Source organism: Streptomyces sp. NPDC058195 (assembly GCF_042883525.1).
In the GTDB taxonomy this organism is placed as follows: domain Bacteria; phylum Actinomycetota; class Actinomycetes; order Streptomycetales; family Streptomycetaceae; genus Streptomyces.
Map to the genome: position 1 here is coordinate 119,924 of NZ_JBHVVM010000016.1, position 40,384 is coordinate 160,307.

33 protein-coding genes, 1 tRNA gene and 1 pseudogene (1 of these 35 only partly in view) are annotated in these 40,384 nt (G+C 72.2%); 21 read left to right on the top strand and 14 right to left on the bottom strand.

Going from position 1 to position 40,384, the window contains the following annotated elements; translation table 11 throughout:
* Nucleotides 1-1,264 carry the 5' portion of a penicillin-binding transpeptidase domain-containing protein gene (locus ACFVWY_RS21085; RefSeq protein WP_389874526.1) on the bottom strand. The gene continues 371 nt to the left of window position 1, outside the view, so the window shows 1,264 of its 1,635 coding nt (coding positions 1-1,264); its start codon is at nucleotides 1,262-1,264; its stop codon lies beyond the left edge, outside the window.
* 180 nt (nucleotides 1,265-1,444) lie between these two features.
* On the opposite strand from ACFVWY_RS21085, the gene ACFVWY_RS21090 reads away from it, so the two are divergent.
* The gene (locus tag ACFVWY_RS21090) at nucleotides 1,445-1,951 is read left to right on the top strand and encodes a pyridoxal-phosphate dependent enzyme (RefSeq protein ID WP_389874687.1); all 507 of its coding nucleotides are present in this window, start codon (nucleotides 1,445-1,447) and stop codon (nucleotides 1,949-1,951) included.
* On the opposite strand, the gene ACFVWY_RS21095 is transcribed toward ACFVWY_RS21090, so the two are convergent.
* Nucleotides 1,866-3,632, bottom strand: a complete 1,767-nt coding sequence (locus ACFVWY_RS21095; protein ID WP_389874529.1) for a dolichyl-phosphate-mannose--protein mannosyltransferase — start codon at nucleotides 3,630-3,632, stop codon at nucleotides 1,866-1,868. The two genes, ACFVWY_RS21090 and ACFVWY_RS21095, sit on opposite strands and share 86 nt — an antisense overlap.
* 61 nt (nucleotides 3,633-3,693) lie before the next feature.
* Between ACFVWY_RS21095 and rsmI the strand changes: the two genes are divergently transcribed.
* The 10 genes from rsmI to ACFVWY_RS21145 all read left to right on the top strand — a co-directional run bounded on the left by rsmI (nucleotide 3,694) and on the right by ACFVWY_RS21145 (nucleotide 17,072).
* Nucleotides 3,694-4,560, top strand: a complete 867-nt coding sequence (rsmI, locus tag ACFVWY_RS21100; protein WP_389874532.1) for a 16S rRNA (cytidine(1402)-2'-O)-methyltransferase — start codon at nucleotides 3,694-3,696, stop codon at nucleotides 4,558-4,560.
* 221 nt (nucleotides 4,561-4,781) lie between these two features.
* A complete protein-coding gene (locus ACFVWY_RS21105) occupies nucleotides 4,782-5,165 on the top strand; it encodes a hypothetical protein (protein ID WP_389874535.1) in 384 nt (127 codons plus the stop codon).
* A 70-nt stretch (nucleotides 5,166-5,235) separates the two neighbouring features.
* Nucleotides 5,236-6,102 carry a TatD family hydrolase gene (locus ACFVWY_RS21110; protein ID WP_389874537.1) on the top strand — a complete coding sequence of 289 codons (867 nt, stop codon included), beginning with the start codon at nucleotides 5,236-5,238 and terminating at the stop codon, nucleotides 6,100-6,102.
* A 92-nt stretch (nucleotides 6,103-6,194) separates the two neighbouring features.
* Nucleotides 6,195-7,124, top strand: coding sequence for a 16S rRNA (adenine(1518)-N(6)/adenine(1519)-N(6))-dimethyltransferase RsmA (gene rsmA / locus ACFVWY_RS21115; RefSeq protein WP_389874540.1), 930 nt, complete (start codon nucleotides 6,195-6,197; stop codon nucleotides 7,122-7,124).
* On the top strand, nucleotides 7,121-8,014 hold the full coding sequence (locus tag ACFVWY_RS21120; protein ID WP_389874543.1) for a 4-(cytidine 5'-diphospho)-2-C-methyl-D-erythritol kinase: 894 nt from the start codon (nucleotides 7,121-7,123) through the stop codon (nucleotides 8,012-8,014). The genes rsmA and ACFVWY_RS21120 overlap by 4 nt, the downstream gene beginning before the upstream one ends.
* A gap of 59 nt (nucleotides 8,015-8,073) precedes the next feature.
* Nucleotides 8,074-9,891: an ABC-F family ATP-binding cassette domain-containing protein gene (locus tag ACFVWY_RS21125; RefSeq protein WP_389874545.1), complete on the top strand. Its 1,818-nt coding sequence runs from the start codon at nucleotides 8,074-8,076 to the stop codon at nucleotides 9,889-9,891.
* 142 nt (nucleotides 9,892-10,033) lie between these two features.
* Entirely contained in the window at nucleotides 10,034-11,902 is a 1,869-nt protein-coding gene (locus ACFVWY_RS21130; RefSeq protein WP_389874548.1) for a PQQ-binding-like beta-propeller repeat protein, read from the top strand.
* Nucleotides 11,903-12,173: 271 nt separating this feature from the next.
* A complete protein-coding gene (locus tag ACFVWY_RS21135; RefSeq protein ID WP_389874550.1) occupies nucleotides 12,174-14,027 on the top strand; it encodes a PQQ-binding-like beta-propeller repeat protein in 1,854 nt (617 codons plus the stop codon).
* Nucleotides 14,028-14,183: 156 nt separating this feature from the next.
* Nucleotides 14,184-16,076, top strand: coding sequence for a PQQ-binding-like beta-propeller repeat protein (locus ACFVWY_RS21140; RefSeq protein WP_389874553.1), 1,893 nt, complete (start codon nucleotides 14,184-14,186; stop codon nucleotides 16,074-16,076).
* A gap of 315 nt (nucleotides 16,077-16,391) precedes the next feature.
* A complete protein-coding gene (locus ACFVWY_RS21145) occupies nucleotides 16,392-17,072 on the top strand; it encodes a LuxR C-terminal-related transcriptional regulator (RefSeq protein WP_389874555.1) in 681 nt (226 codons plus the stop codon).
* Nucleotides 17,073-17,134: 62 nt separating this feature from the next.
* On the opposite strand, the gene ACFVWY_RS21150 is transcribed toward ACFVWY_RS21145, so the two are convergent.
* Nucleotides 17,135-18,757, bottom strand: coding sequence for a DUF4157 domain-containing protein (locus tag ACFVWY_RS21150; RefSeq protein WP_389874557.1), 1,623 nt, complete (start codon nucleotides 18,755-18,757; stop codon nucleotides 17,135-17,137).
* 226 nt (nucleotides 18,758-18,983) lie between these two features.
* Here ACFVWY_RS21150 and galT point away from each other — a divergent pair, with 226 nt between their 5' ends.
* The 4 genes from galT to ACFVWY_RS21170 all read left to right on the top strand — a co-directional run bounded on the left by galT (nucleotide 18,984) and on the right by ACFVWY_RS21170 (nucleotide 23,266).
* Nucleotides 18,984-20,027: a galactose-1-phosphate uridylyltransferase gene (gene galT, locus ACFVWY_RS21155; protein WP_389874560.1), complete on the top strand. Its 1,044-nt coding sequence runs from the start codon at nucleotides 18,984-18,986 to the stop codon at nucleotides 20,025-20,027.
* On the top strand, nucleotides 20,024-21,004 hold the full coding sequence (galE, locus tag ACFVWY_RS21160; protein WP_389874562.1) for a UDP-glucose 4-epimerase GalE: 981 nt from the start codon (nucleotides 20,024-20,026) through the stop codon (nucleotides 21,002-21,004). Before galT ends, galE begins: the two co-directional genes overlap by 4 nt.
* Nucleotides 21,001-22,188, top strand: coding sequence for a galactokinase (gene galK, locus ACFVWY_RS21165; protein WP_389874564.1), 1,188 nt, complete (start codon nucleotides 21,001-21,003; stop codon nucleotides 22,186-22,188). Before galE ends, galK begins: the two co-directional genes overlap by 4 nt.
* A gap of 280 nt (nucleotides 22,189-22,468) precedes the next feature.
* Nucleotides 22,469-23,266, top strand: coding sequence for a LuxR C-terminal-related transcriptional regulator (locus ACFVWY_RS21170; RefSeq protein ID WP_389874566.1), 798 nt, complete (start codon nucleotides 22,469-22,471; stop codon nucleotides 23,264-23,266).
* Here the strand turns inward: ACFVWY_RS21170 and ACFVWY_RS21175 are convergent.
* The gene (locus ACFVWY_RS21175; protein WP_389874568.1) at nucleotides 23,225-23,722 is read right to left on the bottom strand and encodes a MarR family winged helix-turn-helix transcriptional regulator; all 498 of its coding nucleotides are present in this window, start codon (nucleotides 23,720-23,722) and stop codon (nucleotides 23,225-23,227) included. The two genes, ACFVWY_RS21170 and ACFVWY_RS21175, sit on opposite strands and share 42 nt — an antisense overlap.
* Nucleotides 23,723-23,810: 88 nt before the next feature.
* On the opposite strand from ACFVWY_RS21175, the gene ACFVWY_RS21180 reads away from it, so the two are divergent.
* Entirely contained in the window at nucleotides 23,811-24,713 is a 903-nt protein-coding gene (locus tag ACFVWY_RS21180; protein ID WP_389874571.1) for a trans-aconitate 2-methyltransferase, read from the top strand.
* Nucleotides 24,710-25,075, top strand: a complete 366-nt coding sequence (locus tag ACFVWY_RS21185) for a VOC family protein (RefSeq protein ID WP_389874574.1) — start codon at nucleotides 24,710-24,712, stop codon at nucleotides 25,073-25,075. Before ACFVWY_RS21180 ends, ACFVWY_RS21185 begins: the two co-directional genes overlap by 4 nt.
* Before the next feature lie 59 nt (nucleotides 25,076-25,134).
* Here the strand turns inward: ACFVWY_RS21185 and ACFVWY_RS21190 are convergent, their stop codons facing one another.
* Both ACFVWY_RS21190 and ACFVWY_RS21195 read right to left on the bottom strand, forming a co-directional pair.
* Nucleotides 25,135-25,824 carry a TetR/AcrR family transcriptional regulator gene (locus tag ACFVWY_RS21190; RefSeq protein WP_389874576.1) on the bottom strand — a complete coding sequence of 230 codons (690 nt, stop codon included), beginning with the start codon at nucleotides 25,822-25,824 and terminating at the stop codon, nucleotides 25,135-25,137.
* Nucleotides 25,821-26,837 carry an acyl-CoA desaturase gene (locus ACFVWY_RS21195; protein WP_389874579.1) on the bottom strand — a complete coding sequence of 339 codons (1,017 nt, stop codon included), beginning with the start codon at nucleotides 26,835-26,837 and terminating at the stop codon, nucleotides 25,821-25,823. Before ACFVWY_RS21195 ends, ACFVWY_RS21190 begins: the two co-directional genes overlap by 4 nt.
* Nucleotides 26,838-27,161: 324 nt before the next feature.
* On the opposite strand from ACFVWY_RS21195, the gene ppc reads away from it, so the two are divergent.
* Entirely contained in the window at nucleotides 27,162-29,891 is a 2,730-nt protein-coding gene (gene ppc / locus ACFVWY_RS21200; protein ID WP_389874581.1) for a phosphoenolpyruvate carboxylase, read from the top strand.
* A gap of 39 nt (nucleotides 29,892-29,930) precedes the next feature.
* On the opposite strand, the gene ACFVWY_RS21205 is transcribed toward ppc, so the two are convergent.
* The 6 genes from ACFVWY_RS21205 to ACFVWY_RS21230 all read right to left on the bottom strand — a co-directional run bounded on the left by ACFVWY_RS21205 (nucleotide 29,931) and on the right by ACFVWY_RS21230 (nucleotide 34,750).
* Nucleotides 29,931-30,401, bottom strand: a complete 471-nt coding sequence (locus tag ACFVWY_RS21205) for a hypothetical protein (RefSeq protein ID WP_389874584.1) — start codon at nucleotides 30,399-30,401, stop codon at nucleotides 29,931-29,933.
* Between the two features lie 93 nt (nucleotides 30,402-30,494).
* Entirely contained in the window at nucleotides 30,495-31,088 is a 594-nt protein-coding gene (gene pth, locus ACFVWY_RS21210) for an aminoacyl-tRNA hydrolase (protein WP_389874587.1), read from the bottom strand.
* Between the two features lie 162 nt (nucleotides 31,089-31,250).
* Nucleotides 31,251-31,835: a 50S ribosomal protein L25/general stress protein Ctc gene (locus ACFVWY_RS21215; protein WP_389874589.1), complete on the bottom strand. Its 585-nt coding sequence runs from the start codon at nucleotides 31,833-31,835 to the stop codon at nucleotides 31,251-31,253.
* A 191-nt stretch (nucleotides 31,836-32,026) separates the two neighbouring features.
* Nucleotides 32,027-33,001, bottom strand: coding sequence for a ribose-phosphate diphosphokinase (locus ACFVWY_RS21220; protein WP_389874590.1), 975 nt, complete (start codon nucleotides 32,999-33,001; stop codon nucleotides 32,027-32,029).
* 118 nt (nucleotides 33,002-33,119) lie between these two features.
* A complete protein-coding gene (glmU, locus tag ACFVWY_RS21225; RefSeq protein WP_389874591.1) occupies nucleotides 33,120-34,568 on the bottom strand; it encodes a bifunctional UDP-N-acetylglucosamine diphosphorylase/glucosamine-1-phosphate N-acetyltransferase GlmU in 1,449 nt (482 codons plus the stop codon).
* Nucleotides 34,569-34,677: 109 nt separating this feature from the next.
* A tRNA-Gln gene (locus ACFVWY_RS21230) sits at nucleotides 34,678-34,750 on the bottom strand.
* 529 nt (nucleotides 34,751-35,279) lie between these two features.
* Between ACFVWY_RS21230 and ACFVWY_RS21235 the strand changes: the two genes are divergently transcribed.
* Entirely contained in the window at nucleotides 35,280-36,596 is a 1,317-nt protein-coding gene (locus ACFVWY_RS21235) for a sensor histidine kinase (protein ID WP_389874593.1), read from the top strand.
* Nucleotides 36,597-36,802: 206 nt separating this feature from the next.
* Here the strand turns inward: ACFVWY_RS21235 and ACFVWY_RS21240 are convergent, their stop codons facing one another.
* Nucleotides 36,803-37,336, bottom strand: coding sequence for an SUKH-3 domain-containing protein (locus ACFVWY_RS21240; protein ID WP_389874595.1), 534 nt, complete (start codon nucleotides 37,334-37,336; stop codon nucleotides 36,803-36,805).
* 10 nt (nucleotides 37,337-37,346) lie between these two features.
* Nucleotides 37,347-37,871 carry a YwqJ-related putative deaminase gene (locus ACFVWY_RS21245; RefSeq protein WP_389874597.1) on the bottom strand — a complete coding sequence of 175 codons (525 nt, stop codon included), beginning with the start codon at nucleotides 37,869-37,871 and terminating at the stop codon, nucleotides 37,347-37,349.
* 360 nt (nucleotides 37,872-38,231) lie between these two features.
* Between ACFVWY_RS21245 and ACFVWY_RS21250 the strand changes: the two genes are divergently transcribed.
* Nucleotides 38,232-39,209, top strand: coding sequence for an SMI1/KNR4 family protein (locus tag ACFVWY_RS21250; protein WP_389874599.1), 978 nt, complete (start codon nucleotides 38,232-38,234; stop codon nucleotides 39,207-39,209).
* A 5-nt stretch (nucleotides 39,210-39,214) separates the two neighbouring features.
* Nucleotides 39,215-40,384, top strand: a pseudogene (locus tag ACFVWY_RS21255) (hypothetical protein); the annotation flags it as partial.

Sequence of the window (40,384 nt, forward strand, 5' to 3'; positions counted from 1 at the left end):
GGGCGTTCATCTGGATCGTGCCCTGGCCGATGTACTGGGCGGCGGCCTCACCGCCGGTCTCCTCGGGGACGCTGCCGTCGAAGGAGTCGACGCCGGTCTTCCAGTCCAGGCCGATGCCGAAGACGTCGTGGGCCTCCTTGGCCAGCGCGGCATCGTCCTTCGTGTCGTCGATCAGCTTGATGAAGGCGGTGTTGCAGGACCGGGCGAAGCTGGTCGTCAACGTGCCGCTGGGGATGGAGAATCCGTCCAGGTTCCGGAAGGTGCGGCCCTGGTACATCGCGGTCTCCGGGCACTCGATCGGCCGGCTGGACGCCGCGAGGCCCTTCTCGATGAGCAGCGCCGCGGTCACGATCTTCATCGTCGAGCCGGGGGCCTGCTTGCCGAGCATCGCCGTGTTGAACCCGGTGGCCGGGTTGTTGGCGACCGCGCGGACCGAGCCCGTGGAGGGCTGGACCGCGACCACCGACGCCTGGCTGAACTTCTTCACCGAAGTCTCCGCCGCCGCCTGCGCGTCGGCGTCCAGGGTGGTGTGCAGCTCGCCCGGCCGCCCCTTGGACAGGGTGAGCAGGGTCTTGTCCGGGACCTTCGCCTCGGCGTTCTCGATCCAGGTCTCGATGCCCGCGGTGCCGCCCGCCTTCTCCCCGTACTTCTCGCGCAGCGTGTCCAGGATCGGGCCCAGGGAGGGGTACTTCTCCTTGGTGAGTTCCCGGCCCTCGTGATCGACGGCCTTGATCGCCGGGGCCGCCGGCTCGCCCGTCCGCAGCGTGGCGCCGTCGGTGAGGTCCGGGTGCACCACGGCCGGGGCCCAGTCCACCAGGGGGCGGCCGGTGGTCACCCCGCGCACCACGGTCAGTTCCGAGGCGTACGACCACGGCTTCGACTTGCCCCCGTAGGAGACGGTCGCCTTCACCGTGTACGGGACCTTCGCGCCGAGCGGCTTCCCGGGGGTGATCACCGCCTTGGTGACATGGGCGTCCTCGCGGAATCCGGTGAGGAGGGGCGCGGCCTCCGCGGCGTTGTTGGTGAGCTGGGACGCGGCGTCCGGATCGTCGTCCGCCCACGCCTGGAGGAAGTTCCGCGAGGCGTCGCTGATCTCCTTCCCGGTGACCGGGCCGGTCCTCACCTCGGTGGAGGAGGACGTGGTGTCCGTCCCCCCGCCCCCGCCGTTCAGCCCGTCCAGGACGTTGTACGCCCCGTAACCCACCCCGCCGAGCACGAGGACGAACACTCCGCTGACGATTCCGACCTTCGCTCCACTGCGCATTCCCGCAGTCCCCCTCCCCAGGAGCTTCCGTTGAACGTGTTCAACGGAATACTTCCCGGCACCCTACGGGAGAGTGGTTGAAGCTGGGACGGTTGTTATCGGAACGCGACGCGGGGCGGCGCGAACCTGCTCGTAGCCTGGCCTGGACCACCTCTCGGCAGGAGCATCCGTACGGTGGCGGTGGAGCCGGAGGACTGCCGCGCGCTGAACGCCGCGATCGAGGCGGGCCGCCCGGTCGACGTCCCGGTGCGCTCGATCGCCTCCGACTCCCTCGGCGCCCGCCGGGCCACCGCCCTGGCCCTGCACGCCGCCCAGCGGGACGGCGTACGGTCCGTCCTGGTCGCGGTCGACGAGATCGCCCGCGCCCGCCGGTCCCTGTGGGACCACCGCAGGGTGGCCGTCGAGGAGGCCGCCGCCACCGCCCTGGCCGCCCTCACCGCTCCCGACCGCCCCGAAGGAGGCGGGCTACGGCTACCGGCCCGCCAGCGGCGAGAAGATCTGCGTCGTCCTGTGCGGGGCCAACACCGACCCGTCCGACCTCGTGTGACGAAGAGGGGGCAGCCGCTCGGCTGCCCCCTCTTCCCCGTACGGTCGCCGGACCCTAGATCCAGGTGTCCAGCCACATCCGGTCGCGCCAGGAGCCGTCCGGGATGGAGGCGCCGGTGTAGATCGGCCAGAAGTAGATGAAGTTCCAGATGATCAGCAGGACCAGGACACCCGCCGCGACCGCGCCCAGGGTCCGTCGGCGTTCACCGGTCGGATCGCCGCCCCCCGCCGTGAGCCCCGGCGGGCGCGGACCGCTCCCGGCCGCCGGGCCGAGCAGGGCGCCGATCATCATCGTCACCGCCAGACAGAGGAACGGCACGAAGACGACCGCGTAGAAGAGGAAGATCGTCCGCTCCTGGTAGAAGAACCAGGGCAGCCAGCCCGCCGCCACCCCGCAGGCGATCGCGCCCGCCCGCCAGTCGCGCCGGAAGATCCACCGCCACAGCACGTACACCAGGGCGAAGCACGCCGCCCACCACAGCAGCGGCGTACCGAGCGCCAGCACCTCGCGGGCACACTTGCCGCTCGCCGACGCCGTGCAGCCGGGCTCCTCCCAGAAGTACGAGACGGGGCGGCCCAGCACGATCCAGCTCCAGGGGTTGGACTGGTACGTGTGGCCGGACGTCAGGTTCACGTGGAACTCGTACACCTGGTACTCGTAGTGCCACAGGCTGCGCAGCCAGTCCGGCAGCCACGTCCAGTGGCCGCCCTGGCCGTCCGTCGCCGCCCAGTTGCGGTAGTAGCCCTTGCCGGTGACGATCCAGCCGGTCCAGGAGACCAGGTACGTACCGAGCGCGACCGGGACCGTCGACACGAAGGCCGGCAGCAGATCCCGCTTCAGCACCGCCAGGTACGGCCACGCCGCGCCCGCCGTACGGCGCGCGCCGACGTCCCACAGCACGGTCATCACGCAGAAGGCGGCCATGACGTACAGGCCGTTCCACTTCGTGGCGAAGGCCAGTCCCAGCATCAGGCCCGCGACGATCCGCCAGGGCCGCCAGCCGAACCGCAGATCCTCCGCGATCTCCGCGTCCGGCCGCATCACCCCCTCCGCGTCGACCGGCAGCGCCGCGGCGAGCCTGCGCCGCGCCCAGTCCCGGTCGATCAGCAGCGCACCGAACGCCGCCACCACGAAGAACATCAGCACCAGGTCGAGCAGCGCGGTCCGGCTCATCACGAAGTGCAGACCGTCCACGGCCAGCAGCGTCCCCGCCAGACAGCCCAGGAACGTCGAACGGAACAGCCGCCGCCCGATCCGGCACAGCATCAGCACCGACAGGGTGCCGAGCACCGCCACCATGAACCGCCAGCCGAACGGCGTGAAACCGAACAGCTGCTCACCGAGACCGATCACCCACTTGCCGACCGGAGGGTGCACCACGTAGCCCGGATCGACCGGGATGTCCACCTTCGACGGGTCGGCCAGGATCAGCTTGTCGATGTCCTTGGGCCAGTCGCCCTCGTACCCCTGGTTGACCAGCGCCCAGGAGTCCTTGGCGTAGTACGTCTCGTCGAATATCAGGGCGTGCGGGCTGCCCAGATTCCAGAACCGCAGCACTCCGGCGACCAGGGCCACCAGCAGCGGTCCGCCCCACGCCGACCAGCGCACCAGCCGCTCGGCCAGCCGCGGGGAGACGCCGAGCACCGCCCACAGCTGGGCACCGGGTTCGGTGTACGGCGGGACCAGGCGCTCGCGCAGCCCGATTCCGGGCCTGGCCACATGGCCGAAGCGGCGCAGCCGCCGCGGCCAGGAGGCTGGTTCTTCGCCGTGCGGTTCCCCGGCGTCTTGGCCCTGCCGGGCTTCGGGCGCAGTACTCGTCACCGCGCCATCGTAGGGAACGCGTCTGTGGGAACGCCGTCGCCCGTGCTGGGAGGATGGCTCCGTGACTGGAACGACTGGAACGCTGGTACTGGCAGGAACCCCGATCGGCGACGTGGCGGACGCCCCGCCCCGGCTCGCCGCCGAACTGGAGACGGCGGACATCGTCGCCGCCGAGGACACCCGGCGGCTGCGCCGCCTCACCCAGGCGCTCGGCGTCCACACCACGGGCAGGGTCGTCTCCTACTTCGAGGGCAACGAGTCGGCCCGTACGCCCGAACTCGTCGAGGCGCTGACCGGCGGCGCCCGGGTGCTGCTGGTCACCGACGCGGGAATGCCGTCGGTCTCCGACCCCGGCTACCGGCTGGTGGCCGCCGCCGTGGAGAAGGACGTCAGGGTCACCGCGGTGCCCGGCCCCTCCGCCGTGCTCACCGCGCTCGCCCTGTCCGCGCTGCCCGTCGACCGCTTCTGCTTCGAGGGCTTCCTGCCCCGCAAGGCGGGCGAGCGGCTCGGCAGGCTGCGCGAGGTGGCCGGGGAGCGCCGCACCATGGTCTTCTTCGAGGCCCCGCACCGGCTCGACGACACCCTCGCCGCGATGGCCGAGGTGTTCGGCACCGACCGGCGGGCCGCCGTCTGCCGCGAGCTGACCAAGACGTACGAAGAGGTGAAGCGCGGCCCGCTGGGCGAGCTGGCGGTCTGGGCCGCCGACGGCGTACGCGGCGAGATCACCGTCGTCGTGGAGGGCGCCGCCGACTCCGGGCCCGAGGAGCTGGACGCCGGGGAACTGGTCCGCAGGGTGCGGGTGCGCGAGGAAGCGGGGGAGCGGCGCAAGGAGGCGATCGCCGCCGTCGCCGCCGCCGCGGGGCTGCCCAAGCGCGAGGTGTTCGACGCGGTCGTGGCGGCGAAGAACGCGGAGCGGACCGGGCCCTGACCACGGCAACCGGTCCGCGGTAGGTCAAAAGGACTATCGTGAAAAGCAAAGCAAGAGCCGCGCACCGGGCTTTTCCGTCATGAGCGGGCCAAAAGCGCTCCAATAGTCGGCAGGGCCCGGTGCGCTCCTCCTGGTGAAGGCGTCCACTGGTTCGGGGACGCATTCTCCGGTTCTCCGGGTCGCCTGCCCGGAGTGCCTGTCCGGCGGACAAAGGAGCGGGCATGAGCGAGATCGCAGCAACCACCGCGTACGAGGCGTACGCCTTCGCCTGTATGAGGTGCGGGTACGGCTGGGAACAGGCCTACGAGATAGAGCACCACATCGACGGTTCCCACCACGCATTCGTCATCTACAAGGCGGACGGGGAACAGGTCCCCTCACCGCTCTCCAGGCCCAGCTGTGCGAACTGCGGCGGGCACGTCGTCCGGATCATGCGGGCCGGGCGGGTCTCGACCGTCCAGCAGATGCTCCGCCACGCCCCGCCGGCCCGGCGGGCCACCGCGGGCGGCGACGCGCCGGAGGCCGTGGGTGCGACCGCCGTACCGGCTGCCACCGGCCACCGCTGGCACCTGTCCGACCTGCTGCACCCCTTCCACAGGCGATAGCGCCCGCCCCGTACCGGGCCGCGGTGCCGGCCGGTACGGGGACGCGGCACGCCCTCGTACGATCGTCGGCATGAGCCGTACCGAAGCCCCGCCGCTGCCCGAACCCCTCCGGGTGCCGGTCGCGGACGCGCACACCCATCTGGACATGCAGGACGCGACCGTCGAGGAGGCCCTGGCCAGGGCCGCCGCGGTCAACGTGACCACCGTGATCCAGGTGGGCTGCGACCTGGCCGGATCGCGCTGGGCCGCCGAGACCGCCGCCGCACACCCCCAGGTGCACGCGGCGGTCGCGCTGCACCCCAACGAGGCCCCGCGCATCGTGCACGGCGACCCCGACGGAACCGCCCGCCAGGGCGCCCGCCCGGCGGGCGGGCGGGCCGCACTGCACGAGGCCCTCGCGGAGATCGACGCACTGGCCGCACTCGGCCACGTACGCGGCGTCGGCGAGACCGGGCTCGACTACTTCCGCACCGGCCCCGAGGGAATGGCCGCCCAGGAGGAGTCCTTCCGGGCCCACATCGAGATCGCCAAACGGCACGGCAAGGCGCTGGTGATCCACGACCGCGAGGCCCACAAGGACGTGCTGCGCGTCCTGGCCGACGCGGGCGCTCCCGAGCGCACCGTCTTCCACTGCTACTCCGGCGACGCCGACATGGCCCGGATCTGCGCCGACGCCGGGTACTTCATGTCCTTCGCGGGCAACGTCACCTTCAAGAACGCCCAGCCGCTGCGGGACGCCCTGGACGTCGCCCCGCTGGAGCTGCTGCTCGTCGAGACGGACGCGCCGTTCCTGACCCCGGCCCCCTACCGGGGCAGGCCGAACGCGCCTTACCTGATCCCGGTCACCCTGCGCGCGATGGCCGCGGTGAAGGGCGTCGGGGAGGACGTACTGGCCGAGGCGGTCGCCACGAACACGGCGAGGGCCTTCGACTACTGAGCACCGGGGAGGCCCGCCAGCCGGCTCGCCGGCTCTCCCGCGACGGGCGGCGCAAGGTCCGTCCGCCGGCGGGCGGCGCTTACGCTTTACAGGTGAGCACCACAGAGCCCGACGCCCTCCTGGGCCCCGCAGACATCCGCGAACTGGCCGCCGCGCTGGGCGTACGCCCCACCAAGCAGCGCGGTCAGAACTTCGTCATCGACGCCAACACGGTCCGCCGGATCGTACGGACCGCGGAGGTCCGTCCGGACGATGTCGTCGTCGAGGTCGGCCCGGGACTCGGCTCGCTGACCCTGGCCCTGCTGGAGGCGGCGGACCGGGTGGTCGCCGTCGAGATCGACGACGTGCTGGCGGGCGCGCTGCCCGCCACCGTCGCCGCCCGGCTGCCCGCGCGCGCCGACCGGTTCGCCCTGGTGCACTCCGACGCGATGCTCGTCCGGGAGCTGCCCGGCCCGGTGCCCACCGCGCTGGTCGCCAACCTCCCGTACAACGTCGCCGTGCCCGTCCTGCTGACCATGCTGGAGCGCTTCCCGTCCATCGAGCGCACGCTCGTCATGGTGCAGGCCGAGGTCGCCGACCGGCTGGCCGCCCGGCCGGGCAACAAGGTCTACGGGGTGCCCTCCGTGAAGGCCGCCTGGTACGCCGACGTCAAGCGGGCCGGTTCCATCGGCCGCAACGTCTTCTGGCCCGCGCCGAATGTCGACTCCGGTCTGGTGTCGCTGGTCAGGCGCACCGAACCGATCGCGACGACGGCGAGCCGGACCGAGGTCTTCGCGGTCGTGGACGCCGCCTTCGCCCAGCGCCGCAAGACGCTCCGGGCGGCCCTGGCCGGATGGGCGGGCTCCGCGCCCGCCGCCGAGGCCGCCCTGCTCGCCGCCGGAATCTCGCCGCAGGCCCGGGGCGAGGCCCTCACGGTCGAGGAATTCGCCGCCATCGCCGAGAACGGGCCGAGCACGGCGGCCGGGCCCCGCGCGGACGACGAGCCCAGCAGCCCCAGCGACCCCACAGGGAGCGACGCGTGAGCATCACCGTCCGGGTACCGGCCAAGGTCAACGTCCAGCTCGCCGTCGGCGCCCCGCGCCCCGACGGCTTCCACGACCTGGCCAACGTCTTCCTCGCCGTCGGCCTGTACGACGAGGTCACCGTCACCCCCGCCGACGCGCTGCGCGTCACCTGCTCCGGCCCGGACGCGGCCCAGGTCCCGCTGGACGCGACGAACCTCGCCGCCCGTGCCGCGATCGCGCTCGCCGGGCGGTACGGCATCGCCCCCGACGTCCACCTCCACATCGCCAAGGACATCCCCGTCGCGGGCGGCATGGCGGGCGGCAGCGCCGACGGGGCCGCCGCCCTGCTGGCCTGCGACGCCCTGTGGAACACCGGCGCCGACCGCGAGGAGCTCCTCGCGATCTGTGCCGAGCTCGGCAGCGACGTCCCGTTCAGCCTGGTCGGCGGCGCGGCCCTGGGCACCGGGCGCGGCGAACGGCTCACCCCGGTCGAGGTCGGCGGCACGTTCCACTGGGTCTTCGCGGTCGCCGACGGCGGGCTCTCCACCCCGGCCGTCTACCGCGAGTTCGACCGGCTCACCGAGGGCACCGACGTCCCCGGGCCCGCCGCCTCGCCCGCCCTCCTGGAGGCCCTGCGCACCGGCGACCCGAAGGCCCTGGCCGCGGCGCTCTCCAACGACCTCCAGCCCGCGGCCCTCTCCCTGCGCCCCTCGCTCGCCGACACCCTGGCCGCGGGCACCGCCGCGGGCGCTCTGGCCGCCCTGGTCTCGGGTTCCGGCCCGACCACCGCGTTCCTGACGGCGGACGAGGAGTCCTCCCGCGAGGTGGCCGACGCGCTCCGCGCCTCCGGCACCTGCCGCACCACCCGTACCACCGTCTCCCCGGCCCCGGGGGCGACGGTCGTCTGAGGGGCCGGGCGGCGCCCCGTACCCTGGGAAGCCGATCGATCCATCCGGGCAGGAGTGAAATGGCCGTCAATCTGGTCAATGTCGAGCAGGTCAGCAAGGTGTACGGCACCCGTGCCCTGCTCGACGGGGTGTCCCTCGGCGTGTCCGAGGGGGACCGGATCGGGGTCGTGGGCCGTAACGGTGACGGCAAGACCACGCTGATCCGGATGCTCGCCCGGCTGGAGGACACGGACACCGGCCGCGTCACGCACAGCGGCGGGCTGCGGCTCGGCGTGCTCACCCAGCACGATTCGCTCGACCCGCAGGCCACCATCCGCCACGAGGTGATCGGCGATCTCGCCGACCACGAGTGGGCGGGCAGCGCCAAGATCCGCGACGTGCTGACCGGGCTGTTCGGCGGGCTCGCCCTGCCCGGCTTCGAGCACGGTCTGGACACCGTCATCGCCCCGCTCTCCGGCGGCGAGCGGCGCCGGATCGCCCTGGCCAAGCTGCTCATCGCCGAGCAGGACCTGATCGTCCTCGACGAGCCCACCAACCACCTCGACGTCGAGGGCATCGCCTGGCTGGCCGGTCATCTGCGCACCCGCCGCTCCGCGCTCGTCTGCGTCACCCACGACCGCTGGTTCCTCGACCAGGTCTGCACCCGCATGTGGGACGTCCAGCGCGGCTCGGTCTACGAGTACGAGGGCGGCTACTCCGACTACGTCTTCGCGCGGGCCGAGCGGGAGCGGATCGCCGCCACCGAGGAGGTCAAGCGCCAGAACCTGGTCCGCAAGGAGCTGGCCTGGCTGCGCCGCGGCGCCCCCGCCCGTACGTCCAAGCCGCGCTACCGCATCGAGGCGGCCAACGAGCTGATCGCCGACGTGCCGCCGCCGCGCGACACGAGCGAGCTGATGCGGTTCGCCAACGCCCGGCTCGGCAAGACCGTGTTCGACCTGGAGGACGTGACCGTCCAGGCCGGTCCCAAGACCCTGCTCTCCCACCTCACCTGGCAGCTCGGCCCCGGCGACCGGATCGGCCTGGTCGGGGTCAACGGCGCGGGCAAGACCTCGCTGCTGCGGACGCTCGCCGAGGCGGCCCGTACCCAGGGCGACGTACAGCCCGTCGCCGGGAAGGTCGTCGTCGGCAAGACCGTCAAGCTGGCCTACCTCTCCCAGGAGGTCGGTGAACTCGACCCGGAACTGCGGGTCCTGGAGGCCGTCCAGCAGGTGCGCGACCGGGTCGACCTCGGCAAGGGCCGGGAGATGACCGCCGGTCAGCTCTGCGAGCAGTTCGGCTTCACGAAGGAGAAGCAGTGGACGCCGGTGGGCGACCTCTCCGGCGGTGAGCGGCGCCGGCTCCAGATCCTGCGCCTGCTGATGGACGAGCCGAACGTCCTCTTCCTCGACGAGCCCACCAACGACCTCGACATCGAGACCCTGACCCAGCTGGAGGACCTCCTCGACGGCTGGCCCGGCTCGATGATCGTCATCTCCCACGACCGGTTCTTCATCGAGCGGACCACGGACCGGGTGATGGCCCTGCTCGGCGACCGCACGCTGCGGATGCTGCCGCGCGGGATCGACGAGTACCTGGAGCGCAGGCAGCGGATGGAGGAGACGGCCACCCCGTCCGCCGCGCCCGCCCCCGCCAGGGAGAGCGCCGCCCCGGCGGCGGCGCTCTCCCCGCAGGCCGCCCGCGCGGCGAAGAAGGAACTCCAGAAGGTCGAGCGGCAGCTCGACAAGATCTCCACCCGCGAGACCGCGCTGCACGCGCAGATCGCGGAGCACGCCACGGACTTCGAGAAGGTCGCCGCGCTCGACGCGGAGCTGCGCGAACTGGTCGCTGAGCGGGACGAGCTGGAGATGCGCTGGCTGGAACTGGCCGAGGACGCCTGATCGCTGAGATCCGTCACGCCCGTCGCACGCGATGTGTTCCGTGCGACAGGCGTGACGGACGGCGCTGACGGGGCGGGTGATAGAAAGAAACCTTGCCCCGGCACCGCGGCCAGGGCATATCCGCACGAAGGGGGACGTGCTGATGACCCAGCCGCCTGGCCAGCAACCGCCGCAGGGAGGCTTCGGGGCTCCGTACGATCCCGCGCCGAACCCGTACGGGACGCCGCAGGCGCCCCCGCAAGATCCGCAGGCCAGCCCGCCGCAGGCCCCGCAGCCCGGTCCGTACAGCACCCCGTCCCAGCCGGGGCCGTACGGCACACCGCCGCAGCCGGGGCCGTACAACGCGCCCGCGCAGCCCGGCCCGTACGGCGCGCCGCCGCAGCCCGGCCCGTACAGCACCCCGTCCCAGCCTGGTCCGTACAACGCGCCCGCGCAGCCTGGTCCGTACAACGCGCCCGCGCAGCCCGGCCCGTACAGCGTGCCCGCGCAGCCCGGTCCGTACGGTGTGCCGCCGCAGATGCCTCCGGGCGGTCCGGCGGGCGGTCCCACCGGGGGCGGCGGCTTCTTCCGGGGGCGGCGCGGGGCGGTCATCGGCGGCGTCCTCGCGGTCGTCCTGCTCGCCGGGGGCGGCGTCTGGCTGGCCACCGGCGGCGACGGTCCGCCCCCCAAGGTGAAGGAGAGCGCGAGCCCCGCCCCCACCGGCAAGGGCAAGGGCAAGGAGAAGGGCCAGGGTCCGAGCGACCTGCGCGCCGAGGCCGACGGCATCAACACCCTGCGCGGCAAGGGCGAGGCGAAGGTCCTCTGGCTCCAGGAGGGCGGCGTCGACCTGCCCCGCAACGGCGACAACGCGTACGGCCCCTGGGTCGTCGGCGACACCGTCGTCAAGGCGATGTTCCGCACCGTCTCCGCCTACGCGCTCGCCGACGGCAAGGAGAAGTGGAGCCTCCAGCTGTCCGGCAAGATGTGCGGGGCCCCGTCGCAGGCCACCACCGACGGCAAGATCGTCCTCGGAGTGGAGACCGGCAGCGGCGACCGGGCGGAGTGCAACGGGCTCCAGATGGTCGACCTCCGCACGGGCAAGGCCGGCTGGCACACGTCGTACCTGCGCAAGGGCCTGTGGGACGGGCTCTCCAACATCGCGATGGCGATCAACGGCAACACCGTGACCGTCGGCCGGACGACCCGGACGGATGCCTACCGGGTCAGTGACGGCAAGGTGGTCTTCGGTGAACTCCCGGGCAACTGCCAGCCGTTCGGCTTCGCGAGCGGGCCCGAGGGCATCGCCGCGGCCAGCTGTCAGACGGCCGCCGACGACCACAAGGAACATCTGGTGGAACGGATCGACCCGGCCACCGGGAAGCTCCTGTGGAAGTACAAGGTCAAGAAGGGCTGGCAGGTCGCGCAGTTCTACTCGGTCAACCCGCTGGTCGTCTCCCTGGAGAAGGCGGAGGAGAAGAAGTGGGCCATCCTCACGCTCAACGCGAACGGCACCTACCGCTCCCAGCTGATCGGCGGCGCGGGTGAGGACTACCGGGTGGAGTGCGACACCGACTTCATCTCCGGCAGCGGGAACCTCGACAACTGCGCCGGGGTGGCCGCGGACGACCGGACGGTCTACCTGGCGACCAAGCCCCCCGTGCCCGACAAGTCCAACCCCGTCTTCACCAACAAGGTCGTCGCCTTCGACCTGGTCAGCGGCAAGGCCAAGTGGCGGGCCCCCGCCCCGGCCGGGCAGACCATGATGCCGCTGCGGACGGAGAACGGCCGGCTGCTGCTGTACGTCGAGCCGGAGTCCAAGAAGGGCGGCGCCATCGCCGCGCTGCCGCCGACCGGTGGCACGCCGGAACTGCTGATCCAGCACCCGGACGCCGGATCGCTCACCGAGCGCGAGCTCTTCCAGCCCCGGGTCGTCTACCGCGACGGCCGCTCCCTGCTGATGACCACGTTCGTCACCGGGGTCGAGGACGGGGACGAGGAGCGGGCGAAGACGATGGAGATGTTCGGCGACTGACGGACGTCAGGGCTGGTACGAACGCAAGGTCCCAGGCGTAACGGAGGCATCACGGGGCGGTTCTCCCTTGGGAACAGGGGATGGACCGACCCGATGTCCGGCCACGTGCGGGTGGTACAAAGAAGCCCCGCTCGACTGACGTATCGCCGCGGGATCCATGCCCGATTCGCTCCTTTCCAGGAAATTCAGAGGGTTTCGCCCCTGTGATGCTCCGCGGAATCGCGGGGGAGAACGGAACGGGCATCCGGACCGCACGAAGGGGGACGTGCTGATGACCCAGCCGCCCAGCCAGCAACCGCCGCAGGGAGGCTTCGGCGCGCCGCAGGACCCGCCGCCGGGAAGTCCTCAGCCGCCCCAGGGCCCGCCGTCCGCCCAGCAGGGCTACGGCTACCCGCCCCAGGGCCCGCCGTCCGCCCAGCAGGGCTACGGCTACCCGCCCCAGCAGCCGCCCCAGGCGCCGCAGCAGCCCGGCCCCTACGGCCAGCAGCAGCCCGGCCCCTATGGCCAGCAGCAGCCGGGGCCGTACCCCCAGCAGCCCGGTCCGTACACCCAGCAGCAGCCCGGCCCGTACGCCCAGCAGCCCGGCCCGTACGGGCAGCAGCCGGGGCCGTACACCCAGCAGCAGCCGGGCTACGGCTACCCGCAGCAGCAGTACCCCGGCGCGCCGGTCCCCGCCGGTCCGGGCGGCGGCCCCGGCAAGCGCAAGCCCGCGCTCGTCATCGGTGCCGCGGTCGCCGCGCTCGCGGTCATCGGCGGCGGCATCTACGTCGCCACGAGCGGCGACTCCGGCAACGACAAGCCCGTCGCGAAGGAGAGCGGGGACGCCGGGCCGAGCACGTCCCCCTCCGTCGACAAGGGCGACGGCAACGGCGACGGCAACGGCGGCGACGAGGACCTCAACGCCGGGCGCAAGTCCGGGGAGGCCAAGGTCCTGTGGCTGCAGAAGAACGACATCGACCTGCCACGCAGCGGCTCCGACGTGCACGGCCCCTGGGTGGTCGGTGACACGATCGTCAAGGGCATGTACCGCGAGGTCTCCGGCTACTCCGTCGCCGACGGCAAGAAGAAGTGGACCGTCAAGCTGCCCGCCGATCTGTGCGCGGCGCCCTCGCAGACCACCACCAACGGCAAGATCGTCATCGGGGTCAAGAACGGCACCACCAGCCGGGCCGACTGCGCGGACCTCCAGATGATCGACCTGAACACCGGCAGGGCGGGCTGGAAGAAGAGCGTCAAGAAGAACGGCACCTGGGACTTCCTCTCCGACATCTCCCTGGCCATCAGCGGGGACACGGTGACGGTCGCCCGTACCGGGAACTCCAACGCGTACCGGGTCAGCGACGGCAAGGAGCTGTTCGGCAAGCCCGCGGGCACCTGCCAGCCCTACGCGTTCGCGGGCGGGTCCAAGCTGATCGCCGCCGCCAGCTGCCGTACCGGTGACACCGACACCCAGCAGCAGCAGCTCCAGGAGATCGACCCGGCCACCGGCAAGCCCCGGTGGACGTACAAGCCCAAGCAGGGCTGGCAGGTCGACAAGGTCTACTCGGTGGACCCGCTGGTCGTCTCGCTGAAGAAGGACAAGGAGTGGAGCATTCTCGCGCTGAAGCACGACGGCACGCTCCGCTCCGGCCTCACCAGCGACAAGGGTGACTCGTTCGCCCCGGACTGCGGCAGCACCTTCGCCGTCTTCGGCAAGAGCCTCGACGGCTGCACCGGGGTCGCCGCCGACGCCAACACCTTCTACATCGCGACCGACGCGGGCGCGGGCCTCGAACGCACCAACAAGGTCGTGGCGTTCAACCTGAACACCGGCAAGCCCAAGTGGAAGGCCACGGCCCCGGCCAAGACCACGGTGAAGCCGCTGCGCATGGAAGGTGCCAACGTGCTGCTCTACCTGGAGCCCGGCTACGAGAAGGGCGGCGGCATCGGCACCCTCGCGCCGGGCGGCGGCAGCGTCCGGACGGTGCTGACGCACCCCGCGTCGACGTCCGGGATCGAGAAGGACTTCTACCGGCCGCAGATCCTCTACACGGGCGGTCGCTCCTTCATCGCGAGCGGGCGGGTCAGCGCCCGAAACGACAAGGAAGAGCTGGAGACGAAGACCATGATGGCCTTCGGCAACTGACGGCTCAGGCAGCCTTCCGACAGCAGGTCCCCGGCGGGTACCGGCCGTCACGGCCCGACGGCTCACGGTCGGCGGCGACCGGATCACCCCGGCCGCCGCCGGTCCTGTCCCACCACTCCCTTTCCCTCCCGTTCCCTCCCCAGAGGTACGTACGCCATGACGCAGCCGCCCAACGACCCGCCCCAGGGCGGATTCGGCGCCCCGCAGGACCCCCCGCCCGGTGGGTTCGGTGCCCCGACGCCGCCGCCCGCCGACGCCGTGCCGCCTGGTGCGGTTCCGCCCGCCTCGGCCGGTGCGCCGACGCCGCCGCAGCCGGGCGCCGGCTACGGCTACCCGCAGACCCAGCCGGGCTACGGCTACCCGCAGAACCAGCCCCCGCAGCCCGGTTACGGCTACCCGTCGGCCCCCGTGCCCGGCCAGCCGCAGCAGGGATACGGCTTCCCGCAGGGCATGCCGCCCGGACAGCCGCCGCAGCAGGGATACGGCTTCCCGCAGGGCATGCCGCCCGGACAGCCGCCGCAGCAGGGCTACGGCTACCCGACCGCGCCGATGCAGCAGCAGCCGATGCCGCCGCAGAACGGCGACGGCGGCAAGAAGTTCACCACCCAGATGCAGATCATCGTGGCCGCCGCGGTGGCGGTCGTCCTCATCGTGGGCGGCGGAATCTGGTACGCCGGCAGCGGCGACGACGACAAGAAGAACGAGGCCACCCAGTCCGGCGGCACCTCCGGCGGTACGGACGGCGCGGACAAGGGCGGCGGCGCCACCGACGGCGCGGGCAAGGAGAAGGCCCCCTCCGACCCCAAGTCCAAGGTCGCCTTCCAGATACCGCTGCCCAAGGTCACCGACATCACCAAGGTCGACGGCTCCTGGCTGACCGACAAGGCGTACGTGAAGACCGGGCTGAACGAGGTCGTCGCCCACGACCCGGTCAAGGGCACCAAGCTGTGGTCCATCCCGCTCGCGGGCCAGGTCTGCGCCGCCTCGCGGCACATGTCGGCCGACTTCCGGACCGCGGTCGTCTTCGAGCAGAGCAAGCCCAGCAAGGCCCTCAAGTACCCGCCGTGCAACCAGGTCGGCGTGCTCGACCTGAAGACCGGCAAGCTGCTCTGGAGCAAGTCGATCACCGCCGCCACCAGCGGTGACGCACCCGTCAGGTTCTCCGAGGTCACCGTCAGCGGCGAGACCGTGGCCGCGGGCGGCCTGGAGGGCGGAGCCGCCTTCGACCTGAAGACCGGCGCCGAGCGCTGGAAGCCCAAGGCGTCCTCCGACGGCTGCTACGACCTGGGCTACGGCGGCGGCGAAGCGCTCGCGGTGGTCCGCAAGTGCGGTACGTACGACGACCCGCAGCTCGTCATCCAGGCGCTGAACCCCACCTCCGGGGCCCCGCTCTCCTCGTACAAGATGCCGCCCGGCGTCGACAGCGCGAGCATCGTCTCCACCAAGCCGCTGGTGGTCGCGGCCGACGTCGGCGACACCGCCGGTGACGGCAGCGGCATCTCGGACTTCTTCTCCATCGACACCGAGACCGGCAAGCTGGTCACCCGGATCGCCGCGGACGCCGAGAAGTACGCGGCGCGCTGCTCCTCCGCCAAGGTCGAGAGCTGCAGCCAGCTGGCCGTCGGCAACAACCGCGTCTACCTGCCGACCGAGGAACACGAAGGCACCGGCGACTACGGCAACACCAACGAGATCGTCTCCTTCGACCTCACCACCGGCAAGCAGACCGGTGACCGGGCCGACGCGGGCAACCGCTACACGATGTTCCCGCTCCGGATGGACGGCGGCAACATCATCGCGTACCGGGAGCCGCCGTACGACAAGGGCGGCCAGGTCGTCTCCATCGACGGCGCCACCTTCAAGCAGACGGTGCTGATGGAGAACCCGAACGACGAGTCGGTCCGGGACGCGGAGACCAGTTTCACGCCGGACTACTCCGAGTTCCTCTACAGCGACGGGCACCTCTTCCTGTCCAGCACCATGGTCAGCAAGCCGAGCGGTTCGCTGGACAACGACCGCCGGCTGGTCATCGGCTTCACCCGCGGCTGACGGCCGACGGCAGAGGCGCGGCAGGAGGGTGGTGCTCGCGGGACGGGCACCACCCCCCTCGTATCCGGACGAGCCGGACCGGGCCGGTGCGTCCTGGCCGGACCGGCGGGCCGAGCCGGTGAACGGCGGCTTCCCGCTCCTTATCAAGGCGCGGTCCAGGATCTCTGGAGCCGTCGTCGGGCGCCGCTCGACCGGCGGTCGGCGATCCGGCGCCTTTTGGCCGTAAGACGCCCGTGATGTCGAACAAGCGTGTAACTTGCCGGACTCAGGAAGGGCAGCGGGCCGGATGTACCGGTGCGACGGGGGGTGGGTGCGATGGGCGTGCGGCTGATGGTCGTCGACGATCACAGGCTGCTCGCCGAGGCGCTCGCCTCGGCGATGAAGTTACGGGGCCACCGCGTCCTCGCGGCGACCGCGCCGACGGCCGGTGCGGCCGAACTCGTCGTCAGCAGGGCCCCGGAGGTCTGCCTGTTCGGCACCGCGGCCCCCGCCGCGCCCGGCACCTTCGAGCCGATCGTACGGATCAGGCGGGAACGCCCGCAGGTGGCCGTCGTGGTGCTCGGACCGGTGCCCAGCCCGCGCGGCATCGCGGCTGCCTTCGCGGCCGGTGCGGCCGGGTACGTCCGCCACGACGAGCGCATGGAGGGCGTCGAGCGGGCGATGGTCAAGGCGCGGAGCGGGGAAGCCGCGGTGGCGCCCCAACTGCTGCGGAGCGCCTTCACCGAGCTGCTCAACCCGGCCGCGGCGCCGGACGACGAGGGCCGCAGGCTGCTCCGGCTGCTCACCCCCCGCGAGGTCGAGGTCCTGGTGCGGGTCGCCGAGGGCGAGGACACCCGGGTGATCGCGGCCGGGATGCTGATCGCCCCGAGCACCGCGCGTACGCATGTGCAACGGGTGCTGATGAAGCTGGGCGTCGGCTCCCGGCTGGAGGCCGCCGCCCTCGCCGCCCGTACCGGCCTGCTGGACCGCGCCGCGCGGACGGGGAACCGCTCCTGAGGACGGGGCCGTCGGCCCGTCCGGCCCCGCGCGTGCCGTCGGCCGATGCCGCGTGCGCCTGATCAGGACAGTGCCGGGCGGCCCTTGTCGTACCAGACCTTGAAGACCTCCCGCGGCAGCGGCGGCTCATCGAACCTGAACTTCTTGTTCCGATGGAGGTTCTGCAGCGTGGGGCACGCGTTCTTCACGTTCTGCGAGAACGTCTCCCCGTCCTCGCCCCGCTCAAGGCTGGCGGCGGCCGCGTCCATGACCTCCTTCCCGGCGCGGCCGATGAGTTTCTCCTTCAGGAAATCGACGGCCGACGTGCCTTCGCCGAAACGCTGCTCGCGAGAGGCCGGGCTCTCGTCGTGACGCCAGCTGACCGTCTTGGGCTCGGTGGCGGGCTTGTTGGACGTGTCCTTCGGGTCCTTCTTCACGTCGACCGTGATGTCCTCCAGGGATTCGGGACCGTAGCCGTAGCTGATCGTCTCCCCGGCGTCCCCGCGCGCGTGCGCGCTCTTGCCGCCCGCACCCTCGAACGAGACGATGGTGCGGATGAGCGGGTACGCCCTGCGCAGCTCGGCGATCCGGCTCCGGCAGCCGTCGCACGTGGGCACGTTGGAGGCGATGGCCAGTACGCCGCTGATCTGGTCTGCCGGTACGTCCTTCCGCTCGGCTTCCAGGTACGCGTACACCTCTCCCAGGATCTTGATCTCGGCGTCGTTCTTCTGGAACCTCTTCGCCACCTCGCCCGCACCGGCCGCCACGTAGGCCGGGTTGGTGTTCCTCGTCTTCTGGTCGCTCCAGGGCTCCTTCCAGGAGTCCGCGCCGCTGCGCTGCGGGGCGAAGTTCCTGCGCTTCGGCTTCTGCTCGCCGGGGATGGTGAGCTTCAGCCGGGCGGCGGCGACCGTGACCCGGTCCACGCCGTAGTTCTCGTCGGCCATGAGCGCGTCCCAGACGTTGGACAGCAGCGGCTTGGCCTCCTCCTGGGAGCCGACCTCGGGGGGCTTCTTCGGCCCGGCGGGCATGCGCTGCACCGCGGCGGGGCCGGAGGGGGACGCGGTCGCCTGCCGGGGTTCCGCGGGCTGCGGGGCCCGCGTGCTCAGCACCCGGCGCGCGGTGGCCTCCGCTTCCCGCTCGAAGCGGTCGGACGGGTCCGAGACGCGCAGACCGGCGCCGTTGTCGGTGCCCGCCACCGGGCCGGAGCGCTGCTGGATGACATGGGTCAGCTCATGGGCGAGTGTGTGCCTGTCGCCGCCGCCCTCACCGAGGACGACATGATGACCGGAGGTGTAGGCGCGGGCGCCCACCTCGGCGGCGGAGGCCCTCGCGGCGCTGCCGGTGTGCAGGCGCACGTCGGAGAAGTCCGCGCCCAGCCGGCGTTCCATCTCCTCACGGCTGGCCTCGTCGAGGGGGCGGCCCGGGGAGCGCAGGACGTCATGGACGGTGGAGCGCTGCACGGGGCGCTCGGTTTGCCCGTCCTGCCCGGCCCGTCCGGTCCACGGGGAGCCGTGCTCGGCACCGTGCTCGTCCAGGACCCCCGGGTGTCCGGCGTGGCGGAGCATCTGGACGACCGCCGCGTTGCCGAGGCTGCTCTGGAACGGGAGGAGGCCCGGGAGCGTCGGCCGGTCCGCGTCCTGGGGGTGGTGCGCCGCCGACCTGCCCTTCCGTGCCTTCGCTGGCCTGGCCTGGTCTCCGGTGTGCATGCGACCTTCCCCTCCGCAGGTGAACGACCTCCCCTGGATACCTGAGGCGCGGGCGGCCGGGCCAGGTAGGGGAGGGCAGGGTGGGGGCAGCGTGCGGGGGCCGTCGACGCGCGGCGCCGTGTGCCCTCGGGCCGGACCCGCCCCAGCGAGCGCCCGGCGGACCTCACTCATTGACGCCTTTGTTGACTTGTGATTCATTGTGTTTGGTTCTGTTTGGAGGAGACTGGTGAAGAAGACGGTTACGACGCTCGCTGACGGCCGGGAGCTGATCTACTACGACCGCCGTGACGACACGGTGCGCACGGCCGTCGACCGGCGCCCGCTCGACGCCGTGTCGACCTCCTCCGAGATCCGCCGCGATCCCTTCCTCGGCGACAGCGTGGCCATCGCCTCGCACCGGCAGGGCCGTACGTACCACCCGCCGGCCGACGAATGCCCGCTCTGCCCCTCCCGGGACGGCAGGCTCAGCGAGATCCCCGAGGACGCGTACGACGTCGCCGTCTTCGAGAACCGCTTCCCCTCGCTGGCCGGTGACTCCGGCCGCTGCGAGGTCGTCTGCTTCACCTCCGACCATCAGGCGTCCTTCGCCGACCTCACCGAGGAGCAGGCCGCCCTGGTCCTCGACGCGTGGACCGACCGCACCGCCGCGCTCGCCGAACTCCCGCAGGTCACCCAGGTGTTCTGCTTCGAGAACCGGGGCGCCGAGATCGGCGTCACGCTCGGCCACCCGCACGGCCAGATCTACGGCTACCCCTTCGTCACCCCGCGCACCGAGCTGATGTTCCGCTCCATGGCGGCCCATCGCGCCGCGACCGGCGGCAACCTCTTCGACGACGTGGTGGCCCGCGAGGAGGCGGACGGCTCCCGGATCGTCATCGACGGCGAGCACTGGGTCGCCTTCGTGCCGTACGCGGCACACTGGCCGTACGAGGTCCACCTCCACCCGCGCCGCCGCGTCCCGGACCTGCGGGAGCTGGACGAGGCCGCGCGCACAGAGTTCCCACAGATCTATCTGGAACTCTTGCGGCGATTCGACCGGATCTTCGGCCCCGGCGAGCCGCCGACCCCGTACATCGCCGCCTGGCACCAGGCCCCGTTCGGGGTCGAGGGCCGGGAGGAGTTCGGGCTCCATCTGGAGCTTTTCACCATCCGACGCACCTCCGGCAAGCTGAAGTTCCTCGCGGGTTCCGAATCCGGCATGAACGTGTTCATCAACGATGTGCCGCCGGAGGCCGCGGCCCAGCGACTGCGAGAGGTAGCGAGCGAGTGAGCAAGCCCCAGAAGAAGTACCTGGTCACCGGCGGCGCGGGATACGTCGGCAGCGTGGTCGCCCAGCACCTGCTGGAGGCCGGGCACGCGGTCACCGTGCTCGACGACCTCTCGACCGGCTTCCGCGAGGGCGTCCCGGCCGGGGCCGAGTTCATCGAGGGCCGCGTCCAGGACGCCGCGAAGTGGCTGGACGCCTCCTTCGACGGAGTGCTGCACTTCGCCGCGTTCTCGCAGGTCGGCGAGTCCGTCACCGACCCCGAGAAGTACTGGGTGAACAACGTGGGCGGCTCCCTCGCGCTGCTCGGCGCGATGCGTGACGCCGGGGTGCGCACCCTGGTCTTCTCCTCCACCGCCGCCACCTACGGCGAACCGGCCACCACCCCCATCACCGAGACCGACCCGACCGCGCCCACCAACCCGTACGGCGCCACCAAGCTCGCCGTCGACCACATGATCACCGGAGAGGCGGCGGCGCACGGACTGGCCGCGGTCTCACTGCGGTACTTCAACGTGGCCGGGGCGTACGGCACATGCGGGGAGCGGCACGACCCCGAGTCGCACCTGATCCCGCTGGTCCTCCAGGTGGCCCTCGGCCGCCGCGCCTCGATCGCGGTGTACGGCGACGACTACCCGACCCCCGACGGCACCTGCGTACGCGACTACATCCACGTCGCCGACCTCGCCGAGGCCCACCTGCGCGCGCTGGACGCGGCGGCCCCGGGCGAGCACCTGATCTGCAACCTCGGCAACGGCAACGGCTTCTCGGTGCGCCAGGTCATCGAGACCGTCCGCGAGGTCACCGGCCACCCCGTCCCGGAGACCGTCGCCCCCCGCCGCACCGGCGACCCCGCCGTGCTGGTCGCCTCCGCCGCCACCGCCCGCGAGCGGCTCGGCTGGTCCCCGTCCCGCGCCAGCCTGGCCGGGATCGTCACCGACGCCTGGAACTTCGCCCGCCGTGAGGAGCCCACCGCCCCATGACCGAGACCAGTGAGCCGACCGTCTCGCCCGCCGAGTCGGCCGCGTCCTTCACCGCCCTGTACGGGTACGCGCCGGAAGGGGTCTGGGCGGCCCCCGGCCGGGTCAACCTGATCGGCGAGTACACCGACTTCAACGACGGCTTCGTGATGCCGCTCGCCCTGCCGCACACCGCCCTCGCCGCCGTCTCCCGCCGCACCGACGGCGAACTGCGGCTCCACTCCACCGACGTGCCCGGCGGAGTCGTCCAGCTCCGGCTCGACGAGCTCGCCCCCCACCAGGGCCACGGCTGGGCCGCGTACCCCGCCGGGGTCGTCTGGGCGCTGCGCGAGGCCGGGTACCCGGTCACCGGGGCGGACATCCAGCTGAGCTCCACCGTCCCCACCGGCGCGGGCCTGTCGTCCTCCGCCGCGCTGGAGGTCGTCACCGCCCTTGCCCTGAACGACCTCTTCGGCCTCGGGCTCTCCCTGCCCGAGCTGGCGGTGATCGGCCGCCGCGCGGAGAACGCCTTCGTGGGCGTGCCGTGCGGGATCATGGACCAGATGGCCTCCGCCTGCTGCACCGAGGGCCATGCCCTGTACCTCGACACCCGCGACCTCACCCAGCGCCAGGTCCCCTTCGACCTGTCCGCCCAGGGGCTGCGGCTGCTGGTGGTCGACACCCAGGTCAAGCACGCGCTCGGTGACGGTGCCTACGCCGAGCGGCGGGCCGGCTGCGAGGCGGGCGCCGCGGCGCTCGGCGTGGCCACCCTGCGCGAGGTGCCGTACGCCGGGCTCGGCGAGGCACTGGACACCCTGGCCGCGGCCGGTGCGGACGAGTCCGTGATCCGCTACGTACGCCATGTGGTCAGCGACAACGAGCGGGTGGAACGGGTCATCGCGCTGCTCGACGCGGGCGACGCGCGGGCCACCGGCCCGGTCCTCGACGCCGGGCACACCTCGCTCCGCGACGATCTGCGGGTCTCCTGCCCGGAGCTCGACCTGGTGGTGGCGGCGGCCGGTGCGGCAGGGGCGCTCGGCGCGCGGATGACCGGCGGCGGCTTCGGCGGCTCGGCGATCGTCCTGGTGGAGGAGGAGCGGGCGCAACAGGTCGCCGACGCCGTGCGGAAGGCGTTCGCCGAGGCGGGCCACACGGCGCCGCGGGTCTTCCCGGCCGTCCCCTCGGCAGGTGCCCGCCGCCTCGTCTGAACCCTTCCGTCCCATAGGTAACCCCCGAACACCCAAGCGGCATGGGGCAGTTCTGTGAATTCACTTCCGCTGGAGCCCGTCGCCCGTACTCTGATGCACAGCATCGGTGGGGGCCGGTGCTGATTCAGGGGTACGAGACAGTCGGGTACGGCGCCCGGGGAGGGGTGCAGTCGGCACACGGCGGCGGCCGTGGGACTGCGGTCCCGTTCCCGGGCGCCGTACCCGCACTGGACGGCCCCTCTTCGTCGGGCCCGGGGGTGGCCCCAGGGACAGACGCGGCATGGGGGTGCCTGTGGTTCGTATCCGGGTTCTCGTAGTGGACGATCACCGGATCTTCGCCGAATCGCTCGCGGCGGCACTGGCGGCCGAACCGGACGTCGAGGTGTCGGCGGCGGGCAGCGGCCCGGCGGCGTTACGGTGCCTGGAGCGGGCCGCCGCCGAGGGGCGCGGTTACGACGTGATGCTGGTCGACGCCGACCTGGGCACGGCGGACGGCCGGCCGGTCCCGGTCCCCGTCGCCGTCCCGTCCGACGGGGAGAACGCCCTGGTGGACGGCATCTCGCTGGTGTCCGGGGTCCGCGCCGGACGGCCCACGGTGCGTACGGTGGTGCTCGCCGAGCGGGACGACCCGCGGCGGGCCGCGCTCGCCCTCCAGGCGGGGGCCTCCGGCTGGGTCGCCAAGGACTGCTCGCTGCAACGGCTGCTCGCGGTCGTCCGCGGCGTACTGCGCGACGAGACGCATCTGCCCCCGGCGCTGCTCACCGGCGTACTGCGGGAGCTGACGGCGGCGCGCAAGCACCGCACCGAGAGCGAGCAGCTGGTCGAGTCGCTGACCCCGCGCGAGCGGGAGGTGCTGCGCTGCATGGTGGCGGGCCTGGGCCGCAAGGCGGTGGCCGAACGCCTCTTCCTCTCCCCGCACACGGTCCGCACCCACATGCAGAACGTGCTGGGCAAGCTCGGCGTGCACTCCACCCTGGCCGCGGTCGCCCTGGCCCGGCGCGCGGGCGTCGGCCCGGCAGGCCCCGCGCCCGCCGGACTAGCCGGGGATGTTGTCGAACGGGGCGGTCAACTGGCGTAGCAGGCCCGCCAGTTCGCTGCGCTGCTGGGGGGAGAGCTCGCTCAGGATGGCGCGCTCCTGGGCCAGCAGCCCGGCCAGTGACTGGTCGGCCTTGTCGCGCCCCTCGGCGGTGAGCCGGACGAGGACGCCGCGGCGGTCGCTGGGGTCGGGCAGCCGCTCGACGAGGTTCTTCTTGGTGAGCCGGTCGATCCGGTTGGTCATCGTGCCGGAGGTGACCAGCGTCTGGGTGAGCAGCTGGCCGGGGGAGAGCTGGTACGGGGCACCGGCCCGGCGCAGCGACGTCAGTACGTCGAACTCCCAGGGCTCCAGATGGTGCTCGGAGAAGGCGATCCGCCGGGCCCGGTCCAGGTGCCGGGCCAGGCGGGAGACGCGGCTGAGCACCTCGAGTGGTTCCACGTCGAGGTCGGGGCGCTCGCGGCGCCATGCAGCGACCAGTCGGTCGACCTCGTCCTCCATGTGGATCAGTGTAGAGGGTCTGTCGACATGAAGTCTCTTGAATTCAAGTGTCTTGACATCAAGATAATCATCCCGTGATCCTGAACCCATGACCCCACCCGAGCCCGACCCCGGGCCCACGGCCGTCCCCGGTCCCGAGTCCACGCCCGCCCCCGGTCCCGAGCCCACGCCCGCCCCCGGTCCCGGTGCGCCGTCCGCGCCCTCCTGGGATCCGCAGCAGTACCTGCGCCACGCAGGCCACCGCACCCGCCCCTTCCTCGACCTCCTCGCCCGTATCCCCGACCTCCCGGCCGCCCCCGCACCCCGTGTCGCCGACCTCGGCTGCGGTGCGGGCAACGTGACCGCCCTGCTCGCCGACCGCTGGCCCGACGCCCGGATCACCGGCTACGACACTTCCCCGCGGATGCTCGAACGGGCCCGCGCCCGCACCGGCCCCCGCCTGGCCTTCGCCGAGGCGGACGCCGCCGACTGGACCCCCGCCGAACCGCACGCGCTGATCGTCTCCAACGCCCTGTTCCAATGGGTTCCCGGCCACGCCGCCCGCTTTCCCGCCTGGCTGGACGCGATCACCCCCGGCGGCACCTTCGCCTTCCAGGTCCCGGGCAACTTCGACCAGCCCAGCCATGTCCTGATGCGGGAACTCGCCGACTCTCCGCGCTGGCGGGGCCGCCTGTCCGGCCGACTGCGCCATGCCGACGCCGTGCTCACCCCCGCCGCCTACCTCGACGCGCTGACCGCCCCCGGCATCACGGCGGACGTCTGGGAGACCACGTACCTGCACCTGCTGCCCGGCGAGGACCCGGTGCTCGACTGGGTCAAGGGCACCGGCCTGCGCCCCGTCCTGACCGCCCTCGCCGACGACCCCGAGGACTGCGAGACCTTCCTCGCCGCCTACCGCGACCTGCTGCGCACCGCCTACCCGGCCGGTCCGCACGGCACGGTCTTCCCGTTCCGCCGCATCTTCGCCGTGGCCCACAAGGAGGAAAGATGATCGCCGCCCTCGACCACGTGCAGCTCGCCGCCCCGGCGGGCTCCGAGGACGCCCTGCGCGCCTACTACACGGGCGTGCTCGGCATGACGGAGATCCCCAAACCGCCGGTGCTCGCGGCCCGCGGCGGCTGCTGGTTCCAGGCCGGGCCCGTCCAGCTGCACCTCGGCATCGAGCGGGACTTCCGCCCGGCCCGCAAGGCCCACCCCGGCCTGCGCGTCACGGCCATCGAGACCTTCGCCGCCCGTCTGACGGCCCACGGCGCCGAGGTCCACTGGGACGGCGGCCTCCCCGGCCACCGCCGCTTCTACAGCGAGGACCCGGTGGGCAACCGCCTGGAGTTCCTGGAACCCCTGAACGGCTGACGCCGGTGAGCGGCCGGGGCCCGCCCCCGCCGTCATCACCCCGGGTGACCGGCTCCCGGTCAGTTCTTGCGGTGGCCCACCAGGCGGGGCTTCGACTCCAGGTTCTCCAGGCCGTGCCAGGCCAGGTTCACCAGGTGGGCGGCCACCTCCGACTTCTTCGGCTTGCGGGCGTTCACCCACCACTGGCCGGTCAGCGCCACCATGCCGACCAGCGCCTGGGCGTACAGCGGGGCCAGCTTCGGATCGAAGCCGCGGGCCTTGAACTCCAGGCCCAGGATGTCCTCCACCTGGGTGGCGATATCGCTGATCAAGGAGGCGAACGTACCGGTGGACTGGGCCACCGGGGAGTCACGGACCAGGATGCGGAAGCCGTCGGTGTACGTCTCGATGTAGTCGAGCAGCGCGAACGCGGCCTGCTCCAGCAGCTCGCGGGGGTGCCCCGCGGTCAGCGCGCCGGTCACCATGTCGAGGAGCTGGCGCATCTCGCGGTCGACGACCACCGCGTACAGCCCCTCCTTGCCGCCGAAGTGCTCGTAGACCACCGGCTTGGAGACACCGGCGCGGGCCGCGATCTCCTCGACCGACGTCCCCTCGAAGCCCTTGTCGGCGAAGAGCGTGCGTCCGATGTCCAGCAGTTGCTCGCGGCGCTCCTTCCCGGTCATCCGCACCCGGCGGGTACGCCGGGCGGAGGAGGAAGGACGGGTGTTCTCGCTGCTGGTACTGGAGTCGGTCGCCACGTCGTCAATCATGCCGTCTCGGTACGCCCGCGGTCGCGCCGGGCGTCGGTCAGGCCGGAGCCGACCCGCCGGGCGTCGATCCGCGCGGAGTCCGGCCAGCGCACGTCGTGCGCCCAGCCGAGCTTCTCGAACCACCGGATCAGCCGGGCACTCGAATCGATCTGACCGCGCATCACCCCGTGCCGGGCACTGGTCGGATCGGCGTGGTGCAGGTTGTGCCAGGACTCACCGCAGGACAGCACCGCCAGCCACCACACGTTCCCGGACCGGTCGCGCGACTTGAACGGCCGCTTGCCGACCGCGTGGCAGATCGAGTTGATCGACCAGGTCACGTGGTGCAGCAGGGCCACCCGGACCAGCGAGCCCCAGAAGAACGCCGTCGCCGCGCCCCACCACGACATCGTGACCAGCCCGCCCACCAGCGGCGGAAGCAGCAGCGAGAGCGCGGTGAACGTCGCGAAGTGGCGCGAGACCGCGCGGATCGCCGGGTCCTTGATGAGGTCGGGGGCGTACTTCTGCTGCGGCGTCTGCTCCTCGTCGAACATCCATCCGATGTGGGCCCACCACAGCCCCTTCATCAGGGCGGGCAGCGTCTCGCCGAACCGCCATGGCGAGTGCGGGTCGCCCTCCGCGTCGGAGAACCGGTGGTGCTTGCGGTGGTCCGCCACCCAGCGCACCAGCGGGCCCTCCACCGCCATCGAACCCGCGACGGCCAGCGCGATGCGCAGCGGGCGCTTCGCCTTGAACGAGCCGTGCGTGAAGTACCGGTGGAAGCCGATCGTGATGCCGTGGCAGCCGAGGAAGTACATCGCCACCAGCAGCCCCAGGTCCAGCCAGCTCACCCCCCGGCCCCAGGCCAGCGGCACCGCCGCGAGCAGCGCCGCGAACGGGACCACGATGAACAGCAGCAGGGCGACCTGCTCGATCGACCGCTTGCTGTCCCCGCCGAGCGTCGCGGTGGGAAGGGGCCGGCCGTCGGCCGCGGTGGGCCGGGGATCATCAAGCGCGGCGGGGCTGGTGTTCATGGGGAGTCCCCTGGGGAAGAGAAAGACGGCGGACAGCTCTGGCTACGGTTGCGTAACCTACGGCGACGTAAGTATGGCAGCGCGGAGGCCCGCCGTACGCGAGAACGGCCGGGCCGCGCCAGCGGGGAAACCCGATCGGGCCGCGAGCGGGTGTCCACGGAGTGGACACCTATCCTGAGGGGAGTCGGACAGCGCGGTCCGCACTCTGCTTTCCCGGGGTGGCGGCAGCACCGCAGCCCGCCTCGGCCCCGGAACCCCCGGGTCCGCAGCCCGCCGCGGCCCCGGAGTACCCCCGTGCTCAACCACTGCAAGGAGCCGCACACCGTGAGCAGTGCCGACCAGACACCTGCTGCCAGCACCGAGCTGCGCGCCGACATCCGCCGCCTCGGCGACCTCCTCGGCGAGACCCTCGTACGCCAGGAGAGCCAGGAGCTCCTCGATCTCGTCGAACGGGTCCGCGCCCTGACCCGTACCGACGGCGAAGCAGCCGCGCAGCTCCTCGGCGAGACGGACCTGGAGACCGCCGCCCGGCTCGTCCGTGCCTTCTCCACCTACTTCCACCTCGCCAACGTCACCGAGCAGGTGCACCGCGCCCGCGAGATGCGCGACCGCCGGGCCGCCGAGGGCGGGCTGCTGGCCCGCACCGCCGACCGCCTCAAGGACGCCGATCCCGACCACCTGCGCGAGACGGTCAAGAACCTCAACGTGCGCCCCGTCTTCACCGCGCACCCCACCGAGGCCGCCCGGCGCTCCGTGCTCAACAAGCTCCGCCGCATCGCCGCGCTCCTGGAGACCCCCGTCGTCGAGGCCGACCGCCGCCGGCTGGATCTCCGCCTCGCCGAGAACATCGACCTCATCTGGCAGACCGACGAGCTGCGCGTGGTCCGCCCCGAGCCGGCCGACGAGGCCCGCAACGCCATCTACTACCTCGACGAACTCCACGCCGACGCCGTCGGCGACGTTCTGGAGGACCTGGCCGCAGAGCTCGACCGGGTGGGCGTCGAACTGCCCGCCGGGACGCGCCCGCTCACCTTCGGCACCTGGATCGGCGGCGACCGCGACGGCAACCCCAACGTGACGCCCGCCGTCACCTGGGACGTCCTGATCCTCCAGCACGAGCACGGCATCACCGACGCCCTCGAACTCGTCGACCACCTGCGCGGACTGCTCTCCAACTCCATCCGCTACACCGGCGCCACCGACGAACTCCTCGGCTCCCTCGAAGCCGACCTGGAGCGCCTTCCCGAGATCAGCCCCCGCTACAAGCGGCTGAACGCCGAGGAGCCCTACCGGCTCAAGGCCACCTGCATCCGGCAGAAGCTCGTCAACACCCGCGAACGCCTCGCCACGGGCACCCCGCACCGCCCCGGCTGCGACTACCTCGGCACCGCCGAGCTCATCGCCGACCTCGAACTCATCCAGGCGTCCCTGCGCGCGCACCGCGGCGGACTCTTCGCCGACGGCCGGATGGACCGCACCATCCGCACCCTTGCCGCCTTCGGCCTCCAGCTCGCCACCATGGACGTACGCGAGCACGCCGACGCCCACCACCACGCCCTCGGCCAGCTCTTCGACCGGCTCGGCGAGGAGTCCTGGCGCTACGCCGACATGCCGCGCGACTACCGGCAGAAGCTCCTCGCCAAGGAGCTCCGCTCCCGCCGCCCCCTCGCCCCGACCCCGGCCCCGCTGGACGCCGCGGGCGAGAAGACCCTCGGCGTCTTCCACACCGTCAAGGAAGCCTTCGAACGCTTCGGCCCCGAAGTCATCGAGTCCTACATCATCTCGATGTGCCAAGGTGCCGACGACGTCTTCGCCGCCGCCGTCCTCGCCCGCGAGGCCGGACTGATCGACCTGCACGGCGGCTGGGCCAAGATCGGCATCGTGCCGCTCCTGGAGACCACCGACGAGCTGCGCGCCGCCGACGTCATCCTCGACGAGATGCTCGCCGACCCCTCGTACCGCCGCCTCGTCTCGCTGCGCGGCGATGTCCAGGAGGTCATGCTCGGCTACTCCGACTCCTCGAAGTTCGGCGGCATCACCACCTCCCAGTGGGAGATCCACCGCGCCCAGCGCCGCCTGCGCGACGTCGCCCACCGCTACGGCGTGCGCCTGCGCCTCTTCCACGGCCGCGGCGGTACCGTCGGCCGCGGCGGCGGCCCCTCGCACGACGCGATCCTCGCCCAGCCCTGGGGCACCCTCGAAGGCGAGATCAAGGTCACCGAACAGGGCGAGGTCATCTCCGACAAGTACCTCATCCCGGCCCTCGCCCGGGAGAACCTGGAACTGACCGTCGCGGCCACCCTCCAGGCCTCCGCCCTGCACACCGCGCCCCGCCAGTCCGACGAGGCCCTCGCCCGCTGGGACGCGGCGATGGACACCGTCTCCGACGCGGCGCACGCGGCGTACCGCAGGCTCGTCGAGGACCCGGACCTGCCCGCGTACTTCTTCGCGGCCACCCCGGTCGACCAGCTCGCCGACCTCCACCTCGGCTCCCGCCCCTCCCGCCGCCCCGACTCGGGCGCCGGGCTCGACGGGCTCCGCGCCATCCCGTGGGTCTTCGGCTGGACCCAGTCCCGCCAGATCGTCCCCGGCTGGTACGGCGTCGGCTCCGGCCTCAAGGCCCTGCGCGAGGCCGGCCTGGACACCGTCCTGGACGAAATGCACGAACAGTGGCACTTCTTCCAGAACTTCATCTCCAACGTCGAGATGACCCTGGCCAAGACCGACCTGCGGATCGCCCGCCACTACGTCGACACCCTCGTCCCCGACGAGCTGAAGCACGTCTTCGCCGACATCGAGGCCGAGCACGCGCTCACCGTCCGGGAGGTCCTCAAGGTCACCGGCGGCACCGAACTGCTCGGCACCAGCCCCGTCCTCCAGCAGACCTTCGCCATCCGCGACGCCTACCTGGACCCGATCTCCTACCTCCAGGTCTCCCTGCTGGCCCGCCAGCGGGAAGCCGCCGCACGCGGCGAGGACCCGGACCCGCTGCTCGCCAGGGCCCTGCTGCTCACCGTCAACGGCGTGGCGGCCGGTCTGCGCAACACCGGCTGACCCGGCGCCACCTCCGCACCCGGACCGGGTGCGGCCCGCTCACAGCGCGAAGAACGTCGCCACGAGCAGGGCCGCACCCGCGATCCCGGCGCACCAGCCGATCCGGGACAGCCGCAGGCCGCCGCCGATCACCAGCCCCGCCAGCAGCAGCGCACCGCCCAGCGGCACCCAGGCATGCAGAAAGCCCGGCGTACCGGTCCGCACCACCTCGTCCGTACCCGGCTTCACCACCACCGGGAACCGGTCGCCGCGCCGCGCCGCGACGGAACTGCCGACGGTCACCCGGGAACGCGCCGCGCCCTCGCCGGACGGCACGAACGGCCCCGTACACACATCGGCTCCGCACCCGGTCACCGTCATCGTGCCGCGCTCACGGCCCTTGTCCAGAATGATGTGATGCGCCTGGTCCCAGGACGACAGCGCACCCGCCACCAGCAACAGCAGGACGACACAGCCCAGGGCGGCACTGCGGGCGTAGACCAACGCGCGGTGGGAGGAACTCCGCTTCATGGGGAGCGATCCTTGGGCAGACCGGCGCCGCGGTCAACTCATGGCCGAAAATCGCCGGGTACGGGCAGGCGTATCAGCGGTGCACGTGCTCCGCTACGCGTTGTACGCGCTCTGCGCCCGCTCCAGGCCCTCGGCCAGCAGACACTCCACCGAGTCCGCCGCCCGGTCCACCAGATAGGCGAGCTCCTTGCGCTCGGCGGACGAGAAGTCCTTCAGCACGAAGTCCGCGACCTGCATCCGGCCCGGCGGGCGGCCGATCCCGAACCGCACCCGGTGGTAGTCCGCGCCCAGCGACTTGGTGATCGACTTCAGCCCGTTGTGCCCGTTGTCACCGCCGCCCAGCTTGAGCCGCAGCGTCCCGTAGTCGATGTCCAGCTCGTCATGGACCGCCACGATGTGGTCCACGGGCACCTTGTAGAAATCGCGCAGCGCCGTGACCGGGCCGCCCGAGAGGTTCATGTACGACAGGGGCTTCACCAGCACCACCCGCCGGCTCAGCGGTCCGGGCGGGCCCACCCGGCCCTCCACGACCTGCGCCTGGGCCTTCTGCGCCCGCTTGAACTTCCCGCCGATCCGTTCGGCCAGCAGGTCGGCCACCATGAAGCCCACGTTGTGCCGGTTCGCCGCGTACTCGGGGCCGGGGTTGCCGAGGCCCACGATGAGCCAGGGTGCGGTGGCGTCGGACATCTCTGCTCGGTCTCCTCGCGTACGACGAACTGGGCTGGTGAACGGGGCTGGTGAGCGGGGTGATGAGGGGGGCGGCGGACGGGGCCCACCACAGGGAAACGGGGCGGCGGATCCCCGTACAGGGAAACCGCCGCCCCGTCAGTGAAGCAGGAGAGGCGAGGCTCAGGCCTCGGCGCCCTCTTCGGCGCCCTCGGCGGCCGGCTCCTCGGCCTGCGCGGCGACGACCTGGAGCACCACGGCGTCCTCGTCACCGGCGAGCACGGAGCCCTTGGGCAGCGGGATGTCCTTGGCGAGAACGGACGCACCGGCGTCCAGGCCCGCGATGGAGACCGTGACGGACTCGGGGATGTGGGTGGCCTCGGCCTCGACCAGGAGGGTGTTCTGGACGTACTCCAGCAGGTTGCCGCCCGGGGCCAGGTCGCCCTCGACGTGCACGGCGATCTCGACGTTGACCTTCTCGCCGCGCTTCACGGTGAGCAGGTCGACGTGCTCGACGTCGCCCTTGAGCGGGTTGCGCTGCACGGCCTTGGGGATGACCAGGGCGTCCTTGCCGTCGATGTCCAGGGAGATCAGCACGTTGGCGGTCTTGAGCGCCATCATCAGGGCGTGGGCCGGCAGGGTGACGTGGACCGGCTCGGCACCGTGGCCGTAGACGACCGCGGGAACCAGGCTGGCGCGGCGGGTGCGACGGGCGGCGCCCTTGCCGAACTCGGTACGGATCTGGGCTTCGAGCTTGACCTCGGCCATGACTGCACTCCTCGTGGGGTGACGAAATCGGAAGGTCACCCGGCCACGACTGGCCTGCTACGAAGAGCGCGTCGATAACGGACCGCCGTACCCATGGGTACGGCCTCCCTCGCCGAGCAACTCAGTGAGTCTACCCGGCGAAGGAGGCCGCCCCAAAGTCGATCTTCGCAACCGTTGGTTTCCCGCTGGTCCTACTGCTCCTCGAAGAGGCTGGTCACCGAGCCGTCCTCGAAGACCTCGCGGACCGCGCGCGCGATCGTCGGCGCGATCGAGAGCACCTTGATCTTGTCGAGCTCCAGCTCGCCCGGGGTCGGCAGAGTGTCGGTGAAGACGAACTCGCTGACCTTGGAATTCTTCAGCCGGTCCGCGGCCGGACCCGAGAGCACACCATGGGTGGCGGTCACTATGACGTCCTCGGCGCCGTGCGCGAACAGGGCGTCGGCGGCGGCGCAGATGGTGCCGCCGGTGTCGATCATGTCGTCGACCAGGACACAGACCCTGCCCTTCACGTTGCCGACGACCTCGTGGACGGTCACCTGGTTGGCGACGTCCTTGTCGCGGCGCTTGTGCACGATGGCCAGCGGGGCGTCCAGCCGGTCGCACCAGCGGTCGGCGACCCGCACGCGGCCCGCGTCCGGGGAGACGATCGTCAGCTTCGTGCGGTCGACCTTGGCGCCGACGTAGTCGGCCAGGATCGGCAGCGCGAACAGGTGGTCCACCGGGCCGTCGAAGAAGCCCTGGATCTGGTCCGTGTGCAGGTCCACGGTGAGGATGCGGTCGGCACCCGCCGTCTTCATCAGGTCGGCGACCAGGCGGGCCGAGATCGGCTCGCGGCCACGGTGCTTCTTGTCCTGGCGGGCGTACCCGTAGAACGGGACGATCACCGTGATGGAGCGGGCCGAGGCGCGCTTGAGCGCGTCCAGCATGATGAGCTGCTCCATGATCCACTTGTTGATCGGAGCGGTGTGGCTCTGGATCAGGAAGCAGTCGGCGCCGCGAGCGGACTCCTGGAAGCGGACGTAGATCTCACCGTTGGCGAAATCGAAGGCCCGGGTCGGCACGAGACCGACACCCAGCTGGTGTGCGACCTCCTCGGCAAGCTCGGGGTGGGCGCGGCCGGAGAAGAGCATCAGTTTCTTCTCGCCGGTCGTCTTGATCCCGGTCACAGCACAGTCTCCTCAGACGTGGTCCTGGCCCCGCGCATGTGTCCCGATGTGCGACGAGCCAGCCGAAATGGGGTGAGCATCTATCACGGTACGCCGTGCTCGGCGCGCCTGTTTCCGGTCAGCTTTCGCTCGTGTGCTCCGAGGTCGCGGCCTGAGCCGCCTGCGCGGCGCCGCTTCCCGGCCGCTTGCGAGCCACCCAACCCTCGATATTCCTTTGCTGGCCGCGTGCGACAGCCAGCGAACCGGGCGGTACGTCCTTGGTGATGACCGAGCCCGCGGCGGTGTAAACGCCGTCCCCGACCGTGACGGGAGCCACAAACATATTGTCCGCTCCGGTACGGCAGTGGGAGCCGATCACGGTGTGGTGCTTGGCTTCGCCGTCGTAGTTCACGAAGACGCTCGCGGCACCGATGTTGGTGTGGTCGCCGATCGTGGCGTCGCCGACGTAGCTCAGGTGCGGGACCTTGGTGCCCTCGCCGATCGTGGCGTTCTTCAGCTCCACGTACGTGCCGGCCTTGGACTTCGCGCCGAGCCGGGCGCCGGGCCGCAGATAGGCGTACGGGCCGACCGTGGCGCCCGCGCCGATCTCCGCGCCGTCCGCCACCGTGTTGTCGACCCGGGCGCCCGCGCCGACCTGGGTGTCCTTGAGCCGGGAGTTCGGGCCGACCTCGGCGTCCTCGCCCAGGTGGGTGGCGCCGAGCAGCTGCGTGCCCGGGTGCACGACCGCGTCCCGCTCGTACGTCACGGTGACGTCGATCAGCGTGGACGCCGGGTCCACGACCGTCACCCCGGCCGTCATGGCCTGCTCCAGCAGCCGCTGGTTGAGCAGCCGCCGGGCCTCGGCCAGCTGGACCCGGTTGTTGATGCCGAGGATCTCGCGGTGGTCCCCGGCGACCGAGGCGCCCACCCGGTGGCCGGCCGCGCGCAGGATCGACAGGACGTCGGTGAGGTACTCCTCGCCCTGGCTGTTGTCGGTGCCGATCTTGCCGAGGGCGTCGGCGAGGAGCGGGCCGTCGAAGGCGAAGACCCCGGAGTTGATCTCCCGGATCGCGCGCTGGGCGTCGGTGGCGTCCTTGTGCTCGACGATCCCGGTGACCGCGCCGTCGGCCGGGTCGCGGACGATGCGGCCGTAACCGGTGGAGTCGGGGACCTCGGCGGTCAGGACGGTGACGGCGTTGCCGTCGGCCGCGTGGGTGGCGGCGAGCGCGCGGAGCGTCCCGCCGGAGAGCAGCGGGGTGTCGCCGCAGACCACGATCACGGTCCCGCCGACCGAGCCGCCCAGCGCGTCGAGGCCGACGCGCACGGCGTTGCCGGTGCCCTTCTGCTCGGGCTGGTGGGCGGTGCGCAGCCGCTCGTCGACGGTGGCGAGATGCGCGGTGACCTGCTCACCGGCGTGGCCGACGACCACGACGAGGTGCTCGGGGTCCAGCTCGCGGGAGGCGGTGACGACATGTCCGACGAGCGAGCGCCCGGAGATCTCGTGGAGGACCTTGGGAGTCTTCGACTTCATGCGGGTGCCCTCACCCGCTGCGAGGACGACGACGGCTGCCGGGCGATCGGAGCTCACGGAAATGCCCTTCGGCTTCGGGTGGTGGACATCCGAAGGATACCGGGGGGCTGTTGGGCGGGCATGGGTACGGGCCCCGACCTGCTGGCCAGGGCCCGTACTTCGTGGGCTCCGCCGCTAGGACTCGAACCTAGACCGAACATCTCCAAAGGATGCCGTGCTGCCGATTACACTACGGCGGATCACTGTGTCAGACCTTACCCGAGCCGGAGTTGGGCTTGGCTAGTGAATCCGCGCCAGTACTCCTCCATACGACGATACAAGTCGGCGCTTTTGGACACCCGGACGACGAGACGTCCCCTGTGCTCCGCACCCCCGTTCTTCCGTACGGTCCGGGGGCCGTGTTCCTTCACTGCGCGAGCCGCTTCTGACGGAGGCGGCGGTCTCCCGCCGGCCGCTGCGACGCGTCCTGACTGCCCTCCGCCCGGCCCCGGGCCACGTCTGCGGAGAGCCGTCGTCGTTCCCCTCCGCGGGCCGGGGCCCTTCCGGCGTAAAAGCGGTCGCCGGCTCGCGCGGACTGCCCGGAGCCGGCGTATCCGCTCGTGATCTTCGTCATGCGGTGAGCGTCTTCCGGAATACGGGCGTCCGGTGCGAAAGGCCGCTCAATTCGCCATTTCAAGCGATAAGTGGTTGTTCCGTCTTTGAGTGGGGGCCGCCCGCACTGTCCCGGTGACCCGGAAGGGAGCGGTGGGCGCCCGTAGGGTGGATGCCATGACCGCAACGGGGGCAGACCAGGAAGCGGCGGGGCAGACCACCCGCGGTTACTGGTGGTGGGAGCGGCGGCGCAGTGTCGCCCTGGACGTGGGGCTCGGGCTCCTCTCGGCGCTGGAGTGCGCGGTGGAGGGGGTGGACTTCGCCGGGGACGCCGGGCTGCCGGTGCCGGTGGGCGTGCTGTTCGGGCTGCTCGTGGGATCGGTCCTGGTGCTGCGGCGGCGCTGGCCGATCGCGGTGGTGCTGGTGGCGATCGCGACGGCACCGGCCGGGATGGCCTTCCTGATGGGGCTGGTCGGCCTGTACAGCCTGGCCGCCTCCGACGTACCGCGCCGGATCACCGCCGTGCTGAGCGGGATGTCCCTCGCGGGCTCGTTCATCGTGACGTACGTCCGGCTGCGCCAGAGCGTGGCCGAGCAGGCGGACTTCGGGCCCGACGACTGGTACGTACCGCTGATCTCGCTCTTCATGTCGCTCGGGCTGACCGCCCCGCCCGTGCTGCTCGGCCTCTACATAGGGGCCCGGCGGCGGCTGATGGAGAGCCTGCGGGAGCGGGCGGACTCGCTGGAGCGGGAGCTGTCGCTGCTCGCGGACCGGGCCGAGGAACGGGCGGAGTGGGCGCGTGCGGAGGAGCGCCACCGGATCGCCCGGGAGATGCACGACGTGGTCGCCCACCGGGTCAGCCTGATGGTGGTGCACGCCGCCGCGCTCCAGGCGGTCGCGCCGAAGGACCCCGCCAAGGCGGTGCGGAACGCGGCCCTGGTGGGGGACATGGGGCGGCAGGCGCTGACGGAGCTGCGCGAGATGCTCGGGGTGCTGCGGGCGGGGGAGCCGGTGACGTCCCGCCCGGCCGGAGTGCCGCTGGCCTCGGTCGGCCAGGCGGCTGCCGCCGCCGCGGCGGCAGCCACGGAGGACGGACCACGTCTGCACGAGGTCGAGATCCTGGTGGGGGAGTCCCGGGCGGCGGGGATGACGGTGGAACTGTCGGTGGACGGCGAGGCGCGCACGTATCCGCCCGAGGTCGAGCAGACGGCGTACCGGGTGGTGCAGGAGGCGTTGACCAACGTGCACAAGCACGCGGCGGGCGCCAGGACCTGGGTGCGGCTGGCGCACCGGGGCGCGGAGGTCGCGATGCAGGTGGAGAACGGCCCGTCGGACGCGGCGACGGTGGACGCGGGGCTGCCGAGCGGCGGCAACGGGCTGGTCGGCATGCGGGAGCGGGTGCTGGGGCTCGGTGGCGTCTTCGTCTCGGGACCGACGGACGCGGGCGGCTTCCGGGTGTCGGCGGTCCTGCCGGTACAGGGTTCGGCGGCCTGATCCGTTCCGGGCGGGTCCGTTCCGGGCCGGATGGCTTGGTCCGGGGCCGGGGCCGGGGCCGGTTCGGGGTCCGGCGGCCCGACCCCGGGGGTCGGGCCGGGATCAGGCCGGTTCCGTGCGGTCCGGTTCCGCGTGGTCTGGTTCCGTGCGGTCCGGTTCCGCGTGGCCCGGAGTGGCCCGGTCCGGTTCTGTGCGGTCCGGCCGGATCAGTGCGAGACCAGGCGCTCCGGCTGGATGCCCGAGACGAGGGTGGCCAGTGCCTGGTCGATGTCCGGGCCGAGGTACCAGTCGCCGGTGTGGTCGATGCTGTAGACGCGGCCCTCGGCGTCGATCGCCAGCACCGCCTGTCCGTCGCCCTCCTCACCCAGCGGGCTGACCTCGGTCTCCAGCGCCCGGCCGAGATCGCCGAGGGTGCGGGCCAGGTGGAGCCCGCTCAGCGGGTCTATGCGTACGGGGGCGGGCGCGATCTGGCGGCCCGGGGCGGAGGCGGCGATGCGCAGTCCGCCGAATTCGGCCCACGCCTCCACGGCCGCGGGGAACACCGCGTGCCGGTGACCGGCGGGGGAGGTGTGCGAGCTCAGCGCGTCGGCCCATTCCTCGGCCTGGCGGATGTTCCAGCGGCCCGGTTCCCAGCCGGCGGCGCGCAGGGCGGCGTCCACGGCGACGGGGAAGCGGGTGGAGGCGTTCCGGTCGCGTCCCGCGGGGCCCGGCTGTGCGGGCAGGTCGGTTCGGTCGTGCATCGGCGTGCGGTCAGCCCTTCTCGGCGGTGGTCGCGGCCGTGGGCGTCGCCAGGTCGACGGGGCGTACGCCGAAGTGGGCGAGCATGGCCGCACAGGAGCGGCACGGGGGCGCGTAGCTGCCGTGCATGGGGTCGCCGTCCTCGCGGATGCGCCGCGCGGTGAGCCGGGAGTGCTTGAGCGCGCGCCGGGCTTCGCCGTTGGTCAGCGGCTTGCGCTGGGCGCGCTTGGAGCGGGTGGACTCGGCGGCGGTGAGCTGCCGGGAGAGGAGTATCGCTTCGGGGCAGCGGCCGGTGAAGCGTTCGCGCCGACCGCTGGGAAGGGTGTCGAGGAAGTCCTGGACGAGCGGGTGCAGCACGGGGGGCAGGTCGCCCTTGCCCGCAGTGCAGGTGAGTGTCTCGCCGCGCACGGAGAGCGCTGCCGCGACCGCGGGCAGAATGCCGTCGCGGCGGTGCAGAAGCCGGGGCGTCCGGCTGCCGTCGGCGCTGCTCCAGCTGAGGCGCGGATCTCCGGATGTGACTGATTGTGCAGTGTGCATTGGTGCTTTCCCTCCCGTGCCGGCAGCGGTAGCTGCGCGATGTGCACGCCCCCGAGTTGCGGTGACAGCCTGCCAAATGTCCGGGCTGGTGTGGAAGCTGGGGCGGTGAAACGTGTCTTCGTGTCGCGTGTCGAGCGGCTTCGTACCGCGCCTCGGAGGAGCTTTTAGGCAGGGGCCGGTGATGGGCGCGTCGCCCGTCCGTCACGCCGTTGTGACGGTTGGTGACGGTCGTGCGGAGGGCCGCGCAGGACGGGTCACACGGGCAAGACCCGCCCTTGCCTCACCGCATAGGCTGTGCCCGGACCGCCGCCCTCGTGCGGGCCGGTCCTCACCAGCCAGACGCAGCAGGGGGCAACCGCCATGACGACAGGTCGGCTCGGGCAGCAAGCCGCGCCACCGAACGCGGCCTACGCCGGGCAGCTCGTGCATTTCCCGGACCCGGTCCGGGCGTCCCGCCATTCCGGCGGTGTGCGCATGGACGGGAACGGCAGCCCGGTCTTCACGCCGTACGCGCGTGCCGCCGCCGAGATCGCCGAACCGCCGCAGGGCTTCGGGGTCGACGAGCTGCGGCTCACCGACTACGTCTCGGCGAACGCGGCGCTGGCGGCGAGCGGCCACGAACTCTGGGACACCATTCCCGCGGTCGCCACCCCGCACGGCTGGACCTGGCACCACGTGCCCGGCGGTCGGCGCATGGAGCTGATCCCGGTCGAGGTGAAGGCGCTGCTGCGGCACCACGCCGGGCTGGCCGGTACGGCCGTCGACCACACCAAGCGGGGCACCCGCCCGTTGCAGGAGACCCGGCCGACGCACTTCCGGCTGCCGAAGGGCGCCGTGGCGGTGAGCGAGTCCCAGGTCCTGGGCGTCGAGGAGGACCTCGGCTACCGGCTGCCGGGCGCCTACCGCTCGTTCCTGAAGGCGGCGGGCGGTTCGGCACCCGCCGGCGCGGCGCTCGACGCGGAGCTGGGCCTCCTGGTCGACCAGCCGTTCTTCACGGTGCGCGAGCAGGCCGCGGTGAACGACCTGGTGTACGTCAACAAGTGCCTGCGCGATCACCTCACCAAGGACTTCCTGGGCGTCGGTTTCGTCCAGGGCGGCATCGTCGCGGTGAAGGTGCGGGGCAACGGCGTGGGGTCGGTGTGGTTCTGCGCCTACGACGACGCCCGGGACCAGGACGGCTGGGCCGTGCAGGACCGGGTGGACCGGCTGCTGCTGCCGTGCGGTGCCGATTTCGACGCCTTCCTCCAGCGGCTGGCGGGCAACCCGCCGGAGCTGGAGACCGTGGCGAACCTGATGGTGGACGGTGGCTTCGCGCGGGCCGTCCCGGTGGAGGGGTGAGCGCGATGGTGACCTTTGCGCAGGCGCAGGAGCGCGCGGACGAGTGGATCAACGGCGACGTCCCGGCGTACCAGCACCGCGAGGTGCGGGTGCGGGAGTTCGAACTGGGCTTCGTGGTGTGGGGCGAGGACCGCGCGGAGGGCCCCGTCTCGGACGGCGGCCGTCAGCGGCTGGTCATCGCCCGTGACAGCGGTGAGGCCACCCTGTGGCCGGGCCTGCCGGTGGGCGAGGTGATCCGGCGGTACGAAGAGGAGTACGGCGCGCAGGCCGCGGCGGCCACCGCCGCTCCGGAGACGCCCCAGCGGATCGACCTGAACCAGACGTCGTTCCTGTTGAGCCCTCCGGAGTGGCTCCAGGAAGCGGCCGACAAGCTGGGCATCCCGGACCGCCGCGAGGGCGCCGCGCCGTCGGCCGCCCCGGCTTCGCAGGGCGGGCCGGTCGCGTACGAGCCGACCGCCAACGACGGCGTTCCGGCGGCCCCGCCCGCCGCCCCGCCCGTAGCTCCGCCCCCGCCCCCGCCCCCGCCCGCGGCTCCGCAGGCGCCCCCGCAGGGCGTGCCGGACGGGGCGACCCCGTGGGCCGGTACGGACACGAACACGGGCACGGACTCCGACGACGCGGAGGTGCCGCTGCCCGCCACGGTGTTCGCGCCGCCGCTCTCGGGTGCCGATGACGAGAACACCCCGCCGCCGGTGGTCCCTGCCGACGCGCCGACCGCTCTGATGTCGGGGGGCAGCCAGCTGCCCCGGACCGCGTTGGTGCCGGGCCTGCCGTCGGCTCCGGGCGGCCCGGGGGCTCCGCTTCCGGGTGCTCCGGGCGGCGGTGGCATCGCCGACGCGACCACCGGCAAGGCCGCCGTGCCTCCGCACGGTTCGCGTGGCGGTGCGCCGACCCCGCCTCCTCCGGGCGCTCCGGGGGTGCCGGGAGCCGGTCCCGGTGCTCCGGTGCCGCCGCCCTCGGGGCCGGGTGCGCCCGGTGCTCCGGCGGGCGGGTACCTGCCGACCCAGCTCGCCCCGCAGGTCGGTGCGCCCGGCGCGCCCGTGCCGCCGCCTGGTCCGCCCGGTCCTCCCGGCATGCCCGGTGCCCCTGGTGCTCCGGTGCCGCCTCCGCCGCCTGGTTCGACGCCGCCTCCGGGTGGTGGGGTGCACCATGCCGCGACGATGCTGGCCGATCCG

What these genes read in the sequence shown, in the direction of transcription:
- ACFVWY_RS21105 (WP_389874535.1), top strand. Translation starts at nt 4,782, where the DNA reads ATGAGCGAGATCGCAGCAACCACCGCGTACGAGGCGTACGCCTTCGCC.
- ACFVWY_RS21110 (WP_389874537.1), top strand. Translation starts at nt 5,236, where the DNA reads ATGAGCCGTACCGAAGCCCCGCCGCTGCCCGAACCCCTCCGGGTGCCG.
- ACFVWY_RS21125 (WP_389874545.1), top strand. Translation starts at nt 8,074, where the DNA reads ATGGCCGTCAATCTGGTCAATGTCGAGCAGGTCAGCAAGGTGTACGGC.
- ACFVWY_RS21130 (WP_389874548.1), top strand. Translation starts at nt 10,034, where the DNA reads ATGACCCAGCCGCCTGGCCAGCAACCGCCGCAGGGAGGCTTCGGGGCT.
- ACFVWY_RS21135 (WP_389874550.1), top strand. Translation starts at nt 12,174, where the DNA reads ATGACCCAGCCGCCCAGCCAGCAACCGCCGCAGGGAGGCTTCGGCGCG.
- ACFVWY_RS21140 (WP_389874553.1), top strand. Translation starts at nt 14,184, where the DNA reads ATGACGCAGCCGCCCAACGACCCGCCCCAGGGCGGATTCGGCGCCCCG.
- ACFVWY_RS21145 (WP_389874555.1), top strand. Translation starts at nt 16,392, where the DNA reads ATGGGCGTGCGGCTGATGGTCGTCGACGATCACAGGCTGCTCGCCGAG.
- ACFVWY_RS21150 (WP_389874557.1), bottom strand. Translation starts at nt 18,757, where the DNA reads ATGCACACCGGAGACCAGGCCAGGCCAGCGAAGGCACGGAAGGGCAGG.
- galK (WP_389874564.1), top strand. Translation starts at nt 21,001, where the DNA reads ATGACCGAGACCAGTGAGCCGACCGTCTCGCCCGCCGAGTCGGCCGCG.
- ACFVWY_RS21170 (WP_389874566.1), top strand. Translation starts at nt 22,469, where the DNA reads ATGGGGGTGCCTGTGGTTCGTATCCGGGTTCTCGTAGTGGACGATCAC.
- ACFVWY_RS21175 (WP_389874568.1), bottom strand. Translation starts at nt 23,722, where the DNA reads ATGGAGGACGAGGTCGACCGACTGGTCGCTGCATGGCGCCGCGAGCGC.
- ACFVWY_RS21180 (WP_389874571.1), top strand. Translation starts at nt 23,811, where the DNA reads ATGACCCCACCCGAGCCCGACCCCGGGCCCACGGCCGTCCCCGGTCCC.
- ACFVWY_RS21185 (WP_389874574.1), top strand. Translation starts at nt 24,710, where the DNA reads ATGATCGCCGCCCTCGACCACGTGCAGCTCGCCGCCCCGGCGGGCTCC.
- ACFVWY_RS21190 (WP_389874576.1), bottom strand. Translation starts at nt 25,824, where the DNA reads ATGATTGACGACGTGGCGACCGACTCCAGTACCAGCAGCGAGAACACC.
- ACFVWY_RS21195 (WP_389874579.1), bottom strand. Translation starts at nt 26,837, where the DNA reads ATGAACACCAGCCCCGCCGCGCTTGATGATCCCCGGCCCACCGCGGCC.
- ACFVWY_RS21205 (WP_389874584.1), bottom strand. Translation starts at nt 30,401, where the DNA reads ATGAAGCGGAGTTCCTCCCACCGCGCGTTGGTCTACGCCCGCAGTGCC.
- pth (WP_389874587.1), bottom strand. Translation starts at nt 31,088, where the DNA reads ATGTCCGACGCCACCGCACCCTGGCTCATCGTGGGCCTCGGCAACCCC.
- ACFVWY_RS21215 (WP_389874589.1), bottom strand. Translation starts at nt 31,835, where the DNA reads ATGGCCGAGGTCAAGCTCGAAGCCCAGATCCGTACCGAGTTCGGCAAG.
- ACFVWY_RS21235 (WP_389874593.1), top strand. Translation starts at nt 35,280, where the DNA reads ATGACCGCAACGGGGGCAGACCAGGAAGCGGCGGGGCAGACCACCCGC.
- ACFVWY_RS21240 (WP_389874595.1), bottom strand. Translation starts at nt 37,336, where the DNA reads ATGCACGACCGAACCGACCTGCCCGCACAGCCGGGCCCCGCGGGACGC.
- ACFVWY_RS21245 (WP_389874597.1), bottom strand. Translation starts at nt 37,871, where the DNA reads ATGCACACTGCACAATCAGTCACATCCGGAGATCCGCGCCTCAGCTGG.
- ACFVWY_RS21250 (WP_389874599.1), top strand. Translation starts at nt 38,232, where the DNA reads ATGACGACAGGTCGGCTCGGGCAGCAAGCCGCGCCACCGAACGCGGCC.